Annotated in this window: 52 protein-coding genes (1 of these 52 running past the window's edge); 40 read left to right on the top strand and 12 right to left on the bottom strand. The window is 49.0% G+C overall.

The annotated features are described in order from the left end of the window. The 3 genes from D515_RS15290 to D515_RS15280 all read left to right on the top strand — a co-directional run. Positions 1-393: the end of a response regulator gene (locus D515_RS15290; protein WP_002539869.1), read on the top strand. It extends 1,149 nt beyond the left edge of the window; only the last 393 of its 1,542 coding nucleotides appear in the window; its start codon lies beyond the left edge, outside the window; the stop codon is at positions 391-393. 57 nt (positions 394-450) lie between these two features. Beyond that, positions 451-3,510: a PAS domain S-box protein gene (locus tag D515_RS15285; protein WP_239643985.1), complete on the top strand. Its 3,060-nt coding sequence runs from the start codon at positions 451-453 to the stop codon at positions 3,508-3,510. 83 nt (positions 3,511-3,593) lie between these two features. After that, a complete protein-coding gene (locus tag D515_RS15280; protein WP_002539866.1) occupies positions 3,594-5,030 on the top strand; it encodes a sigma-54-dependent transcriptional regulator in 1,437 nt (478 codons plus the stop codon). An 81-nt stretch (positions 5,031-5,111) separates the two neighbouring features. Here D515_RS15280 and D515_RS15275 read toward each other — a convergent pair whose 3' ends face one another. Continuing rightward, positions 5,112-6,050, bottom strand: coding sequence for an NAD-dependent epimerase/dehydratase family protein (locus tag D515_RS15275; RefSeq protein ID WP_002539864.1), 939 nt, complete (start codon positions 6,048-6,050; stop codon positions 5,112-5,114). 423 nt (positions 6,051-6,473) lie between these two features. Here D515_RS15275 and D515_RS15270 point away from each other — a divergent pair, with 423 nt between their 5' ends. From D515_RS15270 to D515_RS15215, 12 genes are all read left to right on the top strand, one after another. Continuing rightward, complete coding sequence (locus D515_RS15270; RefSeq protein WP_039850176.1) at positions 6,474-7,481, top strand: glycosyltransferase family 4 protein; 1,008 nt, start codon at positions 6,474-6,476, stop codon at positions 7,479-7,481. Positions 7,482-7,895: 414 nt separating this feature from the next. Continuing rightward, positions 7,896-9,146: a glycosyltransferase gene (locus tag D515_RS15265; RefSeq protein ID WP_002539860.1), complete on the top strand. Its 1,251-nt coding sequence runs from the start codon at positions 7,896-7,898 to the stop codon at positions 9,144-9,146. Then, positions 9,146-10,288 (top strand): glycosyltransferase family 4 protein, encoded by a 1,143-nt coding sequence (locus D515_RS15260; protein ID WP_002539859.1) that lies wholly within the window; start codon positions 9,146-9,148, stop codon positions 10,286-10,288. The genes D515_RS15265 and D515_RS15260 overlap by 1 nt, the downstream gene beginning before the upstream one ends. After that, the gene (locus D515_RS15255; protein WP_002539858.1) at positions 10,285-11,712 is read left to right on the top strand and encodes a lipopolysaccharide biosynthesis protein; all 1,428 of its coding nucleotides are present in this window, start codon (positions 10,285-10,287) and stop codon (positions 11,710-11,712) included. Before D515_RS15260 ends, D515_RS15255 begins: the two co-directional genes overlap by 4 nt. A gap of 169 nt (positions 11,713-11,881) precedes the next feature. Then, positions 11,882-13,705, top strand: coding sequence for a glutamine--fructose-6-phosphate transaminase (isomerizing) (gene glmS / locus D515_RS15250; protein ID WP_002539856.1), 1,824 nt, complete (start codon positions 11,882-11,884; stop codon positions 13,703-13,705). A 5-nt stretch (positions 13,706-13,710) separates the two neighbouring features. Beyond that, on the top strand, positions 13,711-14,433 hold the full coding sequence (locus D515_RS15245; protein ID WP_002539854.1) for an acyltransferase: 723 nt from the start codon (positions 13,711-13,713) through the stop codon (positions 14,431-14,433). Beyond that, a complete protein-coding gene (locus D515_RS15240; RefSeq protein ID WP_002539852.1) occupies positions 14,430-15,554 on the top strand; it encodes a glycosyltransferase in 1,125 nt (374 codons plus the stop codon). Before D515_RS15245 ends, D515_RS15240 begins: the two co-directional genes overlap by 4 nt. Beyond that, positions 15,551-17,029, top strand: coding sequence for a GumC family protein (locus D515_RS15235; protein ID WP_002539850.1), 1,479 nt, complete (start codon positions 15,551-15,553; stop codon positions 17,027-17,029). Before D515_RS15240 ends, D515_RS15235 begins: the two co-directional genes overlap by 4 nt. Before the next feature lie 13 nt (positions 17,030-17,042). After that, entirely contained in the window at positions 17,043-19,403 is a 2,361-nt protein-coding gene (locus D515_RS15230) for a hypothetical protein (protein WP_002539849.1), read from the top strand. A gap of 167 nt (positions 19,404-19,570) precedes the next feature. After that, complete coding sequence (locus D515_RS15225) at positions 19,571-20,653, top strand: glycosyltransferase (protein ID WP_039850174.1); 1,083 nt, start codon at positions 19,571-19,573, stop codon at positions 20,651-20,653. Then, complete coding sequence (locus D515_RS15220; RefSeq protein ID WP_039850173.1) at positions 20,643-21,821, top strand: glycosyltransferase family 2 protein; 1,179 nt, start codon at positions 20,643-20,645, stop codon at positions 21,819-21,821. Before D515_RS15225 ends, D515_RS15220 begins: the two co-directional genes overlap by 11 nt. A 22-nt stretch (positions 21,822-21,843) precedes the next feature. Then, entirely contained in the window at positions 21,844-22,500 is a 657-nt protein-coding gene (locus D515_RS15215) for a sugar transferase (protein ID WP_152442379.1), read from the top strand. Between the two features lie 71 nt (positions 22,501-22,571). Here the strand turns inward: D515_RS15215 and D515_RS15210 are convergent, their stop codons facing one another. The 4 genes from D515_RS15210 to D515_RS15195 form a co-directional block, all read right to left on the bottom strand. Next, complete coding sequence (locus D515_RS15210) at positions 22,572-23,009, bottom strand: DUF4399 domain-containing protein (protein ID WP_002539847.1); 438 nt, start codon at positions 23,007-23,009, stop codon at positions 22,572-22,574. A gap of 393 nt (positions 23,010-23,402) precedes the next feature. Then, complete coding sequence (locus tag D515_RS15205) at positions 23,403-25,523, bottom strand: TRAP transporter permease (RefSeq protein WP_002539846.1); 2,121 nt, start codon at positions 25,521-25,523, stop codon at positions 23,403-23,405. Positions 25,524-25,628: 105 nt separating this feature from the next. Next, entirely contained in the window at positions 25,629-26,633 is a 1,005-nt protein-coding gene (locus D515_RS15200) for a TAXI family TRAP transporter solute-binding subunit (protein WP_002539844.1), read from the bottom strand. A 270-nt stretch (positions 26,634-26,903) separates the two neighbouring features. Beyond that, positions 26,904-28,250, bottom strand: a complete 1,347-nt coding sequence (locus D515_RS15195) for a sigma-54-dependent transcriptional regulator (RefSeq protein WP_002539843.1) — start codon at positions 28,248-28,250, stop codon at positions 26,904-26,906. Positions 28,251-28,367: 117 nt separating this feature from the next. On the opposite strand from D515_RS15195, the gene D515_RS15190 reads away from it, so the two are divergent. The 19 genes from D515_RS15190 (at position 28,368) to D515_RS15100 (ending at position 45,436) form a co-directional block, all read left to right on the top strand. Further along, on the top strand, positions 28,368-30,425 hold the full coding sequence (locus D515_RS15190; protein WP_002539842.1) for a sensor histidine kinase: 2,058 nt from the start codon (positions 28,368-28,370) through the stop codon (positions 30,423-30,425). Positions 30,426-30,563: 138 nt separating this feature from the next. Continuing rightward, on the top strand, positions 30,564-30,989 hold the full coding sequence (locus tag D515_RS15185) for a YeeE/YedE family protein (protein WP_002539840.1): 426 nt from the start codon (positions 30,564-30,566) through the stop codon (positions 30,987-30,989). Between the two features lie 11 nt (positions 30,990-31,000). Then, positions 31,001-31,447, top strand: coding sequence for a YeeE/YedE family protein (locus tag D515_RS15180; protein ID WP_002539839.1), 447 nt, complete (start codon positions 31,001-31,003; stop codon positions 31,445-31,447). A gap of 647 nt (positions 31,448-32,094) precedes the next feature. Beyond that, positions 32,095-32,292: a Flp family type IVb pilin gene (locus D515_RS15175; RefSeq protein WP_002539837.1), complete on the top strand. Its 198-nt coding sequence runs from the start codon at positions 32,095-32,097 to the stop codon at positions 32,290-32,292. Between the two features lie 25 nt (positions 32,293-32,317). Further along, on the top strand, positions 32,318-32,746 hold the full coding sequence (locus D515_RS15170; protein WP_051997519.1) for a prepilin peptidase: 429 nt from the start codon (positions 32,318-32,320) through the stop codon (positions 32,744-32,746). Between the two features lie 3 nt (positions 32,747-32,749). Then, positions 32,750-33,526: a Flp pilus assembly protein CpaB gene (gene cpaB / locus D515_RS15165; protein WP_002539835.1), complete on the top strand. Its 777-nt coding sequence runs from the start codon at positions 32,750-32,752 to the stop codon at positions 33,524-33,526. 11 nt (positions 33,527-33,537) lie between these two features. Continuing rightward, positions 33,538-34,896 (top strand): type II and III secretion system protein family protein, encoded by a 1,359-nt coding sequence (locus tag D515_RS15160; RefSeq protein WP_002539834.1) that lies wholly within the window; start codon positions 33,538-33,540, stop codon positions 34,894-34,896. Next, entirely contained in the window at positions 34,893-35,426 is a 534-nt protein-coding gene (locus D515_RS15155; RefSeq protein ID WP_002539832.1) for a hypothetical protein, read from the top strand. The genes D515_RS15160 and D515_RS15155 overlap by 4 nt, the downstream gene beginning before the upstream one ends. An 11-nt stretch (positions 35,427-35,437) precedes the next feature. Further along, positions 35,438-36,700: a CpaE/TadZ family protein gene (locus D515_RS15150; protein WP_002539831.1), complete on the top strand. Its 1,263-nt coding sequence runs from the start codon at positions 35,438-35,440 to the stop codon at positions 36,698-36,700. A 6-nt stretch (positions 36,701-36,706) separates the two neighbouring features. Further along, positions 36,707-37,984 carry a TadA family conjugal transfer-associated ATPase gene (locus D515_RS15145; RefSeq protein WP_002539829.1) on the top strand — a complete coding sequence of 426 codons (1,278 nt, stop codon included), beginning with the start codon at positions 36,707-36,709 and terminating at the stop codon, positions 37,982-37,984. Next, complete coding sequence (locus tag D515_RS15140) at positions 37,981-38,907, top strand: type II secretion system F family protein (protein WP_002539828.1); 927 nt, start codon at positions 37,981-37,983, stop codon at positions 38,905-38,907. Before D515_RS15145 ends, D515_RS15140 begins: the two co-directional genes overlap by 4 nt. Then, positions 38,907-39,779 (top strand): type II secretion system F family protein, encoded by an 873-nt coding sequence (locus D515_RS15135; protein WP_002539827.1) that lies wholly within the window; start codon positions 38,907-38,909, stop codon positions 39,777-39,779. Before D515_RS15140 ends, D515_RS15135 begins: the two co-directional genes overlap by 1 nt. After that, positions 39,779-41,134, top strand: coding sequence for a tetratricopeptide repeat protein (locus tag D515_RS15130; RefSeq protein WP_002539825.1), 1,356 nt, complete (start codon positions 39,779-39,781; stop codon positions 41,132-41,134). The genes D515_RS15135 and D515_RS15130 overlap by 1 nt, the downstream gene beginning before the upstream one ends. Before the next feature lie 121 nt (positions 41,135-41,255). Beyond that, complete coding sequence (locus D515_RS15125; RefSeq protein ID WP_002539823.1) at positions 41,256-41,621, top strand: hypothetical protein; 366 nt, start codon at positions 41,256-41,258, stop codon at positions 41,619-41,621. Beyond that, a complete protein-coding gene (tadF, locus tag D515_RS15120; RefSeq protein WP_002539822.1) occupies positions 41,602-42,156 on the top strand; it encodes a tight adherence pilus pseudopilin TadF in 555 nt (184 codons plus the stop codon). The genes D515_RS15125 and tadF overlap by 20 nt, the downstream gene beginning before the upstream one ends. 9 nt (positions 42,157-42,165) lie before the next feature. Continuing rightward, entirely contained in the window at positions 42,166-43,491 is a 1,326-nt protein-coding gene (locus tag D515_RS15115) for a TadE/TadG family type IV pilus assembly protein (protein WP_002539820.1), read from the top strand. Between the two features lie 10 nt (positions 43,492-43,501). Further along, complete coding sequence (locus D515_RS15110) at positions 43,502-44,173, top strand: OmpA family protein (protein WP_002539818.1); 672 nt, start codon at positions 43,502-43,504, stop codon at positions 44,171-44,173. Positions 44,174-44,254: 81 nt separating this feature from the next. Further along, entirely contained in the window at positions 44,255-44,500 is a 246-nt protein-coding gene (locus D515_RS15105) for a Rho-binding antiterminator (RefSeq protein ID WP_002539816.1), read from the top strand. A 105-nt stretch (positions 44,501-44,605) separates the two neighbouring features. After that, positions 44,606-45,436 (top strand): MurR/RpiR family transcriptional regulator, encoded by an 831-nt coding sequence (locus D515_RS15100; RefSeq protein WP_002539814.1) that lies wholly within the window; start codon positions 44,606-44,608, stop codon positions 45,434-45,436. Here D515_RS15100 and D515_RS15095 read toward each other — a convergent pair whose 3' ends face one another. The 4 genes from D515_RS15095 to D515_RS15080 all read right to left on the bottom strand — a co-directional run bounded on the left by D515_RS15095 (position 45,437) and on the right by D515_RS15080 (position 51,570). Then, positions 45,437-46,213 carry a sulfite exporter TauE/SafE family protein gene (locus D515_RS15095; protein ID WP_002539813.1) on the bottom strand — a complete coding sequence of 259 codons (777 nt, stop codon included), beginning with the start codon at positions 46,211-46,213 and terminating at the stop codon, positions 45,437-45,439. A gap of 156 nt (positions 46,214-46,369) precedes the next feature. Beyond that, complete coding sequence (locus tag D515_RS15090; RefSeq protein ID WP_002539811.1) at positions 46,370-49,996, bottom strand: sarcosine oxidase subunit alpha family protein; 3,627 nt, start codon at positions 49,994-49,996, stop codon at positions 46,370-46,372. Next, a complete protein-coding gene (locus tag D515_RS15085) occupies positions 49,993-50,289 on the bottom strand; it encodes a sarcosine oxidase subunit delta (protein WP_002539810.1) in 297 nt (98 codons plus the stop codon). The genes D515_RS15090 and D515_RS15085 overlap by 4 nt, the downstream gene beginning before the upstream one ends. A gap of 30 nt (positions 50,290-50,319) precedes the next feature. Beyond that, entirely contained in the window at positions 50,320-51,570 is a 1,251-nt protein-coding gene (locus D515_RS15080) for a sarcosine oxidase subunit beta family protein (protein WP_002539808.1), read from the bottom strand. Positions 51,571-51,836: 266 nt separating this feature from the next. Between D515_RS15080 and fdhD the strand changes: the two genes are divergently transcribed. The 6 genes from fdhD (at position 51,837) to D515_RS15055 (ending at position 54,727) form a co-directional block, all read left to right on the top strand. Continuing rightward, the gene (gene fdhD, locus D515_RS15075; protein WP_002539806.1) at positions 51,837-52,664 is read left to right on the top strand and encodes a formate dehydrogenase accessory sulfurtransferase FdhD; all 828 of its coding nucleotides are present in this window, start codon (positions 51,837-51,839) and stop codon (positions 52,662-52,664) included. A 92-nt stretch (positions 52,665-52,756) separates the two neighbouring features. Next, positions 52,757-53,050, top strand: a complete 294-nt coding sequence (locus D515_RS15070; RefSeq protein ID WP_002539805.1) for a hypothetical protein — start codon at positions 52,757-52,759, stop codon at positions 53,048-53,050. Positions 53,051-53,109: 59 nt separating this feature from the next. Further along, positions 53,110-53,235, top strand: coding sequence for a hypothetical protein (locus tag D515_RS26355; RefSeq protein ID WP_275040985.1), 126 nt, complete (start codon positions 53,110-53,112; stop codon positions 53,233-53,235). A 55-nt stretch (positions 53,236-53,290) separates the two neighbouring features. After that, the gene (locus tag D515_RS26205) at positions 53,291-53,449 is read left to right on the top strand and encodes a hypothetical protein (protein WP_002539803.1); all 159 of its coding nucleotides are present in this window, start codon (positions 53,291-53,293) and stop codon (positions 53,447-53,449) included. Between the two features lie 160 nt (positions 53,450-53,609). Then, on the top strand, positions 53,610-54,068 hold the full coding sequence (locus D515_RS15060; protein WP_002539801.1) for a GNAT family N-acetyltransferase: 459 nt from the start codon (positions 53,610-53,612) through the stop codon (positions 54,066-54,068). A gap of 32 nt (positions 54,069-54,100) precedes the next feature. Next, positions 54,101-54,727 carry a LysE family translocator gene (locus D515_RS15055; RefSeq protein WP_002539800.1) on the top strand — a complete coding sequence of 209 codons (627 nt, stop codon included), beginning with the start codon at positions 54,101-54,103 and terminating at the stop codon, positions 54,725-54,727. A gap of 35 nt (positions 54,728-54,762) precedes the next feature. On the opposite strand, the gene D515_RS15050 is transcribed toward D515_RS15055, so the two are convergent. From D515_RS15050 to D515_RS15040, 3 genes are all read right to left on the bottom strand, one after another. Continuing rightward, complete coding sequence (locus D515_RS15050) at positions 54,763-55,512, bottom strand: potassium channel family protein (protein ID WP_002539798.1); 750 nt, start codon at positions 55,510-55,512, stop codon at positions 54,763-54,765. After that, a complete protein-coding gene (locus tag D515_RS15045; RefSeq protein ID WP_002539797.1) occupies positions 55,512-56,738 on the bottom strand; it encodes a low temperature requirement protein A in 1,227 nt (408 codons plus the stop codon). The genes D515_RS15050 and D515_RS15045 overlap by 1 nt, the downstream gene beginning before the upstream one ends. 69 nt (positions 56,739-56,807) lie before the next feature. After that, on the bottom strand, positions 56,808-57,449 hold the full coding sequence (locus D515_RS15040; RefSeq protein ID WP_002539796.1) for a DsbA family oxidoreductase: 642 nt from the start codon (positions 57,447-57,449) through the stop codon (positions 56,808-56,810). Between the last annotated feature and the right edge of the window lie 222 nt (positions 57,450-57,671).

Genomic DNA, 57,671 nt, shown 5'->3' with positions numbered 1-57,671 from the left:
TCTGTCGCGCTTTACGACAATGCCACCTTATCGATGGCAACCGCTGGTCATCCTCCACCAATTAAAGTCAGCGTACTAGGCGCTGAACTGATGGATGTCGGCGGCATAATGCCTGGCGTGCTCTATGGCGCAGACTACCAAACCCTGACCTCGAGACTCAGTTCAGGAGAGCGCATTGCGCTTTATACCGATGGCTTGTTTGAGGCGGCAGACTCCACGGAGAGTCGACAGGTACTCGAGAAAGCGGTGATGCGTGAACTGGAAAACACGCGCTCATTACCCGTCGGAGAGGCTGTTCAGCATGTTATGCAGGTTTTTGATAACTATGGAGATTGGCACCGAGACGATGCCACCATTGTGCTGTTGGAATATGCCGAGCCTGTACTAGACTGACAGTAAATCGCTCATTTTTTATGCCACCAAGCTCATATTTGTAAGCAGAGGCCCGCTTTGAAGATTCGCATTAGAACTATTTATCGCGTTGCTCTTTTTTTCGCCATTGGGCTGGCAGTGATGATCGCTTTCGCTGCAACATTGCTGGAAAAAGAAAAGCATGATGATGTGTATCATCTCGAGGCACATATTTCGCAATTGGTCACGCTGACCACCCTGCCTTATTTGGAACGGGGAGATCTGGAAGGGTTGCAACGTATCTCAGACGAAATCACCAAGCAACCGGGGATTTTGTACCTGACAATTGAAAAAGGGCAGGACGTTTTGGCTCACTCTCATTCATCGCGGGATCCCACCATTAAAGTCACCACCGTTTCGGTTCCCATCGAAAAAAGCCCGGTTCCAAACGTTGAGGCAGTGATTGGTTTTCAGGCTCAACACTTTGAATCAGCATCGTCAGAAATAGGGCAAATCATCATATTCAGCACGGTGGCGCTCGCCATCATCGCCATATTCAGTATCTACTTTATGATGGTCGGCGCAATGCGACCATTGAAACGCTTAAACCATCTGCAAGGCACCGACACAGCACCTCAGGATGTCAAACTGGTCAATTACGCCGATGATATCAGCGCCACCGTCGAATATATTCTCAACACCAAAGACAAGTTGGATAAAAGCTACGCTCAGCTCGAAGCTTCGCTCAAAGAACAAAAGTATTCGTACATTGAAGCGCGCCAGATTGAAGAGCAAAGCGAAGCCATCTACAAAGCCTCACATGACGCGATCATCGTGGCCAACGATCAGGGCATCATCATCGAGTTCAGCCCGGTGGCAGAACAAATTTTCGGCTGGGATCGGGATGACATCGTCGGAAAATCGATGGCGGAGACCATCGTCCCAACTCCCATGCGAGACATGCACATTCAGGGTATGCGCCATTTTTTAAAAACCGGTGAAGGCCCAGTCCTCAACCAACGCATCGAACTCAGCGCCATTCGTCGTAGCGGTCGGGAGTTTCCTATCGAGATATCCATCTCTGCAGCGAAAACACAGAAAGGGCACATCTTTGTTTCCTATATCCGCGATATTTCCCAACGTTTGCAGAACCAAACAGAACTTAAAATCGCCGCTCACGCTTTCGATACCTCACAGCCAGTTTTCATTGCTGATAACAAAGGCCATATCATCCGCAGTAATCCTGCCTTCTCGAACATTACTGGCTATCAGAGCAGCGAAGTCGCTGGCAAAAAACCCCGTTCACTGACAGCGAACCCAGAAGATCTCGGCTTCCACAAAAAGATATGGCGTATTTTGAATTCCCAAGGCAGTTGGGAAGGAGAAATGCGCTTACGGCACAAAGCCGGACATAACATTCCGGTATTTATGTCAATCACGTCCATTACCGATGAAAACAGCGAACTCAGCCACTATGTTGCCCACTTCTTTGATTTAACGGAACAAAAACGGGGCGAAGCGAAACTCAAAGAAATGCAGCAGGCTGCAGAGAACGCCAATAAAGCAAAAAGCCACTTTCTGGCCGCCATGAGCCATGAAATCCGCACGCCAATGAACGGCGTACTTGGCGTACTTGGGCTTTTGAAAGAAACCGAGCTCGATGACTTACAGAAAAAGCTGGTGAAAACCGCCCGTGAATCCGGTGAATTGTTGCTGGCCATCATCAACGACATTCTTGATTTCTCCAAGATGGAAGCAGGCAAGCTCTCGCTCGAGGACAACCCATTCAACATGTATGACCTGTTCGAACATACGGTCGATATCGTCTACCCTCAGGCAGAGAACAAAAACCTCCAGCTGACCTCCCGTATCGCAGACGGTGTACCAAAATATTTGGTCGGCGATGGTGATCGTGTCCGCCAAATTCTGTTGAATCTGCTTTCCAATGCGGTGAAATACACCAACACTGGCACCGTCAATATCAACCTTCAATGCTTACACCGCCGGCATGATTCGGTGCAACTTCAGGTCGATGTGAAAGACACAGGAATAGGGATTGACCAAAAACACATCCCTACCCTGTTTGAAGAGTTCACGATGGCACAGGCCACCTACAGCCGTACCCATGAAGGAAGCGGATTAGGCTTGGCAATTTGCCGTCAGTTGGTCAGTCAGATGAACGGGCAAATCTCAGTGATAAGTGAAGTGGGTAAAGGATCCACGTTCACTTTTACCATTGAGTTGGCCATTGCGGATGAGCAGGAATCTGGTGAGGTAACCAGCAAGAGTAAGCAAGACATCAACCCAACCAATATTTCAGATAACCTGCGCATCCTTGTGGCAGAAGATAATCCCGCAAACCAAATCGTGCTGCGCACCATGATGGAATTCTCCGGTATTTCTGTCGATATCGTCAGTAACGGCGTCGAAGCCGTCGAAGCCGTTTCACGTATTCCTTACGACATTGTTTTGATGGACATTTCGATGCCACACATGGACGGCATGGAAGCCACCAAGAGAATCCGTGCAATGAACACTCCGGCTAAAGATGTCGTGATTGTCGCCCTTACCGCCCATGCACTTCGTGGCGATCGGGAGCACTTTATCGAACTTGGCATGGATGACTTTGTTTCCAAACCCTTTACCCGACAATCCATCCTTGACTGCCTTAACCGCTGGCAACCGAATGACGCAGGGATTGGTCCCAAATCTGCGCCAGACAGTGCACTCTCAATGGCCTCCAAACCCCTAACAGGCGTAGCGGACGTTAACGCCGAAGCCGATACCGGTATAGATAACGACGCACCAATGGTAGATGAAGCCACTCTGGCACAATTAGCCAAAGATACGTCCGCAGAATTAGTGCCAGAGTTGATTGAGTTTTACATCAAAGATGCCCGTCAGCGGGTGGAAAAAATCGCCCAGTCGGCAGATGAGAACGACCATTACACGCTTGAGTTTGAAGCACATACCCTCGGCAGCAGTGCTGCAGCCCATGGCAACAAACAGCTTTGTGCGTTCTGTAGAGACATCGAAAAGCATTGTCTTGAGCAAAGCTTTGACCTTGCGTTCGCAAGTGCACAAGCCATTTCTGATATTGCTGAAAAGTCTTTCGAAGCGTTAGAAACTCGGGCAGAAAAAGGCTTTACGGAACAGTAGGTCGAATATGTCTTACACTTAAGACAAAAACTAACCATCGCTTGCCGTGCTAAGCCGACGGTCACAAAGAGGAAAAAGCCCACATGAAGTCAACGTACCGCGTCCTGATCATTGAAGACTCGCTACCACTCGCTAACCTCTACAAACAATATCTGGCCAACGAGTCTGTTGAACTGGCCTGCGTCGAAACCGGTCAGGCGGCGCTCGATTACCTCCAGGAATGCACGCCCCACCTGATTTTGCTCGACCTGAAACTGCCTGATATGCCTGGGGAAGAAATCCTGCAGTGGATTAAAAAACAGGGGATTCCTTCTTCCGTTATCATCGTCACCAGTCACGGCACGCTAAATACCGCCGTCGATTTGATGCGCCAAGGCGCGGTGGATTTTCTCGAAAAACCGGTCAGTGCAGAAAGGCTCAAAACAACCATTAAGAATCAATTAGAGCACGCACGTCTTCAAGGTTTGGTGGAAGACCTACAAAGCAGCTTTGAGCGGCAGACCTATCATGGTTTTATCGGTGCCAGCCTGCCTATGCAGAACGTTTACCGCATTATCGACTCTGCCGCCCCAAGCAAAGCCACGGTTTTTATCACAGGGGAAAGCGGTACCGGGAAAGAAGTATGCGCAGAAGCCATTCATAACCAGAGCCCTCGTGCAGATGAACCATTTGTTGCATTGAACTGCGGCGCTATTCCTCACGATTTGATGGAGAGCGAAATTTTCGGTCATATCAAAGGGGCTTTTACCGGCGCGAGCAGTGACAGAAAGGGAGCGGCGGCACAAGCCAATGGCGGCACCCTGTTCCTTGATGAGATCTGCGAAATGGATTTAGAACTGCAGAAAAAACTGCTGAGATTTATCCAAACGGGACGTTATCAGAAAGTCGGTGCCAGCAAAGAAGAGAGCGTAGACATTCGCTTTTTGTGTGCAACCAACCGCGACCCAATGAAAGAAGTGGCAGAAGGTCGTTTCCGCGAAGATTTATACTACCGTCTCCACGTGGTACCACTCGCCATGCCCCCCCTTCGCGAGCGGGGCGATGACATTCTTTCCATCGCCACCAGCTTCCTGGTTTCTTACGCCAAGGAAGAAGGAAAACTCTTCTCCCGTTTTTCCCCCGAGGCAGAAGTCGTGCTGCGCCATTACCCCTGGCCGGGCAACGTCCGCCAGTTGCAGAATGTGGTTCGAAATGTAGTGGTTCTTCATGATGGGGAGGCGGTTACCATAAAACAGTTACCGCCACCTTTGAATGAAACCTTGAGCGTTCAGGAAATCCGATCCATCACCAAAACCATGAAACCGATTGAGCCTGTAAAAGCCGAATTTATTGAGGATAGATCGGACGAAGACGCAGCACCTGATTCTGACATTCGTCCACTGAGCGAGATTGAGCGGGAAGCCATTCAGAAAACCATCGCCTATTGTGATGGGAACGTGTTGAAGGCCGCCGTTCTATTGCAAATCAGCCCTTCAACGCTTTATCGGAAAAAACAGGCTTGGGAAACCGACGAAGTCTGATCAACATTTCTCCCTTCAAACCAAAAACAACGCCGCATATATGCGGCGTTGTTCTTTCCGAATCTTATTGAGATTGCCGAGCTATCCCACCGAGCGTTCACCGTCTTCGTTGAGGTAATCAATCAACTCTCTCAGCCCTTGCGTGACTGAGGTTTTCGCTACCAGACGCAGCTCTTTTTGGGCATGCATGGGGCTGCCAATCGAGGTACGGATATCACCTTTTCGCGCTGTCAGGTAGGAGACACTGACTTTGATCCCCGTTAAGGTCATCAAGGTATTGGCAAGTTGGTTAACGGAAAGCGCTTCACCACGGCATACATTAAAGACCTCAGGTGTCGTGGAGATACTCTGCATCGCACCACGGAGGAAACGGACCACATCGCCAACATAAATGAAATCGCGTGTTTGCTCGCCATCGCCAAAAATTGTCAGGGGTTGAGAGGCCATGATTCTATCGGCGAAGATAGAAATCACGCCGGAATAAGGCGATTTAGGATCCTGTCTAGGCCCAAACACATTGAAAAAGCGCATTCCCGCTGTCGGAACACCATGAACCATGGAAGCCACTCTGGCGTGAAGTTCTGAGCCCAGCTTATCTGCGCCGTAGGCGGTCAATGGTCGGGGGATCGAGCGCTCTGACAGAGGCATATCAGCGTTATCGCCATATACAGCAGCAGAAGACGCGTAGACGACAGGCGTCTTAGCTGCGCGGGCAGCCTCAAACACACGAATGCTGGCGGTCAGGTTCACCTGATGGGTTTCTATCCACTCTTCATTTGAGCGCTCAACAGAAGCGATGGCGGCGAGGTGAAAGCAACCATCCATTTCTTTCATCGCCTCTTCCAGCACACCCGGCTGGCAGATATCAGCAACACGAAGTTCACAGTGTCGTGGAACGTTGTTGCGGTAGCCCGTTGAGAGGTTGTCGACGACCCTGACATGATGACCCTCTGCCAGAAGCGATTCAACTAAGTGGGAGCCGATAAATCCGCATCCGCCTGTCACTAAATAACTTGCCATAAAGACCTCTGTCCGTTTCGAGATTCTATCGGCACTCTCTGCAAAGGGTTTGCCAGATTTTCTGAACCGAGGGTCATTTTAGAAAGAAAGACGACTCAAATTCGATAGATTATTTAATAAAAACATGGATATAAAATCATTTCACGTTATTGCCATTGATAGAATTCTTCCATCACCAACAAGCCACCACCTCTTTCTATCTTTGTGAGAAAGAAGTGGGCTCGTATCATTTCGTCATTTTGACATGCGGTTTGACTAATTCCGTTTTCTCCTTTTCTCATTTTGATGAATTTCAACACCTTGCACACACTGCGTAATAACGCCCTCTTCGCTATTTCAATGAGTTAGCACACTGGCACTAAGTTTGCTGAAAGGCTTTCTGTAGGGTCTTTTCACTTTTTTCATTGGAAATGGGTGGTAAAAATGGAAACGAAGAAGATTTGGTTAATATTGGACAGTCGCGGTTTCGGCGGTATCGAGTCTCACGTAGAGCACCTGGCGCTTGGCTTGAACAGTGCGCGGAATGAAGTGACTGTGGTCTTTCTCAATAACTACGGCAGCCATCCTGTCCAACGCCGCCTCCTTTATGCAGGTCTCCAGTGTGAGGTGCTAGACGGACGTCTGACAACCCTCTGGCGTCAAATACGCAAGCACAAGCCTGATGTTATTCATACCCATGGTTACAAAGCCGGCATTCTGGTTCGCCCTATGTGTAAGATGATGGGTATCACTTGCGCAAGCACCTTCCACAGCGGCGAAGAAAAGCAAGGAAAGATGAAAATGTACGACTGGTTTGACCGTCATACCGCTTTTTTGGCCGACAAAGTGTTCGCTGTCAGCACGCCCATTCTGTCAACGATCCCCTGCCCTGCTGAACTGTCGGACAACTTTGTTAATACCAAAGACCTCTCTTTATCATCCGGCGAAGAGATTGCCTTTGTCGGTCGCCTCAGCAAAGAAAAAGCGCCTGACCGTTTCGTGTTGCTTGCCAAACACTTTCCTTATATGGACTTCCACATTTATGGCGATGGCCCCATGCGTAAGGATCTTGAAAAGTCTGCACCTGCTAACGTGGTGTTCCATGGCGCTCAGACAGACATGAGAAGGGTCTGGCCGCGCATTGGGCTGTTGGTGTTGCCGTCCCGCGCTGAAGGTCTCCCTATGTCATCGCTTGAAGCCATGGCGCGGGGGATTCCGGTGGCCGCTTTCAATGTCGGTGCGCTCGATAAGCTCATCCAGCACGATAAAAATGGTTGGTTGCTGAAACAAGGGGACGTGACATCCATGGTCGATGTGGTGCATGACTGGCGAAACAGCGATCCGCAAAAGCGTTCAACGTGGCAAATCAACGCGATTTCAACCATTAAAGAGCGTTACTCCGCTGAAGCTGTCGTTCCGAAATTGCTGAAGGCTTATACCCAAACGACCTGAAGATGCTCGTATTCAGAGGCCATCAATGCGTTCAATTCGAGGCAAATTTCGCGAGGAATAGTCGTTCTATTTCCGTGGAATTTAACGAAGAAGTGGGCGCATTGATGACCTCCCTTCGGGCGAGTTGACTGACGCCATGCTCTTTGTTGTTCCTTTTTGATGGAGGTGACTACACCTGCAAAGGAACGCCGCGATCACAACGCCAGTCAATCTCGCTGAATCCTGCATCTTCAGGTCGTTTGGGTATATTCCCTTTAATCTGACTCTCAAAATGAAAGAAACCACTGAGCCTGAGGCGAGAAAAGCACTCAAGCTCTTTCATTTCAATCACTTAAAAATTGGTGCGTTCTTTGCAATCACACTCATATACACAAGTCCGGCGCATTCATCGCCAAAAGGGCTGGAGGAAGAATAATGAACGCATCACTGCAAACTCAACAAACCCGTCAGAACGTACTTTTTGTGCATTATGGTGATAACTGGATTCGTGGCAGCGAACGTTGTCTGATCGACCTGCTGACCCACCTCGATAAATCTGCGTTTGCACCTGTGCTCTGGTGTAACAATGAAGCATTGGCTGAACAGGTTCGCCAACTCGATATTCCGGTTTACGTCAGCAACTTTACTTTGCTGTTCGGGGAACAAGCGCCCAAGTGGGACGTGGTCGGTTACACCAAGTTGGTCAACGAAGGCCTTCGTATTGTTGATAAGCACAACATTTCTCTTCTGCATTCAAACAGTGGTGCCCCATCACAGTGGCTGAATCTGGTTGCCAGAGCCCGCAAATTACCTTTGGTACTTCACCTACACTCCCGCTATCCACTGCGTGATCGTATTACACTCGGTTTTCATCATGCCAGCATGGCCGTTGGTGTCAGCCAACCTGTGGTGGACCAATTGCTGAGCGACGGCGCGAACAAAGATCGCTGTCAGGTCATTCCCAATGGCATCGACACTCAAAAACTGTTGAGCCAGCCAGTTGAGGATTTACGCAAGAAATGCGGCATTCCTTACCATGCTTTCGTTGCCGTGACTGTGTGCTCACTCATTCACCGCAAAGGCGTCGATTTGCTGATTGAAGCCTGCCGCCAGATGCGGGAATTGCGCTTGCCAGCCCACCTCGTTGTTATCGGTGAAGGCAGTGAACGCGCGGCACTGGAAAGCCAGATTGCAGAAGCCGGCATGAAGGATCGCATTCACCTGATTGGCGAACAGGAAAACGTCGTCGGCCTGATGCGTGGCGGTGCGGATGTGTATCTTTCCGGCGCGAGAGAAGAAGTGTTCGGCTTAACCCTCGCGGAAGCAAACCTCGCTGGTTTACCGGTTGTTGCTCCACGAGTGGGCGGTATTCCAGGCGTGATCGCCCATCAGAAAACCGGCATTCTTGTTGAACCCGACAATGCCCATGCTATTGCAAAAGCGGCTTACCATCTGTTTACGAATCCAGAGCAAAGCCTGCAATTTTCGCAGGATGGCTATCGCCGCGTGATGGCGGAATTCACCATCACTCAACATACCCAACGCTTTGAAGCCCTATATCAATCACTGCTGACTAATCCAAGCATGACCGCCCGTTGGACCAGCCAATGGCAATTTGTGCCTCCTGTTAAGGCGTCACTGAACTTTGTTCGCAAATTCCGCCGTCAACCTTCGGAGGCCGTGTAATGAAACGTTTAAAGCATATCGTGATTCTTGACCCGATCCCTTTTGCGGGCGGCTCTAAGGTATCCACCAAACATATCCTTAGCCAGTTGGAATCAAAGCCGGTTCGCATTTCGATTCTGACATCTGACCCTGACACCTGGGCGAAAACGCAGGCGTACGTAAAAACCTTGTACATGCCAAAGCAACTGAAAAAAACCGAACAGGGTTTAAGCTACTTCGCCCGTCATTTTCTGATTGCCCTGCAATTACTTTGGCTAAGATTGTTTGTTGGAAGAATGGATACGGCGCTCGCAGCATCAGGCCCGGGCGTCGACCTTGGCCTTTACCTCGCCCGTTTTCTGCTGGGTTACCGTCTGGTGCAAATGGTACATGGCCCGGTTGCACGCTCAAAAACCATTGGCCGCTGCTTACTGTCCGCCGATGAAGTCTATTATCTTGACTCCACGCGGGATTCGTTAAACCACGCCATCAGTGCAACAGGCTCGTTGGAAGATGTTTCCGCCTTTCCTCAATTCCAGACTTTCAGAAATGGTCTGCCTAAGGCGCTTTGGCCAACCCGATGCCAATATGACTATGCGGTATTGTTCTGGGCGGCTTCTCTCCTGAAATGGAAAGGGTTGGACACATTAACCAAAGCACTGTCGCACATGACACCGTCTGAACGCCCGGAAACGCACATCTGCTTTATCCACCCCAAACAGACTAATCTTGCGGTCAGCAACGCGCCACAGTGCATCACAAAAGTGTTCTGGCATGAAGCGCCTGAACAGTTGGATGCCATTCGCGCGCACAGCAATATTTTTGTCTCCACCAGCACCAAAGAACCTTTCGGTTTATCCATTCTCGAAGCCATGGCTGCGGGTATGTGCGTCATCATTCCTTCCGATGGTGCCTACTGGGACACCCAACTGACTGATGGCGAAAACTGCCTGAAATACTTGCCGGACGATGAAGCGGATCTTGCCCGTACACTGGCTAAAGCGCAGCAGAACATGCAGTCACTGAAAGAGTTGGGCGAGGAAGCGTTCCAAATTGCGCGTCAATACCGCGCCGAACTTTGCTTCTCCGCCATTTGTGACGCACTCACTCAACAAAGCGCACGCAATGAAGCCACGCTCGCCCGCGATGAGGTTCAAGGATGAAAGCGTTATCGCCAATGATGAAACAAACCCTGCTGTATGGCAGCAGCATGGCATTGATGAGAGGGATCTCTCTGCTGATGCTGCCCTTTATTACCCATCAGTTGCCTCAAGCTGAATTCGGGAAATTGGAGATTGTCAGCAGTATCGCCGCCCTCGGCAGCATTCTGGTTGGTTTGGGACTTGAAGACGCCTTGTATCGCTTTGTCGGGCGTTGTAAATCCGAGGCAGAACGGCTCACCATGTCCGCACGAATCTTCACGCTCACTTTGATTATCTGCGCTGTGGTGATCCCTTTATCCTGGTCACTGGCGGCTTGGCTCGACAGTATGGTTCCCGGTGGGCTCACCACCTATCAACTGCGTCTGGTACTTTTGATGCTGGCGCTGGAGGGTTGTATCGCTGTACCGCTCGGTTGGATTCGCATGCAGAATCGTGCCTTCACCTTCTTCTCCGTCGCCGTTGGCCGTGCCCTGCTGCAAGCGGCTCTCACTGTGGTGATGCTGCTTTCAGGCCGAGGCATCGATGGCGTATTGGAAGCCGGGATCATTGCGGCTGCCGTACAGGCGGTGATTCTGTTTGTGATTCAGGTTCGTGAAACGGGATTGGCGTTTTCCATGCCTGTTGCGAAGCAATCACTCATCTACAGCATTCCTATCATGGCGAGCGGCCTGATGGCTTTCACCATGAACGGTTTCGATCGCTGGGTACTGGCAGAAGTCAGTTCTCTCGAAGAGGTAGCACAGTTTGGTGTCGCCGCGAAATTCGGGCTGGCAGTGGTGCTTTTACTGCAACCTTTCGGTATGTGGTGGATGCCAAAACGCTTCGATGTGCTTTATGACGTCAACGGACGCGAAACAGCGACACGTTATACCTGTTTTGGACTTACCGCAGTGATGCTCATTTCTGTGATGGTTGCCTTTTTGGCCCCACTCGCCATTACTTGGTTACTCCCTGATACCTATCAACTCGCTGCGACTTTCACCGTCTTTCTAATCATTGCAGCATTGTTCAAAGAGCTGGCTGAACTGGTCAATCTTGGCAGCTTCGCCGGAGACACCACTTATGGTCAAATGGCGATTAATGTGGTGTCAGCTCTGGTTGCTGTGGGTACCTTGATTTGGTGGGGCAACAGCTACGGCGTGATGGGTGTGCTAATGGCACTCACCTTTACCCAAGGTCTTAGGTTTGTGTTGTTCTATGCTGTGAGCCAGCACCTTTACCATCTGCCTTACCCATTAACGGCCTTGCTCTTCTGCGGTGGTTTTTGCTTCTTCTGGCTTTACGTTTCCACTTATGAATGGTCAGACATCGCACGCCTTATGCTACTGATGATGGCGATAGGTTCTATGGTACTGCTGGCACAACGCTTCAGCCTGCTACCAAAATTTTCCATTCAGGCGATGAAAAGGCAAACAGCAAACTAAGCGTCAATTTGATTAATCTGACTTTCATAATGAGAAAACGCCGTTTTATCGCACGGCGTTTTACTCTATCTGTCTGAAAATTAAACCATTACATCTTGGCACAGTTAGTGCTCTCTTCTTGGAAAAGGCGCTCATTAATGAGCGGAAAAGAAAACCAAGGAGAACGATTATGTGTGGAATCTTCGCAGCTGTTTCAGAAACGTCAGTCACCTCAGCATTAGTGGGTGGGCTTCGTGCCCTGTCATATCGCGGATATGACTCCAGTGGTCTGGTGATCGCACAACGAACCGGATTACAACGTCGCCGTGCACCGGGCAAACTTGATGCTTTGAGCTCACTGCTGAAAGAGCATCCATTAGAAGGCTTTGTGGGCATTGCCCATACCCGTTGGGCGACCCACGGTGCACCTTCCGAGTCCAATGCCCACCCGCACATGACACCTAAAGTTGCGGTGGTTCATAACGGCATCATCGAAAACTACAGTGCACTGAAAGCCGATCTGGAAAGTGATGGTTATTGCTTTAACAGCGAAACCGACAGCGAGTGCATCCCGCTGCTCATTACCCGCAACCTTGATAAAGGATTGTCACCAGAAGCTGCGCTGCGAGAAGCTGTCGCCACGTTGGAAGGCAGCTTTGCGATTGCAGTCATCTTCGCTTCTGAGCCAAACACGGTTTATGCCGCACGTCTCGACAGTCCATTGGTGATTGGTCAGGGCGCAGCGGGTCACTTTATTTCATCTGATTCGATTGCTTTAGCGAGTGTTGCACGCAACCTCTGCCTGCTGGAAGACGGTGATGTTGCCAAAGTAAGCGTCGATGGCTTGGTGATCACCACCACCGATGGCGAAACCACGCACAGAGAAATGAAAGCACTGCAGGTCTCCGAACACGACCAAGGCAAGCAGGGCTATCGTCATTACATGCTGAAGGAAATCCACCAGCAACCAGAAGTGGTTCGCAATACGTTGAACCATTACTGTGACAACGCGACATTTACGCTGAAAGATGAAATGTTCCCAGCCAATCTGGAACGCTTTGACCGTCTTTCTATCGTTGCCTGCGGCACCTCTTATTATGCAGGTATGGTTGCCCGCACCTGGTTCGAACAATTCGCAGCGATTCCCGTTGAGGTGGATGTTGCGTCTGAATATCGCTACCGCGAATCTCCACTGTCACCAAACACACTGTCGCTGTTTATCAGCCAATCCGGCGAAACAGCTGACACCCTCGCCGCGCTTCGTTACACCAAAGAGCAGGGCTTATCTTGTATGTCTCTGCTTAATGTTGATACCAGCACCATGGCTGCTGAAAGTGACTGCTTCCTGCGCACGCTGGCTGGCGCTGAGATTGGTGTGGCTTCAACCAAAGCCTTCACCGGACAGTTGATGGTTCTGCTGCTGACCGCCCTACGCATGGCAAAAGCCAGTGGCCGACTGGATGTCGCAGCCGAAAAAGCGGCGACCAAGGCGCTGTTCAGCCTACCGGTAGGCTTATCTAATGTGATTGACCAACTGGCGTCCCTTAAGTCTGTCGCTGCTTCCATGATGCAATCTGAGCATGCACTCTTCCTCGGCCGCGGAACAGGTTTCCCTCTGGCTCAGGAAGGCGCGCTGAAGCTCAAAGAGATCAGCTACATCCACGCTGAAGCTTATCCGGCAGGCGAGCTGAAACACGGCCCTATTGCCCTGATTGATGAAAGCATGCCTGTAGTATTGGTTGCGCCTCCGGGCCCAATGATGGCGAAAACACTCTCGAACCTTCGCGAAGTGGCCGCACGTGGCGCCAAAGTGATTCTGATCAGTAACCACGAGGGTATCGAATTGGCATCAGACCACATTACCCATGCGATTGAGATGCCGGATTGCGACCCCATCCTGATGCCCGTGCTTTACACCCTGCCTTTGCAGTTGCTGGCGTATCACGTTGCTGTGCTGAAAGGCACCGACGTTGACCAACCACGTAACCTCGCGAAATCAGTGACCGTGGAGTAATCATCATGAACATGCAAGCTACCCGACATTGGTTAAAGCACAGCCCGAGCCCTGTCGCTCGCGGCCTGTTCAAAATGCTGAAAGGCATGCTCCAGATGAGCATGCCAGCACCAAAACTCATTGTTGTACCACTCTACAAAATCACGGTCGTGATTCAGGCCCTGTGGGGCAGCCTGACTCGCGCTCTGTGGTGGACACCGGTATTCAAGGGTCGCCTGCAGCATGTCGGTCGTGGTTTGTATCTCTACGGTGGTATGCCTTTCGTCAGCGGTCCGGTTTCTATCTCCATGGGTGATGACTGCCGCGTATCAGGGCAATCCACCATCTCGGGCCGCACCAGCGGTAACAGCCAACCAGAGCTGATCATGGGCAGCAATATTGATATCGGCTGGCAAACCACCATCGCAGTTGGCTCCAAAGTGGTGTTAGGCGACAACGTTCGCATCGCAGGCCGTGCTTTTATCGCTGGCTATCCCGGGCACCCTGTCAATGCAGAAGACCGCGCCGCAGGCATGTCTGAACTCGACAGCCAAGTGGGCGATGTCATTTTGGAACAGGATGTTTGGCTGGCGACCGGTGTCTCTGTGATGGCTGGTGTCACCATCGGCCGAGGCACTATTGTCGCCGCTGGCAGCGTGGTCACTCACGACCTGCCACCCTTTGTTGTCGCTGGCGGTGTGCCAGCAAAAGTGATTCGTCCACTCACGGATGAGGAGATGAAACGATGAGCCGCGATTTGATTGTTTTCGGTGAAGACTGGGGCGGTTTGCCTTCAAGCACCCAGCACCTTATCCGTCGTCTTTCGGAACAGCGCAAAGTGGTTTGGGTCAACTCCATCGGCCTTCGCCGACCAACACTCACCATGAACGATGTGCGTCGGGCGTGGAGAAAGCTCACCGCAAAATCGCTTCCAACTGCAGCAAAAAGTGAGGCAAGCTTGCCTGCGAACTTCACCTTGGTGAATCCATCAACGCTGCCTGCACCGCGCACCCGTTTCGGCAGAACCATCGCATCCAGTATGCTGATGAACCAACTGCTGCCTATCATTGAAAAAGCCAACCTGCACAACCCAATCCTCTGGACTTCTCTGCCAACGGCAGTGGATATTTCAGACAAACTGGGGGCGTCGTCGGTGGTTTATTATTGCGGTGACGACTTTTCCAAGCTGGCGGGTGTCGACCACGACACCGTGGCAGAACGAGAAACTGAATTGGTGAACAAAGCAGATCTCATCCTCGCTGCCAGTGAAACCCTCTACACACGTTTTCCTGCCATGCGCACACGTCTGCTGCCACACGGTGTCGACTACTCACTGTTTTCTACGCCGGCACCCCGCGCTAAAGACTTGCCTAATGATGGTAAGCCCATCGCTGGTTTCTACGGCTCGCTGTCTGAATGGCTGGATTACCCCATGCTGCACAGCACCATTGAGGCACTGCCAAACTGGCATTTTGTTTTCATCGGACATGCCTGCGACGAAGCCAAAACCTTGGCAAAGCACGATAACGTCACCCTGATGGGCCCTCGCCCTCACCACGAACTACCTGGTTACAGTCAACATTGGTCAGCCAGCTTGCTGCCTTTTACCGACAACGGCCAGATTCAGGCGTGTAACCCTCTGAAGTTACGTGAATATCTCGCCACGGGACGTCCGGTGATTAGCACACCTTTCCCTGCTGTCAGTGAATATCGTGGATATGTGTCTATCGTTAATAATGTGGACGAAATGATCTCAGCACTGGAACGTGCGGGGCAGAAGCAAAACAATTCACACCAGCAAGCGGCGGTCAGCCCTCATACCTGGGATGCGCGAGCTGAAAAATTAGCTGACTGGTTGGATGCGCTATGAACTCCTTGACCTACAAATTCCTGATCCTGCTCGATGGCGCTTGGCGTCGTCGCTATGTGGTTATGATGCCGATACTCATCTTTCCTTTGATGGGGATTGCCATCGGCCTGCTGAGCCCAAAGCAGTATATTTCGCACACCAGCATGCTGGTTCAGGAAACCTCAAAAATGAACCCTTTTCTGGAGGACCTCGCGGTGTCGGCCCAGATGAAAGAGCGTTTCAGTGGCTTACAAACCCTGCTGCACAGTCGCCACATTTTGGGGAAGGTCGCGCTTGAACGAGGCTATGTGGGCGAAGACGACTCACCGCAAAAGCTCGATGAAGTCATCGCACGGCTTTCCAATGGGCTGAATATGGTCACCATTGGTAAAGACGTGATCAGAATTGATTACCGCTCTAACGATCCAGAAGGTATGAAAGAAACGCTGGAAACCGTAAGCGATTATGTGGTGGAAGAGCTCTTAGCACCGGAACGCTCCTCCATGAAAGACTCCAGCTTCTTCCTTTCAGAACACATCAATAAGCGTCGCGAAGAACTGGATGATGCAGAAGCGGCGTTGGCTGACTTTCGCAGCAAGCATGCTGATGGTCTGCCGGAACTCCAAGTCGCAAACTATGCCCGTATCGAACAGCTCAAGCAACGCCTTTCCGAAAAGGAAGCCGAAATGGCCGGCGCACAGAAGAGTCTGGGTGGCCTTGACCAACAACTTTCCAGCACCAACCCGGTGATAGGCAGTATTGAAGATCAGATTGTGAAAATTCGCAGCGAGCTGGCATTACTGAAAGCGCGTTACACCGACCAACACAGCCTGGTTCAGGCGGCGCTCAGGAACCTGCGCCGCCTCGAAGAACAACGTGCCCAACTGGTTGAATCAACCCGCGAGACCATTGACACTGCACAGCTCTGGGATATTGCCAGCAGCGCACGCATGAATGGTGACAGTGAATCCCAACCCTTGCTTATCTCCCAGCTAGAAAGCCTTCAGGCTGCAAGAAGCAAAGTGGAAACGCTGGAAGAGGAAACGGCCAGCTTGCGAAAAATGATCACCCAGCTGGAAGAAAAGACCAATATGTCCGGCGAGAAAGAGCAGCAAATCCGCAAGCTCGAGCGTGACCTGCAAGTGAAGCGTATGTTGTTTGAAGAGTTACTGGAACGTCAGGAAAAAGCACGTTTAACCAGCTCTCTCGGCGTGTTCGAACAAGATAAGCGGATCAAAATTATCGACCGCCCCTACTCACCGAGCACACCAAGCAATCTCCCCATCATTGTGTTTGCCATCGCTGGCATGGTGGGCGGTGTATTCCTTGGCTGTGGGCTTGCCGTCATCATGGAACTGACTGACACCACCATTCGCCGTATAGATACACTGGAAACCATCACAGGTGCGCCGGTACTCACGCGCATTCCATTCGTGAAGCAGGAACACCCTGCACTGCCTTCACCCAAAGACGGCAATGTTATCGAAGCCAAATAATGGAGTGACAAAGATGAAGCCATGGATTCTCACCTTGCTGTTACTTTGTCCTTCATTGGTGATGGCCAACCTCCGTCTCGACAGCACGGAACTGCAAGACATCTCGGAAACCAGCATGCTGGTGATTTCTGGTAATAACCTTTCGAAAACCGACGCTATCGCCGTCATCCGAGCCGATGACACCAAAAACCCGGGTTATGCCGATCGCGCCAACATCGAGCGAGTCATACCACCCGGTGAATTTAATCTGGAAGTCCCTTTCGCCAGCTTGCGCACCCCGGAAGGTAGACGATTAGATCTGCAAGGTCTTGAGCAAATTATCGTTTTTGCCGGACGTGCAGAGCGCGGTTTTGCGCTGACCAGCATCAAGGCTGTTACCCCCAAGCCATTGGGCAAAAACATCTTTGCGTGGGATTTAGGCCCAGAAGGAAGCGCGATTTGGCCTGGATTTCAGCCTTTGTCACCCGGCTCGCCGCTGGTCACCGGACGTTCAGTTCATGCACTGGACAGAAGTACCCGCATGCAGGCTGCTGACGCCTTAACGTTTGATGGCATCCGTGGCATTGATAACCTCACACTGCCACTACCTGCCGGTGAATGGCAAATCACCCTCTGGCTGCGCGACGCAGGTGAATGGGAGTTTCTCCCCCATCCACTGGAACGCCAGATTCAAGTGGATGGAAAAACCGTTTACCGACAACGTCTTTCTCCAAAGGACTGGATTGAAAATGTCTACCTTGGTCTTCGCGACGTGACCGTCTCACCGGAAAGCAGCAGTTGGGATCATTTTGGCGCCAGAAAAAGCGACCGTGTCACTTTTAGTGCCAGCAGTAACGGCAATCCGGTGAAGATCACCCTCAAAGGCGACAGCCCAGATGCACAGTTTGTCAGCGGTGTGCTGGCAACACCTGCGGATAACCCGCTGATATTGGATATGCTGACCCGCCAACGAAAACTCTGGTGGGACAGAAACTGGCCGGTAGCAGCATGGAAAAAGTGGCCAACTGGGCAGCCGCGGTTACAGGTTCAAAAGGACACAATCAGTGCTGCTCCCGGAACACCCGTGTTATTCACCATGGCGTTCGAACAAGGCAACCTGCCCGGCGCTCCCATGGTGTTGCTCAGACAACCCAGCCAAGAACAGCAAACCTTGGCGGCCAGTTGGCACTGGAGCCAGTGGCAACTGACCCGAACCCACCTTTCATCAACCTTGCTGGCACCCAACGATGATTATCTCCGACATGGATTGATGCCGGAAAACCAAGGCGTTGCGCTGCCAAGGCGGCTAATGGTGCGAGTTGATGTACCAGACAACCAGCCTCCCGGTGACTATCGCGGCGAAGTGCAGGTGATGATGCAGGGCAAAGTCCTTAAAGCGCCGTTCACCGTTTCTGTTCTGGATGTTGCCTTACCTGCGTTGACCAAACCCGTCGGGATTTACCTTGAAAAACAGGTGCAGTTTGGTTGGTTCAAAGATCTGGCACCCATTGGTGACATGGCAATGATCTGCGATTTGAAGTTCCTGAGAAAAATCGGGCTGACCGGTATCTCTCCGCCTTATTCCACACCCCACAATCAGGAAACACAAAAGGAATTCGATAACCTTTCCGATAACCTGAATGTTCTGGGCTTTAGCTCCGTGATGGCTTACGCCCCGGCTAAACGGCTCAGCCAGTCCATAGGCACAGGCAATGCTGCCAATGTTGTGGCAGACATTGAAGCCCGCTATAAACAGCGGTTGCAGCCAACACCCTATTGGTCGATTGCTGATGAACCAAGCAATCCCGGCAATGTTGATCTGTTTAAGGAAATGCACCGAAGCTTTAGCATGCTCGCCCCAGACGCCAAGCTCGCTGGGCACCTAAACAGTGATCATGATAAAGCCTACCTTCCCATGTTCGACTTGGTCTTAGTGAACGACGGCTTTGGCATTGATGCGGATCAGGTCAAAGAGACGCAGAAAGACGACCGCGAAGTATGGCTCTATAACCTCTCTAACGCCCGCGCGGCATCCGGATACTACCTGTGGCGAACCGGTGCGGATGGCTTTTTGAAATGGCACGGACGTATGCCCACTGCAGACCCATTCGACCCTACCGATGGACGAGAGTTTGATGTGCAGATGCTCTACCCTTCCGCTAATCCTTGTCCGGAAGAGCCTGATATCCACAACGATCTGTATGACATGATGAACGGCATTGTCGATTACCGCTGGTTGTTATGGCTGGAGCAACAAGCCCAAAGCGATCCCAATGCACGTCAGCTTCTGGCGACGATAAAAAATGACATTCCGGACCGTTGGGAGCAAATGGAAAAGGTAAATTCCCGCACGATGGAAAACTGGCGTGAAAAAATCATGGGACTCGCCCGATGACTGTCAGGGCGATTCTCAGAATGAGAAATTCAACTCTCCTGCCAAATACCATTTTAGAATTCTTCGCCATATCATTGAGTTAAATGCCACACACGAATTGGCACACCCTATGCACTAAGGTCTTCATCAACAAGGTTCCTAAAGATTGAATCGAATTGGGGAAAACCATGAAGACCATAGTGCAGGTAGTACAACATCTCAGACCCGGTGGACTCGAAGTCATGGCGCTCGAGCTGATGAACTTCTCCACGTTCCGCAACAACATGAAGATAGTGAGTCTCGAAGGTAATCTGGAATCTGCGATTGCAGCGTGGCCTCGTCTCGAGGCTCACAAAGACCAGCTCATTTTCCTCAACAAGCAACCTGGCCTGTCTTATGCCCTGGTGAAGCAGTTGAAACGTGTTCTTCGTGAGTTGAAAGCAGATGTGGTTCATACCCACCATATCGGTCCCTTCTTTTACGGTGGTTTGGCATCTCGCCTTAATGGTATGGCTCACATGCACACCGAGCACGACGCTTGGCACTACAGTGAAAAAAGCCATCGCCTTCTACACCGTATCGTTTCCTTGATTGCCAAACCTGTCGAAGTTGCAGATGCCGACATCGTGGCGCAGGGCATGATGGATTTACCCGGCATTCACCAGTTAAAAGTCATCAAGAACGGTATCGATACTTCCCGATTCATTCCTGGTGACAAATTCAAAGCACGCAAGGCATTGAACCTGCCTTCTGGCGTCAAACTGATTGGTGCCAGTGGCCGTCTCGAAGAAGTGAAAGGCCACGGCGTGCTGATTGAAGCGATGGCCGATTTGCCTGCTCACTATCATCTGGCTATTGCGGGCTCCGGCTCACTGGAAAGCGCGCTGAAAGATCAGGCTGAACGTTTGGCGATTGACCATCGCGTTCATTTCCTTGGCCATGTCGAGAGCATGCCAACCTTCTACCAATCACTGGATCTCTTCTGCTTACCATCGTTCAACGAAGGCTTTCCACTGGCCCCCCTTGAAGCACAATCTTGCGGCATTCCGACTGCGGTTACCGATGTGGGTGGCGCTGTCGAAACGCTTTGCCCGAAAACAGGTTTACTGTTGAAAGCGGGGGATTCTGCAGACATGGCGGAGAAAATCCTGCCATTCCTGTATGAAAGCCGCACTCAAAACCCACGAGATTTCGTAATGTGCCATGCCGATGTCCGAAACATGGCAAAAGCCTATGATTCTTTGGCGGAGGGTCTTAGCTATGGCATATGAACTGATTTTTTGGCTCACAACGGCGAGTATCGCGCTGGTGATTTATCACCACATTGGCTACCCCTTGCTACTGAAACTGTTGGTGCGGTTCACCACTAACACAGCCTCAGAGCCAGCAACCACGGCGGATGAAAAAGCACTGCCAACCATCTGCGTGCTGCTGCCTGCTTACAACGAGGCACAATGGATCGCAGAGAAAATCCGAAATCTGGCCATGCTGGACTATCCCGCAGAAAAGCTGGAAATCGTTTTGGCATGCGATGGCTGCACTGACGACACGGCAGAAGTTGCCCGCAACACCATCAGAGAACCGCTGTGCCAGCACCTGAACCTGCGTGTGCTTGAGTACATCGACAATCACGGCAAGGTGATTGTGCTCAACAAAGCCATGGCGACCATTCATACCGACCTGGTGGCGATGAGCGATATTTCAGCCCTGATTTCTTACGACGCACTGCGTCTGGCGGCCAAACGCTTTCAGTGCAAAGAAGTTGGCGTAGTAAACAGTCGTTACTGTTTCCTGAACCCTTGCGAAGAAGAACAGCAATATTGGCACTATCAGAACAAAATCCAACGCAACGAAGCACAACTCGGCTCGGCATTGGGAGCACATGGTGCGCTGTACTTTATCCGCCGTGAATTATTCAAGCCGTTGGCGCTGGACACGATCAATGATGATTTCATCTTGCCAATGTCCATCGTGGCGCAAGGCTACCGCGCAGTGGTGCTGGAAGATATTCAGGCTGTGGAGCTGGAAGCCTCCAACCACGCGCAGGACTTCCGTCGCCGTCTGCGCATTGGTGCGGGTAACTGTCAGCAGCTTATTCGCCTCGCAGAATGTTTGCACCCCAGCCACCGCGGTGTCGCATTCACCTTTGCTTCTGGCAAAGCGTTACGCGTGCTGATGCCGTTTCTGATGCTGACTGCGTTGGCAGGCAGCATCTACCTTGCCAAGACCAATCCCTTCTTCATGGTTGCAGCGGCAGGACAACTCAGTATTTACAGCATCGTGGCGATATGTCAGCTGATCGGCTGTCAGCCCAAAAACAGAATTAGCAAGGCGCTGAACTACCTGGTTGCCGGCCACACGGCAAACCTGATTGGTACTCTGCGCTACATCATTGGATTAGAAAAAGGACATTGGCAGCGTGTCACGTCTGGCAAATGAATTTAGGAAGAGGACGATCATCATGAACCTGAACATGAATCTCAACGCGCAAATGGACATCAATCCCATCACTGCAAAAGCGAAGCGCTCGATGGACATTTTCTGCTCTCTTATCGGACTGGCACTCACACTGCCGCTGTTTCCTTTGATTGCACTCGCTATCAAACTCGACAGCCCAGGCCCCGTTTTCTTCAGCCAGATGCGCATTGGTCGCTCACTGCCAGACCGTAGCCTGATTTTTAACATGATTAAGTTCCGCACTATGCGTGCTGACGCAGAAGCTGGCGGCGCGGCTTGGGCAGCCAAAGAAGACCCTCGCGTGACCCGCGTAGGTCGTTTCCTGCGCAAAACCCGTCTGGATGAACTGCCACAGTTTCTGAATGTGCTGGCCGGTGATATGGCGCTGATTGGCCCTCGTCCAGAACGCCCAGGTTTCTACCAAAAACTGGAAACTGCTATTCCTTACTTTGCCGACCGCACTTATGGCGTGACGCCAGGCATCACCGGTCTTGCTCAGGTTAACCAAGGCTATGACACCTGCATTGAAGATGTACGTTCAAAAGTCGGCTTTGACCACTCTTACGCACTGTCACTGTCTTCACCAATGAGTTGGTTGAGAATGGACTGTTACATCATCTTCCGCACTTTGGTTGTGATGGTGTGCGGCCGCGGCCAATAAAACGAATCCAATTTATCTATCCACTGCACCCTTGCGCAGGCTCCTATTCCACCACCGGAGTCTGCGCTTTTTTATCTGACGATAATGGTGATTTTGTGGGAAATAACAGGTTTAACATGAGGAATATGAAGGTAGTCTCCGAGAAGTAATTGCAGCGTGTGTTTTCCCTTCGGCAGCGTCAATTGCGTCTCAGTTTGCCCACCACCAAAATGCAGGATGTTATTTGTTGCTGGTAAAGGCAGCGAAAAATCCACCAGCGAGTCAATGTTGATCAAAAGATGATGATGTCCTGAATTGGGTACTCTCTCACCCGCTTTCGCCAACCGCATACCTTCCAACCCGAATTTGACCTTGAAGGTCTGCGGGACCACCTCACCATCTTGTGGAGTGATAAAGAAGACGCGCGCATTTGACGGCGAAGGTGTCGCGGCGTTCGCCAAAGTGCCCAAAAGTGCGGGGGCAAGCAGCATCGACATGACGCATAACACTAAAAAGCTGTCACTTTTCATGAATAAACCTTAGGGGCTGTTGACCTTTGGTGATGATTTTTGCAGCAGTTTGTGGGGGTTTTATGCAAGGCAGAGGCTTCGATGTGTAGCTAGCCTACATGAGAAGCCGATAACGCAGCAGAAATTTCCCACAAACGCTGCCCGAAGGGTTCTGCTCCAAGCGTTTTATGCTTTGTTGAGGTGTATTTGCTTAGAATGACTAGGCGGCACACACCTCGCCGCGCCTAAAACGCTTAGCGCTAGAACAAAATTTAACCACCAAAGGTCAACAGCCCCTAGCACGAACCTAAAGTAATCATGAGCAAAGTTTGCTGACAAAAGGTGTCAGAATTTGGGACAACGGGGAAAAACATCTGGTCCAGGCTTGATGCCTAAACCAGATGAAAGAAGACATTAGTGGGATGACGCTGCAGTCTGAGCCGGAACCTTTCGGCCACTGTAGATAAAGAGTGCTAGGAAAGTCATCACACCGAGTAACCTCATCCAAAGTGGTAAGCCCGGCCAGACCATGACAATTGCCGCAACAACCAAAACCAATCGCAACAAAGGGTTCAATGCGCCTTCCAGGTACCCTTCCAAGGCACCGATAAGTGCATAGGTGCCGAAGATGGCAAAAATGCCCACCACCAACACTTCAGTGAAGTCCCAACTCACCAGCGAGCTGTAGGCAATCAGAAGTGGTACGATATAAAGTCCTTTGGCGATCTTCCATGCCGTCAGTCCCGTCCTCATCGGTGGCGTGCGTGCGATGGTCGCAGCAGCAAAGGCTGTGAGACAGACAGGCGGCGTGACGTTACTGTCTTGCGACAGCCAGAATATAATCAGATGCGCAGAGAGCAATGCCAGCCCGACAGCTTCAACGCCCAGCGCTTGTTCCATCAGCGTTTCTTTGAAATCCGGTGGCACCAGCGTCAGCAGATCTTTGGCTTGTTCTACGGACATCGCCGCGCTCAGTGATTCAAAGGTTTCAGGCCCCGCCAACATAAATATGGCTTTCGCTTGTTCTGGAAGCTCGCCAGCGACAATCAGATCAATCAACTGGTTTTCTGCCAGTAAGGTATAAAGCGCGGGTGCGGACAAAGTACCGAGCACGATATAAGCCGCCGTCACTGGCAATCCCATCCCCAAGATCAAAGAAGCCAGCGCGATCAGCAGCAGCATCACCAGCAGGTTACCACCCGCCCAACCATCAATCATCAGCGAGAAAGTATTGCCAATGCCAGTCGTGCTGATAACGTTAACGACCAAGCCAATACCAACCAGCAGAATGGCCGTCGGCGCCATATTCTTTGCTCCTAACGCCAACGCTTCAATCACAGCACTGGGTCCCATCTTGTTATCTTTCGAGAGCCAACTGGCCGCAATCACAGAAAGAATGGAAATGCCCGCAGCATAAGTTGGTGTGAACCCTTGGATTAGCAAGAACACCAACACCGCGAGCGGAATAAGGTTGTGCCAGCCTGAAATGAGCACACCCAGAACCGACTCTTCGTCTTCCGATACTTTCTGAACATTGCTGCGCTTGGCTTCAATGCGAACAAAAAAGGCAACGGAAAGGAAGTAGATCAGCGCTGGCATGAAGGAAACAGCGATGATGTCCACGTAAGGGATTTGGGTATAAGACGCCATGATGAATGCGCCGGCGCCCATCACTGGTGGCATCAACTGCCCGCCCGTAGATGCTGCCGCTTCGACCCCTGCAGCAAACTGCGCCGGAAAGCCCGCTTTTTTCATCAAAGGGATCGTGATAACACCCGTCGAGACAGTATTTGCCACGCTCGATCCCGATACCGAACCCATCAAGCCCGAGCCCAATACCGCGATAAAACCTGGCCCTCCAATGATTTTCCCTGCAGCCGCTTTTGATAGACGCACGATGAAATCGCCCACACCGGATCGCACCAAAAATGCACCGAACAGGATGAACATGAAGACGTAACTCCAGCTGATGCGGGAAATAGGGCCGAACATGCCCTCAGACGAGAAGAAGCTTCGGTACAACACGGTTTCCAAGCTCAAACCCGGAAAATGGAACACGCCGGGCATCCACTGCCCCCACAGCACGACATAGCTCAGGCATACCGCGATGAGCATGGGGATAAACCAGCCCATGGTGCGGCGTACCAGTTCCATCGCTATCAAGATAGCTATTGTGGCGAATACCCAATCGCTCGCCACAAACTTCACGCCGCGCTCATAAAGGGCATCTTCAGCGTAGGGGATATAAAGCAGACAAGCGACCGCCGCGATGGCAATCCAGAGATCAATGACCAAAGCGATTTTGTTATGTTTCAGGTGATTGGCGGCGGGAAACCACAGCGCACAAATCACCGCAAATCCTGCAAAGTGGGTCGCCGAAACCCAAAGTTCCGACCAAGTCGATAAGGTGTTGAACCAGATGTGAACACAGGATAAGGCCACCGCCAAAACGGTAATGGTCAGGTTCACCCAGGGAATATCGATGCGATTAGGCAGCTCGAATTTTTCGAGCTCTTTGTTTACAGCATCCGTCATGATTGGCTCCAGCACTCCTTTCGAGGAGCGTTACTACTCTTTTGCGAGACAGCCCTAAAGCAGGGCTGTCTGTCGTTTTCAATCTCCCAATTGGGGAAAAAGGGCTTATTGCGTTTTCAACTCTGCGGGAATGTCGATACCCACTTCTTCGTAATAACGCACGGCACCTGGATGCAACGGCACCGGAAGACCAGCAATCGCTTTTTCAATCGCCATGGCTTTGGTGGCTTTATGAATGCCCTGCAGGAAAGGCAGATTTTCATAGATGGCTTTGGTCAGTTGATAAACATCGTCATCCGACACATCGTCGCGCACCGCGAGGAAGTTAGGCTGAGCGACCGTGGTGATTGGTTTATCCAGACCGGGATAGGTGTTGGCGGGAATTTCGTAAGCTGTCCAAAGGTTATAGGTGCTGTTGACCTGCTTGATTTGCTCATCCGTAAAAGAAAGGATCTTCAAATCATCACCCATGGCAGCAAATGCCTGAGTAACCGCGCCCACTGGCACACCTGCAGGAGTATTCATTCCTTCAATGGTGCCGTTTTGCAGCGCATTGGCACTCGCACCATAGCCCATAAACGCCAGATGGAAGTTGTCCGGAGAGATGGAAAGCTCACTCATAATGTGGCGGCCTGAGTTCTCGGTACCTGAGTTCTTTTTACCAATCGAGAACTTCTTACCGTCCAGTTTCGACAAATCCGCCACCGTGCCTGTTTCTGCCAAGTCAGAACGCACAATAAAATGCTCAACGTTTTGCCATAGCATGGAAACGGCGCGGATATCATCTTGTTTCACGCCCTTGTATGGACCAGAACCTTGCCACGCCCATGCGCCATAAAGCCCTTGTAAAATCGCAAACTGGGCTTCGTTCTCGTTCAGCAACTTAACGTTTTCACCCGAGCCCGCAGAGCTAATCGCGGAAAGGGAGAACTGATACTTAGGCCCTAGCTTCACCTTGCTCAGCGTCGCTAACGCAACACCTACCGGGTAGTAAGTACCGCCAGTTGAAGCTGTTGCGAGAATATAGCTTCGCTCTTCCGCACCAACGTTCACGCTTGTGCCCATTGAAGCCACTACGGCCATTGCTGCCAGCATCTTTTTCAGTTTCATACTTCACTCCTGTTTACTGCGTTCCATGTTAATAATTTGTTATTTGGATTTGGTAAGAGCAAAGTAGATGCCAGATTTTATCTGTCTGATTTTATTTAATTATTTGAAAACGTGAGAGAGAAATGAGCAAAATCCTGCTGATAGGAGGAAAAAACCATTGGCAAGATTTTGCTTATTGTGGAAGTCCAGTATTGGCAAGGGGTTGCGAGGATTATCGGATGGCGATGAGCAAAAATGTGCCGATGCATATCGCGAGTTCATTCAGGACTATCAGGAATCCGTAAAATCTGTGCGATTTAAGCCGAACTTTTGCATTTTCTGGTTCAGTGTACGGCGGGGTAAATCCAGTTCCTGCATCACATCGTTGATGCGTCCTTGATGCCGACTCAGCGCCTCTTCCAACACCTTTCGCTCAAAGTTATGCAGTTGTACTGCCAAAGGCACACCCATGCTGTTGGGTTCACTGGATGTCACAGGCCGATTTGAAAGAATTTCCAGTACTGACATGGTGTCGTCCAGCGCAAAGCGCATGGCAACATTACGAAGTTCACGTACGTTCCCCGGCCAGCCATAGGACATCATGGCTTTCTTATCTGCATCACTCACTGGTCTCGCATTGGGATTGGATTCCTTGGCAAAATGCTCGAACAGCGTGAGTATGTCTTCTCCGCGCTCGCGAAGCGGCGGGATATAGATTTGCGCCACATTCAGGCGGTAATAGAGATCTTGCCGGAACTCAGGATGATCGCGCAGATCTTCTTTGGCAGCTGCGACCACGCGAAGATCGATATTGATTTGCTTGTTGCCGCCCACTCGCTCAACCGTATTTTCCTGCAAGCTGCGCAGCACTTTGACCTGCATTGCCGTAGGCATACTTTCAATTTCATCGAGAAACAGAGTGCCCTTGTCGGCATACTCCAGCTTACCAATGCGCTTTTTCGCGGCGCCCGTGAAAGCTCCTGCTTCATGGCCAAAAAGCTCGCTTTCAAACAAGTTTTCTGGAATGGCTCCGCAATTGATGGGCACAAACTGATGAGATTTTCTGCCGCTTCCCTTGTGCAAACTGTTGGCGACCAACTCTTTACCACATCCGGTTTCGCCATAAATGATTACGTTGGTGTCGATAAGTGCGATTCGTGCAACCTGCTCGCGGAGTCGCTTCATCACTTCGCTCTGACCGACCAGTACTTTTTCCAGCCCCGACAGACTTGCAAGATACTCCCCACGAAGTTGGGTCGAGGTTTGTGCGCGGAATTGCTCAACCGCTTGAGAAACACGACTCGATAACCTGTCAGGCTGAAAGGGTTTTTCAATAAAATCAAACGCGCCGAGGTGCAAGGCTTTCACAGCCATATCGACATCTCCATGACCAGTAATGATTAGTACTGGTGCACTCACACCACTGTCGATAAGCTTTTCTAACAACGTGATCCCATCAATGTCCGGCAATCTGACATCACTGATAATCGCGTCAAATGCCTGATGCTGAATCACGTCGAAAGCCTCATTCCCCAAGCCAAACTCAACCACATCAAAGCCTGCCAATTGCAGCCATTGGGAGGTTGCTTGCCTGACGATTTCGTCGTCTTCAATCAGGGCAATCCTTGCACTCTGCATTGTTTCCATATCCCTCAGTTCTCAGATCGCGCTACGCTCCACCCATCGGAAAAGCGCTTATAGTGTTAATATACTCAACGTTCTACAAGAAACGAAACCAGCAAACGGAATCTTGCTATGCGCCGTAAATGGAGTCTTATCGGTATTTCGCTGATCCTGGTGTCAGTATTTTTCTGGGGTGGTAGAGAAACCGCACGCCAATGGCTCACCGTGCAAGCGCAACATTCCGCACAGCAGGATTTGCTCAACGCCATCGCTGAGATTCGCCATGCCTTGCTGCGCTTCTATCACCTCCCCTATTTGCTCAATAACAATCCTGACGTGGTTGCTTTAACCTTGGGTGATACCTCAATCAGTGACGAGGTTGAAAACACACTCAGTCAACTCGACAAAGCAGCCAATACCAAAGGTTGGTACATCCTGTCTGATCAGGGAAAAGTACTGGCTTCCAGTGTGGATGGCGATTACATCACCAGTCAGGATTTGGATGCGATTGTGCGCGATGTCCACACCCTCGGCGAAGGCACATCCATGGTACGCAAAACCAAAGGGGTGAGCCCTTTCTACTACCTTTCATCGCCCATTTTCAGCGAGCTGAATATTGTCGGCATTGTCGTTGTACAGCTTGATTTACGTCTGCTGACTGATCAGTGGCTCGCGAGTTCTGACATCATGTTGCTACAAAATCCGGAAGGGCTATTTTTTCTTTCCAGTAGCGACAAGTTTTCCGCCGATGCGTTGAACGATGGCGACATAGACATCACAACCAAGGTATCCAGCCTGTGGCAAGGAGACACTATCCGCGTCTGGCAGCTTGATCGCACCCGCTATTTTGCTCAGACCATTCAACTGGACGATTTGAAATGGCGTCTGAGCTACCTCACCCCTATCAGCTCTGTGGAGAGAAACGCATCGGCGGCTGGTTGGAGCGTTGCCATGTTGCTTTTGTTGTTGTTCCTGCTGGGGGTGATCAGTTATCAGCGCCACCAGAAAAACCTGAGCCAGCGCCGTATTCAGGCGCTGATTGAAGAGTCAGAACAAAAACTCAATCAGATGATCAACAAAACCCAGGTTGGTCTCTTGTTGATCGATGAAAAAGGGCAAATCGTTGATATCAATGCCATGGCTATCAGCATGTTTGGTTTTACCGACGAGCCCACTCCGAATATCAAGATTTCACAACTGATTGAGGACAGACACTCCCCCATCGTGTTGCTGTTCGATCAGTACAAAAAAGTGATTGAAGACATCAACATCAATGCGCAGGAAAGCCTCGCGAAAAGGCATGATGGCAGCACCTTTCCCGCCTTGGTTTCTCTTACGGCATTCCCTTTTCACGATCGCCATTTCTATCTTGCAACTCTGCTGGATATCACCAAGCGGAAGAAGGCCGAAGAAGCCCTGTTTGAAGCCAACACGCTTTTAGCACAGCGCGTAGAGGAGCGAACGGAAGAGCTACATGAAGCGCAGGCTCAATTGATAGAGTCCAGTAAAATGGCCGCGATGGGAAGGATGTCGAGCGCGATTGCCCATGAGTTGAACCAACCACTCACCGGACTTCGCACGCTGGTCACAACCAACGGCGTGTTATTCGATCGGGGTGAAGGCGAGAAAATCCTCTCGAACAACCTGCTGATTGATAAGCTTATTGAACGCATGGTCGATATGACCACCCAGCTTAAAACCTTCGCTTACAACAAACCGGACAAACTTGATGCTATTGCACTCCCAAATGTGTTGGAGGAGGTCTTGCGCATCTATCAACAGCCTTTAGAAAGGGTAAATGTGAGGATTCGTTTGCCGGAAAACACGCCAAGCATATTGGCAGAAGAACAGCGCCTCAGACAGGTTTTAGGCAACCTGATTTCCAACGCCTGTGATGCCATGGCAAATACTGCCCAGCCTCACCTCATCATCTCGGTTGTTGCTGAAAAGTCCTCGGTCATCGTTACTCTGTCAGACAATGGTATCGGTGCAGAAGAGGAGGCCTTGGAAACCCTGTTTGAGCCTTTCACCACCAGCAAAAAGATCGGAAAGGGTTTGGGCTTGGGTCTTTCTATTTGTGCCAACAATATGCGGGACATGGAAGGCAGCATTGCTGCCAGAAAGAACAATCATGGCGGCATGGACTTTGAGTTGGTGTTCCAGTTGGGAAAGACAAAACAAGATGGATAAATCAACGCCAAAAATCATTCACAGCCATTAAATAATTGTTTGCTAATTTAGCATTGACTTATATGAAGATTCCATTAGAATTTTAAATATTAGGACGTGCTGAAATTTGAGCAGACTCATTAAAATTCGGGAGTATTTATGGCATTTCAAATACCATGGGACGCGCTGCTAGGTGGCATGCTTTTAGGTGTTTCTGGTTTGGTTTTATTGGCATTAAATGGTCGTATCGCTGGTATCAGCGGCATCATAGGTGGCTTAATGAAGCCAAAAAAAGCGGATGTGTCCTGGCGATTGCTGTTTATAGGCGGCATGGTGGCAGCCGGACTGATAGCGTCTTTCATTGGTTTCCCCTATCCCGACTTTCCGGCCATATCAGCAGACACCTCTCCCCTCCTCACTATGTGTGCCGGCCTTCTCGTCGGGGTTGGTACTAAACTCGCCAATGGCTGCACCAGCGGTCATGGTATTTGCGGCATGGGTCGATTTTCAAAGCGTTCTATTGTCGCCACACTTGTTTTCATGGCGGCGGCCTTTGCGACCGTTTTCATCCGTTTTCACCTTTAAGGAATATCATCATGCTTTTTAAACTGGTTGCCCTGATGTCAGGCTTTCTTTTCGGATTGGGGATGATGGTGTCTGGTATGGTCAATCCCGCCAAAGTCATCGGCTTTCTGGATGTGTTCGGAGAATGGGACCCCAGCTTGGCGCTTGTCATGGGCGGCGCTTTGCTCGTATTCCTTCCAGGCTACTTCCTTTTGGTACGTAAACAGCCCAAACCAGCGCTGGCAGATTCTTTTTCAGTCAATCCAAGCCAACAGATCGATAAAAAATTGGTGGCTGGCTCACTCATCTTCGGTATCGGTTGGGGGCTTGCAGGTATTTGTCCGGGACCAGCAGTGACAGCGATAGGGTCCGGCTCAAGCCTGATAGCACTGTTTGTTGCTAGCATGGTGTGCGGCATGTATTTGGTTAACGTGTTCACAGAAAATAAAGCCAAATTTTCTTACCAAATTCAGGGATAAGAAATATCTTTCCTAAACAGGTCACATTATATTTGTCTATAGTGGGAATCCGATCATTTACATTTCCGCTCAAAAATTGATCAGCGTCAGTTTTACTCCTCCTAATCACCCCCTCTTATTTTGCTCAAAATTTGTGCTTCATTTACATTTGTTACAATTTAGTTGATAAAATGGGTGTCCATATAAAAAGTCACCATGCATAAAATAATCTGCAAATATATGTAATTCTATTTATATAGTCATTAAACCAATTGCAATAGGTCAGGAATATTTAACATTTCTCTGACAAAAATATTCCGTGACCCAACTCAAACAAAGTAAAAAATAATGACAAATCTCATCTGGTTTAAGCATTAGACAAGAGTCGATGTTTCATATGTTTATTCGTGACTAAAATCAAATTATCCTCCAATTTATATTCAACCCCATAACTATACAACAAGTTTAATGCCACCTTAATCTGTATCATATGTGATTTTCTGGTTCATTAATGAAATAAACAGATCTGGTAAGTCAGGTAGATTAATTTGAATATCAGATATATCTTATGATCCAACTTTGGCATTTAAGATTATTTTTTAATTACTGAGTTCTTAAAAACTTTGCCAAAGTTAAACACTCTCAAACTATATAAATGGAGTTTTCTCATGTTTCTTTCAAAGATCGTAGAGCGTTTTGCACGTGATGAACGCGGTGTAACTTCGATTGAGTATGCTGTAATCGGTGTTGCGATTTCTGCATTGGTAGTTGCAGTGTTCGCGGATAATGGTGAATTGAACACAGCTCTGACCACAGCATTGTCAACTATCACGACTAACATCGGAACCGCTGGCGCAACTAACTAATGGTTGAAGCGGCTTAGCATCCCGAATGTTCATTCTGGAGGTGCTTCTGATAACCAGCTCTATCGTTGTACTACTATCGGATATCTCGCATAGGCGCATAAGCAATAAATTGAACTTAATTGTCTGCTTTATCTGCTTATCTTTAGCCGTTTTTAGTGAGGATTACTCACTACAACTTAGCCAGAGTGTTTTGATATTAGGTGTAGGGCTGGTTCTATTTCTGCTGGGTATTCTAGCAGCTGGCGATACGAAATTGTTTTCGTCTTATGCGCTCATTATTGATAGTAAATATTTTTTGCTGAGTGTTGTGATGATAGGCATTTTTGGTTTTTTTACCGCCATCATCATTTTCCTCATCAACAGATATCGAAAAAGCAGTGTGCGAGGTGTGCCTTATGGAGTTCCTATCGTAGTTTCCTGCTTGTTCTGGATTTATTTAAGCAAATTGAGTTAAACCATGAGCCAACGTCTTTTTTTCATTATAGCCACGTTATCGATCAGCATTGGTGTGCTAGGTCTTAGCGGCGTTTTCCAGAGCAGACCATCGACAGCTTCAGGTATTTCTCACATCTCCTATCAAGTTGCTCAACTCAAAGAGCCACTGTTAAAAGGAGAGATGTTGAAAAGTGGTAATTTTCGTTACTTCCGTATCAATGAGGAAACCGCATTAGAGCAAGGGATCCTCTACGACACCAATATCTCTATCATTTCTGGAATGGTGGCAAAACGCAGTATTTCAGCGCAGGAGTATTTATCCCAAAGTGACTTCATTACTCCAGAAGATCCCGGTTATGTTGATGCAGTGATCGAAGATGGTATGGCGCCATATTCACTCACCATCGAGAAAAAGAAATTTATTGGATCCGGGATATCAGTCGGTGACAATGTAGATATCATTATTTTGACATCTGATGACCAGAATATTGGTGAATCCTCCAAGAGCAAGTTTATCGACTCTTTTCGAACACTATCAGTATCTCCACTTCTACAAAATGTGCGCGTGTTAGCCATCGACGAAGATCATGATGAGGGGCTATTGCCATTGACCATCGAATTAGATCGCGAACAAATAGCCAAAATGGTTATCGCACGTCGCATCGGAATCTTGGAAGTCATCAAGTCAACAGACAACTTTTTAAAGCCTTCAAACAGTTTAAGTGCTGATACGCACGACGTACTACCCAACTTCAAATCAGTCACAGAAATTCGCGGTCAACAAAGGGCCTTTAATTAGAGAGCAGGGATATGCTACGCCTTCAGAATCGATTCATTACTTGTTCAATCCTGCTTACCAGCACACTGTTAGCTGCCACAGTAAAAGCTGCAGGTATTATGAACCTTGGTGTGGGCGACGCAAGATCGCTTCAATTTGACCAAGTTATTGGAACTGTATTCATCGCTGACCCAGAAACCGCAGACTACCAGGTGATCGACAATCACAAATTGGTGGTGTTTGGAAGAAAAATTGGACAGACCTCATTAATTGTTTTTGGTGAAAACAGCAATACGCTTTCAAGTCGAAAAATTGTTGTAAATAAAAGCCTCACCAAAGTAGAGCAGATCCTCAATCTGCATTATCCGAATATCAATATCTCCGTCCAAAATTTAGGTGACCAGGTTGTCTTATCTGGATTTGTTCCCACGCAAAAAGAGAAAAACGACATTTACGCCATGGTTGGTGAGTTGCTCAAAAAGGATTTTACTGAGAAACGTCTTGAGTGGAAAACTTCTTATAACGAAAGCTACGACATCGACTTTATGGCGCGTCGTACCTATGAAGGTTTAGTAAATAACCTGGAAGTAAGCGTTTCTAAACAAGTCAACGTCAAACTGACCATTGCTGAAGTTAACAGTTCTCTTGTCAACGAACTAGGTATCAAATGGGGAACCATTTTAAGCGATGGTTTTGCAGGAAACGGACAGTTCTTTAGAGGAATTTCAGGCCTAGGAGGGAGCGCCACCAATGTCGCAGCCTATATTTCCGCTATCAACGATGACACCGTTGGACAGGTACTTTCTGAACCCAATATTTCAGTAATTTCAGGAGAAACTGCAAGCTTTCTTGTCGGCGGAGAGATTCCTATTACATACCGCGTGGATGATGGATACCGCATTCAATATAAAGAATTCGGCATCGGTTTAGATCTGGCTGCAGAAGTGCTACGGGACGACAAAATCAAGCTCTCGATTGTTCCTCAAGTCAGCTCAGTTGATGCTCAATTTGGTGATGAACTACTTGATATCCCCTCGTTCAAAGTGCGACGTGCACGCACAACTTTGGAATTAGGTGACGGCGATAGTTTTGTCTTAGCAGGGCTATTAAGCACCGAAGATGAAGAAGCCTTATCCAAAATCCCATTTATTGGCGACGTACCCATCCTTGGCGCACTTTTCCGAAACACCACTACAGAGCGAAGGAAAACTGAACTGGTCATTGTCGCTACTGTTTCGCTCGTAGAACCCATATCTTCCGGCAACGTGCGTATCCCTTCCATGCAACGAACCTCAACCCTATCCAGGTTTTTTGGCGTCAACCTCGAGGCTTCACCGGAAGTCGCTCAGTGGCAAGAGGAAATATTATCAACCGGAGGATTCAAAAAATGATCTCATTAAGATTGTCATTGATAGCAAGCTTAACTGCCTTAGCTCTCACTGCATGTTCCGCGAATTCACCCGCGGTTGATGGAAGCCACTTATCAGTAACATCAGTGAATTATCAATACAGTGTTTCAGTGCAGAAGAACGGCATGATGCGAGCTCGTGATGAGGTTGATGCGTATCTGATCCTTAATCGCAAAGCGCTACTGGTTTATGGCGCCAAGATTTCTTGGAACGGAAAACAAGGGCAAAAATTGGCGCAAAAAAGTTATCGCTGGCTAATTCGACAAGGTGTATCGCCTGAGAAAGTGTCCTTACAAAACTCAGCGAAAACAGAGGAAAACAGCATCACAATCTCTACCGTGGTTCACCAAGTTCAAGCACCGTCGTGTGATTACACAGTTATATCCGGGAATAATCTCCGCAATCACGGTTGTACTGTCGAATCTCTACGTTGGGAATCGATGGTGTATCCAGAGCGTAAGATTGCAGGTAAGTCTCAAATTTCTGGCGTACTGCCACAAAGTCCAATGTAAAGGGGTCGTCCATGTTAGATTTCGGCGATCTATTAAAGAAAGATCAGAAAGACTCCACAGCTACTTCATCATCAAAAAACAGTTTGGGCGCAATACAATTTTATCGTACAGATGAAGTTCGTATTTTGATTGAGGAAACTTTTCGCTTCGATGGTCATGAGCCTCCAATTACCCAACCTTACAAGTTCAAAGATGTCGCTGTTCAGGTTGAAGAAAATAAAGCGCAATTAGCCGTCATTGATCTGATTGGTTGTCCCGACACATTAAAAGAATGTCGTCAGTTATCGGCGCGTCTACCAACATCACTTTCAATTATCATCATAGGTGATGTCGACTCTATTTCCGTTGTTAGAGAACTCAAGTCTCTTGGTTTCTACTACCTGCTTTGGCCAGTAGACAAAGTCGATTTGGCAGAGTTTGTACAGTCTGTCGTCTCCAGACACATAGAAACATCTTCTCTAAAAAACCGTCGTCGAGCAAAGCGTGTGGGTATTGTTGGAACGAGAGGTGGTGTTGGTGCGTCATTGCTTACCGCTGAGCTCAGTTGGGTACTAACGAACGACAAACAAACCTCCTGCATGGTGGTAGACCACAACTATCTTTCAGGTAATCTCGATCTTCTCCTTGGTTTAAAAAATCGCGACAAGAGACGATTAACAGATAACGAAGTCGGTACAGAGTTGGACCACACCTCTGCCAAAAGTCTCGTCACTCGCATCTCCAACCGATTGGATTACCTGGCTTTAGGACTAAACAATGAGAGCTCAGCAGACCTCTTCGAAACGAACAGTCTCGTCGTCTCTTATTTGACATCAGAAACCAACTTTATATTGGATGACCTCTCTTCATCCGTGAGTTTCGATGTGCAGCCACATACCATCCATCAAATGCTCGACGTTGCCGTCATTGTGATGGAACCAACCATTTCGTGTTTGCGCGAAACTTCCGCCATGTTGAATAAGCTTGCCAAGCAGACTCAAGAAGCTGAGAGGCCGAAGAATTTTCGAACTCTATTGGTTCTAAACCAGCATAGAGCACCAAGATTTGCCAGTGTGACGCAGGCTGAAGTAGAAAAATACCTAAACCGGCCTGTTGATATTGTATTGCCGTACGAGACCAAACTTGAGGAGTTTTTGGTCAGCGGCACGAATCCAGGAAGCACCAAGTCCAAGTTTGGTGGGGAAGTTCGCCGTTTGTGCTCACTTATTATTGGTGAAGATTTGTCACCCAAGCGAAAGCCTCTTTTCTCTCTTCCTCGTCTTGGAGGCAAGTAACCGCATATGCAGGGAACAAGAGACTTATATCGTTCGCTTCGCGAGAGAATCTTTGATGCTATCGATGCGGAAGCCATTGCCTCACTGAAACGTGAAGATCTGCAGCGGCAGTTAATTGAGGCCATTAACCTATTGGCCGATCAAGACAACGTACCTATTAACAATGCGTTGAGAAGTGACTTCGTACGAATGATGTACGATGAGCTTCGAGGTTTAGGTCCCATTCAACCGTTAATCGAAGATGACACAATCTCTGACATCATGATTAATGGTCCGTCTGATGTCTTCATCGAACGAAATGGTTTGGTGGAAAAATCTCCAATCACATTCATCGATAACCAACAACTGATTAATGTTGCAAAGCGCATTGCGGCACGCGTGGGTCGTCGGGTGGATGAGTCGGTGCCGATGTGTGATGCACGCTTGGAGGATGGCAGCCGGGTAAATATCGTGCTCCCTCCAATTGCGATTGATGGTGCTTCCGTTTCAATCCGTAAGTTTAAAAAGCAAAGCATCATGTTTGCGGATCTAGTTGAATTTGGAGCCATGACTCCTGAATTAGCCAAATTGATGGTCATTGCTTCGAGATGCCGCGCAAACATTGTGATATCAGGAGGTACGGGCTCCGGTAAAACAACCATGATGAATGCTTTATCTCACTATATTTCGGAGAAAGAGCGAGTCGTCACTATTGAGGATGCGGCAGAACTGAGATTGCAACAACCCCATGTCGTCCGCCTTGAAACACGTACAGCAGGTATAGAAGGTACCGGTGAAGTCAATCAGCGCCAGCTAGTTATTAACGCACTGCGTATGCGTCCAGACAGAATCATTATTGGTGAGTGTCGTGGTTCAGAAGCATTTGAAATGCTCCAAGCGATGAACACTGGCCATGATGGTTCAATGACAACACTTCATGCCAATAACCCTAGAGATGCTATATCCCGTATCGAGAGCATGGTCATGATGGCAACCTCCTCTCTCCCCTTGGAAGCGATTAGGCGAACCATAGTCAGTGCTATCGATGTCATTATCCAAATCAGTCGCCTTCATGATGGTAGCCGTAAGGTGCTTAGCATTAGTGAAGTCGTTGGTATGGAGGGTAACAACGTAGTCATGGAGGAAATTTTCCGCTTTGAGCACCGTGGTATTGGAGAAAACGGAAAAGTGCGTGGCGACTTTATCACTTCTGGCTTGCTTCAACGTTCGGTGCTTTATGAAAAGGCCCGTTACTTCGGTTTAGATAAAGAACTAAACAGTATCTTCAGCGGGAGATCTTCATGATTGCAAACGCGATTTACTGCTTATTCCTAGCGTTTGGACTCTACTTGCTCCACAAACAAACGCGTCTTAAATCCCGTCGGGAAACATTGCTAAAAGACAATAACCCGCTCCCGGAAACCCAATTTCTAGAAAACCGTGCGGTAGACATGGATGCGCTGACGCAAACTACCTATCCGCAAAGAGTAAAACGCGCGTTCGAGAATGTGTTGGCCGATATAGGACGGTTTGCACTTCTGAAAATCATCGCGTTCTTCGCCGTCACCTCAATGCTTGGGGTTTACGTGTTGGGTACCTTATTCCATTTATCCATGATTACTAGTCTCGTAATCACAGTGCCTTTATCTGCCATTTTAGGTCTTTCATACCTAAATACCCGAGCTCAGAATGCGTTTGAGGATAGCTTCCCTGATGCGCTAAACATGATTGCTAGCTCAGTCTCCGCTGGTGAAAGTTTGCTTCATGCCATCGTTTTTGTCGGTGGAAATCTCGACAGTATCGTCGGTAAAGAATTCAAGCGCATGGGAGAACGTCTGAATATGGGGGAGTCGACAGATGCTGTATTCAGGAAGGCTTGTTTGCGGTTTCCCACACCATCATTTCAATTCTTCGTAATCGCAATGCGCGTCAACGTTAACCGAGGCGGCCAGCTTCGGGAAGTGATCACTCGATTGAATCGAGTTCTGTTTGATGCCCGTTCAATAGAAATGAAAAAGAGGGCGATGACCGCAGAGGCGCGAATGTCTGCATACATTGTGTGTGCCATACCATTCATTTTCATTTTCTTCATCATGCGTGTACTTAGTCCTGAAAACTATGACTTCGTGATGAACAATGAAAACGGTCGCCCACTGCTTTACTACACCCTTATTAGTGAAGCAATTGGTATGGCAATCATTACTGGCCTTATGCGGAGCGTTAAGTAATGACTGGTGTACAGATAGTTTTCTACACCTTGCTGATATCCGTTGGTGCGGCAGTGATTCTTACCGGGATTTATGTTTCGTTTTTTCGCCGCTACCGCATACGCCAGACACTCGACGCTCCAACCGCATCTACCCAAAAATCGGCGATGTCTGAGATAGCCAGTTTTACAGCTAGTTTTCTTGCAGGTACAAACCGGGAAATTGAAGAGAAGTTTATCGGTGCAGGTTTTTACAATACCTCCCTCGCGCCTTACTACTTCCTTATCAAGTACACGGTCTGTGCTGTAGGCACCCTGATTATTTTGTTTTCGGGCGACACACCTCTCAGTGAATCAGTCACTTCAAAGGTGATGTGGTTGAGTCTACTCGTCGTAGCAGTTGTTATCGCTCCTGATATTTATCTGGACATGCGTCGCCGAGCTTTAGCATCCAAACTAACCCGAAAACTACCCTACCTTCTCGATCTAATGGGCGTTTGTGTACAAACAGGCATGACTATCGAAACAACCTTGTTTTATCTCACATCTGAAATGGCTGCATTTGATAGAGATATGGCCTATATGCTTAAACGCCTGAGAGATAGGTCTCAAACTGTCGGTCTTGAAAAAGCTTTGAGAGAACTGCATGAGCGGATCCCTGCTCCTGAAATGCGCAGCTTCGTGATGACACTCTCTCAAAGCATGCAGCACGGAACCTCAATTTACGGTGTTCTTTCAACGTTGGCGAGAGACATACGTGAAATTCAATTGCTCTCTCTGGAGGAAAAAGCCGGCAAGCTAGCTTCAAAAATGTCTGTTCCTTTGATCATTTTCATCATGATGCCAATCGTGATTTTGATTACCGCACCAGGAGTTATGAGGATGTTAGGTTAATGAAAATCTTCGCTTATTTTTTTGCAGCAACCCTATTAGTAGGTTGTACCTCTTCTTCACCATCTCAGTACGTGAAAGATAACGGTGAAGACATCCTCATTAACTCAGGAAACTATGCTGCTCTTGTAAAACGCTACGAAAGGCAGCTGCAAGAAGAACCATCTGCCGCCACGAGATTCAAGCTCGCATCAGCACATTACAAGTTGGGAGATGCAGAAGCTGCCATGTTCCAACTATCCCAAATATCTCCCAGGAAGCTGGATAGCGCAGAACTCGCCCTTCTTCGTGCAAACGTTTTTCTCGATCAAGGCAAATTGACGTTAGCTGAACAACATGCGAATACCGCAATTCGAAAGGAAAAAGGTTTAGGTGAAGCACACAACCTCAGAGGGTTGATTCTGGCTGAACAAGGAAAATTTGCCGATGCCACCACGGCCTTTGAAACCGCAAGGAAAAATCACTACAACGATGCCGCAGTAAAAAATAATTTAGCGATGATGGCGCTTTTGAAAGGTGACTACGACGAAGCTATTGATATTCTCGCCCCACTTGTTCAGGCAGGTAGAGCCGATGATAAGGCCAAAGCCAACCTACTTCTCGCTTATGCTAAAGCTGGCAAAACACGCGCATTCAGTCAATTACTGGCAAACAGCGAAAATGATACCTATCTCGCCGAGAAGTTTACGGGACTTCGGGCCACAACTCTCAACACAAATAAGCTCACATATGTTGAGAAATCCGCTTCAGTGCCAATGGGAAAACAAGACAAGCAGCCTGAACCAGTAAAGACAAAACAGCAAGATGTTGCGACAAAGGGCAATATGGAGAGTGGGCCAAAGGTTCAGTCGAACATTGTAACAAGCCCGGCCCAACCAGAACTAAATACAGCGACAGGCTCAAATGACCAACTAGCAAAACTCCGAATAAAAATGGAGCAAGCAAAAGCCAAGAGCGCTCAGCGAGCGATTGAAGAAGAAAAACAAGCGAAACGGCTGGCAGAACTGGCTGAAACCAAGAAAAAACGTCAGTTTGCTAAATCGCGTCGCTTGGTGACTCACGTTGAATATAAATCAACCGCTGAAGGTGAAGAATACATAGCAACATCTGATTTTCCACTGGGACAAATCAATACAGAGTATTTGGAGAAACGCAAAAAGTGGGTGTTTGACATTGAGGGTGCAAAAGATTTCACCACAAAGCGGCGTCGTTATTACAAAGAAGGTCCCGCTAAAAAATTGGTTCTGGGGGAACATGAAAACTTTGTACGTATCGTACTTGAAATGAGGGACGACAAACAGGGTAAGCCTGAGGTTCAAGTTAAAGGAAACAAACTTTTCATTCGATGGAAGGCTTAGAGATACGGAAATGCAAAATAAAAATAATATGAACAAACAACGTGGTGTTGTTGCCATTGAATTCGTTCTTGGATTCATGGCTCTATTTTATGTTCTGATATTTTGGGTGGAGTTGTGCATCATGGGATTCATTTCATCCGCCGTCGACTATGCCATCGCTGAGTCATCACGCAATGCCAGAACATCTGCAAACAGTGACTACACCGATGTATTCATGCGCACGCTCAATGACAACGATAGCACTTGGGCTCGATTTCTAGACCGCAACAAATTCAATATATCGGTACGTTATTACGAGTCTTATAACGATGCCACCTCCCCTAACAGTCAAGGAAGCGAAGAGCGAGAGGACAACCCCATTGCGCTCTATAGAGTGAGCTATGACTACTCGTCAGTTTTCAATTGGGTAGGCGGCTTACAGAATATTACTTTAGCCCGTGAAGTATTTGGCATTCAGGAGTTTGAACGTGACCAATTTAGTCAATAAACAACGCGGCGTATTCACCATAGAACTTGTCTTGGTATTGATTGGTTTTAGCCTCGTTTTGGTTTTCACTATGGATGTGGTCGTCAAGCAATCCATCAAAGGAAAACTGGATAGGCTTTCCTATTCACTCGTCAGCCTTATCAAAGAGCGCACTGAACTCTTTGACGGCGATGAGACGATCACCTATGCCGAAGCAACAAAAGGCTTGGACCTCGTATCAAGGTCTCTCAAAGATACTATTGGCGATTTCGAAGCATCACGATTAGGCCTTTATATCGAACAACAACAATTCGATGACAATAAGCAGCCAATCAGTCCCGTTGTTAATGTTCACCGCTTTAGCCTCGGTCAATATGCATGTCAGCCAGACACTGTTCTATCCAACATGATAGATATGGCTCCTATCACCCAGTTCGACAACAAACTTACGCTTTACCAAGTCACTATTTGCTATCGCTCGAAGAACTGGTATGGCGACATCGTTGGTGAAAACTTCGAACGAGTCCGCTCAATCTCAATGTCATTTGGTCGCTAGGGAAAGAAAATGAATTTTCATTCACCCAAAAAACAACAAGGCATAGCCACCATTATTTTTGTGATTATGTATCCTTTGTTCTTCAGCATTTTTGTTTTTGCTGTTGAGTCAACGCGCTATTTGCAAACACACGCAAGACTTGGCGACGCGGTTGAAATGGCTTCATTGGCCGTTGCTGCGAATGCATCTACAGTCGAGAGCGAAAACAAAGAGCTTGCTCAAAAAGTAACGAACGTTTTTGTTCCAGATGGCGAAATTGAGCAATCAGATATTGCTATCGTCCGAAAAAGTTGTGACGAAATTTATGGTAATGATTGCGGAAAGCCCGGTATTTATGATGAGGAAGGCTTGGTATTTACCGAATACAAAGTTGTCATTAATGCTGATTTCGATTCTTGGTACCCACAAGACGACTACAACTTGGGTTACGAAGAAGTTCAGGAAATGGGCGGTAAGGCCGTAGCTCGAAAATATCAGGGATATACCATTGATGTTGCTTTTGTTGCCGATTTTTCCGGGTCAATGCAGGAATCATGGAATGGGAAGTTGAAGTATCGGGGTGTTATTGACGTCATTTCCGACATCACCCAAAAGCTGGAAACTTTCAATGAAAAAACCGAGCAAGAGCTCAACGGTTCCAAGCTAAAAAACCGTGCAGCATTCATTGGTTACAACATGTACCCAAACAATGGGAGCCGCTATTACAGCAACGTAGATTATAACTATAATTCAAGCAGTTTAACGTGGGAATGGTGGCGAAACATTCCCAATATTAACTATTCGGCTACCGCTTCGGATCCTTTGAACAATCGCTATACCCGCATTAACGGCAGATATAGTGGTGACGACTCTTATTTTTACACGCTCGATTTAACCGACAACTTCAGACAGTTCCGTTCAACTATTTCCAGTTTTTATCCAGATTATGGTACGGCATCTTACGAAGGTTTGATCGATGCAGCGAAAATCGTCAATGAAGGCGAGAATGTTCGAAAATTAATTATCGTGCTTTCTGATGGTATTGACTCAGCAAACGATGGAAACTCAAACGATAACCGCTATCCGGGCTACGCTGCTCTTCGATTATATGAACGAGGCCTTTGCAACAACATCATCAGCGATCTTGAAGCCAAAACGATTAACGGGCGAGACGTTGAAGCCAAAATTTTCGTCATTGGTTTTGACTATAACCTAGAAACCAACCCCGGACTAAAAATATGTGCTGGCGAAGACAATATTCAGTCTGCCGATTCTTATCAGGAAATCTTTGACACTGTCCTTGAGTTGATCAGTGAAGAAGTCGGTCACCTTTACTATCGCCACTACGATGAATAACGGAGCATTTATGAAAGCCACCTTTACCCTTCCTGCGCTTTTTATTGCATTGAGCAGCGTGGCGATGCCGACTCTAGCATCTAACATTTCGGCAACGGTGTTTGAGGACATTTGTTCAGACAAGCAAACAGAGGTCAGATTCAAAATAGACGTTGGGCAATCGACTGATGTCTTTTTTCATAAGGCGCATTACCTCCAACTTGAACGCCAAACCAACGCTTTTCCAACCACCCCAATCTTCATCAACGCCCTGCTCAACGCGGGCCTCAATAAAGAATGTGCAGAGCTCTTGGTGCGCGAAACCCCAAAAATAGAGCAAGGAAAAAGTGGGTTGATTGCTAAAGTGCACTTCGGGTTTGATAAGTCTTCTCTGACACCAACAGGCAAGAAGATTCTGGCGAGAATTGTGGATTCCATAAAAACTTCCTCTACACCGCTTTCCATCACAGGTCACACAGACAGCGTAGGTTCGCACGCTTACAACCTGACCCTGGGTCTGAAACGCGCAGAGTCGGTCAAAGGCTATTTGGTTGATGCTGGCGGAGACAAGAAACAACTCAAAACTGTCTCTGCAGGGGAAACCAAACCCGCACAAAGCAACAAAACAGCAGCGGGTAGAACCGAGAACCGACGTGTCGAGGTGGTTGCAGTCCCTTTGCCTAATACGGCGGAATCCAAGTAGTAAATTTGAGCCCGCTATTGTTAGCGGGTTTTTACTCTTTGGGTCACACTAAAAGAACTATCACCCATGGAGGGAAGGTTCATGATTAAATGTGCCGAATATGACTATGTCGAAATCGCCTGTTTGTATCACTACCCCGTGAGGTTAGTGATGAAAGACGGTGGCGTTAACGAAGGCATTGCCAAAGATACCGCGCGAAATATCCAGAAAGAGGAATGTATGGTGTTGGATGTCGATGGTGAAGAAGTGTTGGTTGTGCTCGACAATGTTACCTCGATGAAGGTCTTAGTTGATAACCCTCACTTCAGCGAGATCACTTTCAGTTAAGTCGCCCGCCGTTGTTGTTAGTATAAGGATTGGAATAAAAATTCCATTTCCTATTCTTTAACGAAACATTACACTTGACATAGACGTGCTAAATCAGGGATCGCTATGGCAACTGCAACTCACCTCGCTGAATTACAACAACAAATCCGTCACCGCTATCATGATCTGAGTAAACGGCTTCAGCAGGTTGCTCACTATGTGTTGGATAACCCCAACAGCATTGCCTTCGACACTGTAGCCGTCATTGCCACTCATGCGAATGTGCCTCCTTCAACACTGATCCGCTTTGCAAATGCATTTGAATTCAGTGGCTTCAACGAAATGAAGCAACTGTTCCGCAAAAACCTTGTTGAGGAAACCAGCAGCTATACTGAACGCGCCCGTCTGCTACAAAACGCCCAAGGTGAAGAAAGGGAACTGGAAACGCCGTCAGACATTCTGCAGCAGTTTAGTCACGCCAATACCGTCGCGCTTCAGGAGCTCTCCAATGCAATCGCACCCGAGCAGTTGGATGCAGCCGTCGATCTTTTAGAAAACGCGGAAACCATATACATCGTGGCGATGCGTCGTGCTTTCAGCATCGCCTCATACCTGGGTTATGCACTTCGTCATCTTGAACGCCGTGTTGTGATTGTCGACGGATTCGGCAGCATGGCAGCTGAGCAATTAGCGTTGGTGGGCAGCAAAGACTTGGTAATTGGTGCGAGCTTCTCCCCTTACTCGCCAGAAACGGTTGAGCTGTGTGAGTTCGCCGCCATGAAAAAGGCAAAACAAATCATTTTTACCGACAGTCAGGTGAGCCCTCTGGCGGCAAATAGCCACGTTTGCTTTGTGATTAAAGAAGCAGAGGTTGAATCCTTCCGCTCCCAAACGGCGACACTCTGCTTAGCACAGAGCCTGGCGGTATCACTGGCATTCAGGCTCAGCAGGAAATAGTCAAAGAAGCCCGCTGATCCCATCCACAGAAAGCTTCACACCCGACAGGAAAAGAAACAGGTAGCAAAGCTGATAAATGCGCGCCTGACTGACGCGATGCAGAAGCTTCACGCCCAGCGCCACCCCGATTGGTGCCAATGGCACGAGTATCAATGCCGTAGACAAATTGTTGGTGTCAAGTTCGCCAAGAGCCGCGTAAGGAATAAGTTTCACCACATTTAACACAGCGAAGAACACCGCCATAGTTGCCACCAGCGTGACTTTTTCGAGCCTCAGAGGAAGAAGATAAATACTCGCAGGGCCACCACCGGCATGGATGGTGGTGCTGGAAAACCCGCTCACACCACCCCACAGCGTGGCTGCCAACATGTTATTTCGCCTTCTGGCGGGCTTGGCCATTCCTAACAGGCTCAATAAATACTGACCACAAAACCACAGCAACAATACCCCAATCGTCAGCTTCAATCCTGCCTGCGAAACAGCTTGCATGTAGAAGCCTGCGAGTGCAACGCCCACCAGCGCACCCGGTAGCATTTGCTTGATCACGGAATAATCAGCCTTGCGGTAGTGATAGCGAACGGCGAATACGTCCATCACAAGAAGAATCGGTAGCAAGATAGCCGCAGCCTGTGTCGGTGCTATCGTCAGTGCCATAAGCGGAACGGCGATGATACCCAGCGCGCCACCCAACCCACCTTTACCGATGCCGTAAATCAGCACGGCCGGGATAGCCATAAGGTAAAACAAAGGGTCAGTGATAAAATCCAAGCGCGCCATCTCGTTATTGTTTAATACCCAAATAACCTGAATCCCGCATCTTCAGGTCGTTTGGGTGTTAAACAATATCACTAATGCAGGTGGCTAATGCGTCACGTGGCTAAGAAAAACAAAGCCCGCATGAAGCGGGCAATGAGTATTGAGTTAGTAGGCCAATCAGCAGTCCAGCGCCAATCCGTATTCGTCGGCGGATTGCTGTATCCAAAGCGCGATGTAATCAGCAAAACTTCGGCGCACAATCAGGTCATAACAGTTTTCACTGTGATGGCGCATAAACACCTGCCCTTTGGCGAAAGATGTGCCAACGCACTTGCCCATGATGAAGCTTCTTCCATCGACATCGTAGGAAACAGATTTCTTCAGCACGTCTTTGGCATGAGAACCAGTCAGCATTAGCAATGTCTGCCCACCACTGACATCCGTGATTTGGAAATGCCCTTGCAACGCTTCCCGAAGTTTCTTCTCGATGGTACTTGCATCTTGCTCGAAGCTCAGGATCAGCCACTCATCTGGCGATTGCCACCAAATTTGCAGCGAATCGTTCACCGAAGAAGTACAAGGTGAAACTGGCAAGGTCAGCCCTAATGCACTTTCCACTGCCGCAGAGAACTCTGCAGTAGGCTCACCACGTAACACGAGATGGCTTACACCATCGCGCTCATGCAAATGCACGCCCGGTGAAGATGGGTGCGATTTACCGAGATGATGCACAGGTGTGCGTTTTACTGGTTCATAGCTTTCTGACAGCGCCGACACTTCATCCTCGTTCGCATTCATTGGCTTTTCATTTTTAGTGTCGTAAAACACTGAGCTGCAAATCTCCGCCTTGAGTGTTTTGCCATTCGCCAATGGGAAATAAACATACTCCCCCATTCGGTTAAGACCATCTTTTATGAGACCGAAAGCGATGGAATGCCCCAATACGGCACTGAAGTATGAAGAGGTGACATGCCCCACCATGGTCATTGGGACTGGTTGGTCAGGGTTATCGACTGCCTGCGCCCCTTCTGGAATAACCTTGTGTGACTCCACGCATTTCAGGCCCACCAGCTGTTTCCTGTCAGTTCGGACAGTGTCCTCCCGTGACCAGGATCGACGACCCAAGAAGCTGTAGGTTTTCTGCTTACCAGTAATCCAACCCATATTGAGATCCTGAGGCGTCACCGAGCCATCAGTATCCTGCCCCACGATAATAAAGCCTTTCTCTGCACGCAGAATGTGCATGGTTTCCGTGCCGTAAGGGGTGATGTTGTAGGCTTCACCCGCTTTCATCACCTGTTCCCACACGTAAAGGCCGTAGTTCGCATTCACATTAATTTCGAACGATAGCTCGCCCGTGAAACTGATGCGGAAAACGCGTGCATCCACGCCAGCCACCTTCATCGGCTTCCAGCTCATGAACGGCATAGCCTCTTCAGAGACATCTTCATCGCCAACCAACTGACGCAGCACATTGCGGCAATTTGGACCGGAAATCGTCATCGTCGCCCATTGGTCCGTCACACTGGTGAAGTAAACTTCAAGCTCTGGCCATTCGGTCTGGTGCCACACTTCCAGCCATTGCAGCACACCCGCTGCACCGCCTGATGTAGTTGTCATGATGAAGTGAGAGTCTGAAATACAGGATGTCACGCCATCATCAAACACCATGCCGTCTTCGTGACACATCAGGCCATAGCGGCAACGTCCCGGTGCCAGTTTGTCCCAGCCATTGGTATAAATGCGGTTCAGGAATTCGCGGGCATCTTTACCCTGAATGTCGATTTTACCGAGTGTGGATGCATCCAGAATACCGACACTTTCGCGGGTTGCCTTACACTCTCGTGCCAAAGCCTCATCCATGGTTTCGCCGTTCTTCGGGTAATACCAAGGGCGCTTCCATTGGCCAACGTTTTCAAACAACGCGCCTTCTTTGACATGCCATTCGTGCATCGCGGTATAACGCGCCGGATCGAACAGTTTGCCGACATGCTGCCCTGCCAATGCACCAAAGGTCACTGGCGTGTACATTGGGCGGAAAATGGTGGTCCCGGTTTCAGCAATGGATTTACCCATTGCATTGGCAGCAATAGCCATACCGTTGATATTGCCCGTTTTCCCCTGATCAGTACCAAAGCCCATCGCGGTGTAGCGTTTGATATGCTCTATGGATTCGTAACCTTCTCGAACTGCCAGCTCGATACCCGCAGCAGTAACATCATTCTGAAAGTCCACAAACTGTTTTGGCGCGCGGCTGACCGGTAAACGGTAAGGCACCAAGTACATCGCCATAGCAGAATCGGTTTGCAATGTGTCCACGACAGGAACTGTCGTTTCGGCGAGCTCTGAGCCCAATGCGTCTGCAATGGCTTTGGCTTTGGCTGCCCCGTCCTGAATCACTTCCAGCAACGCACTCTCACCATTGACAGCGCCTGCGTAATCCATTCCTTCAACAGTATTTGAAGGCACGAATCCCGCTATATCATCACGCCAACTAGGACGACCGCCCGTGTGGCAACTGAGATGCAGCGCCGGGCTCCAACCTCCGCTGGTGGCTACCGTGTCACAGCTGATGACTCTCATCGTGCCCGTGACGCTCTTCCCATCACGGTCGATAGGAGCTACTTCCGCACCAGTGACATGGCTGCTACCTTGAAGGCTGGTCACGGCATGACCATGCAAGACAGAGATTCCTAAAGCCTTGGCTTCTTTGACCCGCTCGCCATCAGAGAAGGAACGTGTATCCACAATCGCGACCACGGTTTTGCCACTGTTGTGCCACTCAATCGCCGCGTCATAGGCTTCGTCATTGGTGGTCATCAGTATCAGCTCATTGCCCGGTGCAACTGCATAGCGACGGAGATAAATCTGTACCGCCGATGCCAGCATACTGCCTGGCAAATCGTTGTTACCAAATACCAGCGGACGTTCAATCGCACCCGTTGCCAGCAAAACATGCTCAGCGCGGATGTGATGGATGCGCTGGCGAACACCGTTAACGTCTTCGCCCAAGTGATCGGTGAGCCTTTCTACGACGCCCACAAAGTTGTGGTCGTAGTAACCAAACGCGGTGCTTCTTGGCAGCAGCATAAAGTTATGGTCAGCCTCCAGATGCTCCACGGTTTCAGCGACCCATTGGGTTGCAGGGTTGCCGTTTATCTTCTCGCGGCAATGCAGCAGGCTTCCGCCAAATTCTGACTGTTCATCCACCAGGATCACGCGCTGGCCTAAACCCAGAAACTGTCTTGCCGCTGCCAGGCCTGCAGCACCACCACCAACAATCAGCACTTCGCAATGCTGATGCATGTGATCGTACTGGTCCGGATCGTTTGCGCGTGGAATTTCACCCAACCCCGCCGCCTTTCGAATTTGCTTTTCGTAGGTTGGCCAAAGGGATTCCGGATACATGAAAGTCTTGTAGTAGAAGCCGGCAGGCATCATTGCACCGCCAATTTTTCCCACAACGGAAAGAAAGTCTTTATCCAGGCTTGGCCAGGCATTGGCAACGCGGGCAGTAAGGCCATCATAAAGCTCAGTCTGTGTCGCGCGCTGATTTGGCAAAGAGGTCGCTTCGTTCGAACCAAGCTGCAAAATCGCGTTCGGCTCTTCCGCACCTGCCCCCAAAATGCCACGGGGACGGTGATATTTGAAACTGCGCCCCACGACTTTCACGCCGTTAGCAAGCAGTGCAGAGGCCAAGGTGTCGCCTTTATGGCCCTGATACACTTTGCCTTCAAAAGTAAATGTGAAAGAGGAATTGCGGTCGATACGCCCGCCTTCACTTAAACGGTTAATCTGACTCATGCACCCGCCTCCCCATTTTCCTCGGGAGCGGACTCACCGATTTTGTATACCGCTTCAATCTTGTAAGTCACTGTGTTGCGCTGAACGTTAAAGAACTTGCGACAGCCCGCAGCGTGATACCACATTTCTCGGTGGCTCCCCTTAATGTTCTTGCGATGGAACAGGTAATGACCCCATTCTTTATCGCTCAGGGCTTCGGGCTCGAGCGGACGAACAATGTGCGCTTCACCGCCATAGCTGAATTCGTCTTCTTCTCTGTATTCTTCACAGTAAGGGCAATAAATCCGTAGCATCTGCGTTCCTTTCCCTATGGTCTGTTGACCCTAATGCGCAACACCGGCAGCGCCGTGTTCGTCAATCAAATGGCCCGTGACAAAACGGTTGAGGTTGAATGGTGCCGCGATAGGGTGCGGCGAATCGTTCGCGATAGTGTGAGCAAACACATGACCTGAACCCGGTGTGGCTTTAAAGCCCCCAGTCCCCCAACCACAGTTGAAGTAGAGCCCTTGAATGTCCGTTTTACTGATGATGGGACAAGCATCGGGACAGGTATCGACAATCCCACCCCAGTGACGGTTCATTCGCACACGGCTGAGGAAAGGGAACATCTCGATGATTGCTGAAATCGTGTGTTCGATAACAGGGAAAGAGCCGCGCTGACCGAAGCCGTTATAGCTGTCGATACCCGCCCCAATCACCAAGTCGCCTTTGTCTGACTGGCTGATGTAGCCATGAACAGCGTTAGACATGATGACAGTGTCGATACATGGCTTCACTGGCTCAGATACCATGGCCTGCAAGGGGTGGGATTCCAGTGGCATGGTCATTCCCGCCATTCGTGCTAACTCACCCGAGTTACCTGCAACCACACAACCCACTTTTTCCCCGCCGATAAACCCGCGAGAGGTTTCTACACCTTTCACTTTACCGTCTTCAATACGAAGACCGGTCACTTCCGTTTGTTGGATTAAATCCACACCCAGTTGATCGGCGGCTCGGGCATAACCCCAGGCAACAGCGTCGTGTCGCGCCACGCCGCCCCTTGGCTGCCAACTCGCCCCCAAGACCGGGTAGCGGGCATTGTCAGAGCAATCAAGAAGTGGCACCAATTCTTGTACGCCTCGGGTATCCAATACTTCACTGTCGATACCGTTTAGTCGGTTTGCGCTCACACGACGCTCAATATCACGCATATCCTGAAGGTTGTGCCCCAAGTTCAACACGCCACGTTGACTGAACATCAGGTTGAAATTGAGCTCCTGGGAAAGGCCTTCCCAAAGTTTGAGAGAGTGTTCGTAAAGGTGTGCGGCTTCATCCCACAAATAATTGGAACGCACAATCGTGGTGTTTCGTGCGGTGTTACCGCCACCAAGCCAGCCTTTTTCCACCACCGCAACATTCTTAACGCCACATTCCTTGGCGAGATAGTAAGCCGTTGCCAAACCATGGCCACCGCCGCCAACAATGATCACGTCATAAAGAGGTTTCGGCGTCGGGTTTCGCCATGCCCGTTGCCAGTTTTCATGGAAAGTGAGCGCGTGTTTAAACAGCCCGAATCCTGAGTAATCTGTCATTCCATTGTCCTGAATTCCGGAAAATCTAACGCCGTCACTGAATTTGTCACGGCACTAAAAAGTGTAGTCTTTTCATTGCTGTCAGGCGGAAAAACGCCACCGTATAAAGGCATGGTAAAGCGGTGATCTCACTGGGAAATGTGCAAATGCGCCCGCCCGAAATGCGTTTGCGACAAAGTGTGACATCACCTTTTTTACACTTTGGGGCAACGCGTTAAACTGGTTGGCACTATGCTTCGTGACATACACACCGCTCAGGGCTGAGAATGACCAATCGCAAAATGAAAGATGACGAAGCGCAGCCGGATGCGCCAATTCCTCCCCACTCGCTGCATCATTACATTGATGACGAGAGTCAGGTCACTTCGTTTGCAACCCTGCCAACTGAAACGCCACTGGCCATCAGCTACAACGGCGTCAGCCATGCAGTGATGATGGTGACACCTCAGGATATTGAAGATTTCATTTATGGTTTTTCTTTCAGTGAGCGGATTATCCGAAGTGGCAGCGAAATTCACGACATCAACATCGAACAGAAAGACGACGCGCTGATTGCGAATGTGCAGCTTGCCAACCGCGCACAGGCGAGACTTTCCCTCACAAAGCGTCATTTGGCTGGTCGCACAGGGTGTGGGATTTGCGGTACTGAATCTCTCGAACACGCCATTCCGACATTTGAACCCTTGCCATATATCGATACCCTCAGCAACGGCAGCATCCTCAAGCTTAGGGAGTCTCTCCGTCAGTGGCAGTCTTTAGGGCATATAAGCGGTGCCATTCACGCAGCGATGTTGGTCAATGAACAAGGCGAGATTTTGCTGTGCCGGGAAGATATTGGCCGCCATAATGCGCTGGATAAAACGCTGGGAACGGCAATCCGCAACAAAGCGCTGGCACCGACTCAAGCCTTACTGGTCACCAGTCGTTGCAGCATCGAATTGGTGCAAAAAGCGGTGTTATCTGGTGTAGCCACACTGATCACGCTCGGCACACCCACTTCTCTGGCGGTCAACACCGCGATTGAAGCCAACCTAAACCTCGCTCATCTCCCAAGGCAGGATGCACCGCGCTTTTTTAACCGAGCGTCCCGTTGAGTCACTCGCAAATTTACAACTCGCAATGCAATAATTTTAAGGTTCGTTTTATTCTTCCGCATCAATGTTTTAGTTGAACATACGGAACGAATATGGGACCCGACAAACGCTTTTATCGATGGGGAGAAGAACGCCGCTATGGAAAGTTCTCTTATATCGTCCGTACCGCTTTGTTCCTTACCATCGTTCTGTTGTCATCGCGTCTGGCTTCGCTGTTCCTTTACGAACCCACTTCAGGCGTTGAAGCATTTTTCCTCCAATTTCCAACGCAAATACTGATGTTCACCACCCTATCTGTACTCCTTAGTACACTTGGATGGTACTTAAAAGAAGCATGGTACAAATCCAAAGCACGTCGCCGCAGCTTGCCCATTACGTCTCTGTAATCCGCGCAAAAAGTCCATATTTCGAGGCACACGTCGCGTCACCGCATTCAGGAGGAATCATGCTTAACATTCTGGGCATAGATCATCTGGTTCTCAGAACTGACAAACGCAAGAGCATGATCGCATTTTATACTGGCCTTCCGTGGTTTGCTGACCAAATTGCGCGAGGGCAATCCCTTGATTGATATTGTCAATATTCATAGTCAACTGGGATGACGAGGTGGTGGAGAACCAACAGAGATGGAGAATAGTGTTGACCATCTTTGCCTACTGATTTCTCCACTGGACGAAGACAACATTATCGCGCATCTAAACCAACACGGTGTTGAACATGTTGAATTCACCGCTCGCTATCGTTCAGAAAGTGTTGGCAAGACTCTTTCCTTCAGCGTCCCATAGGGGAATACGGTCGAATTTCGTTGCGCGAAAACCGGTGAGCCGCTCTACGCAGTCCTATCTGGTGATGGATAAGCCCAAAGGACAGAGCCATGCTCGACAAAAAGGATATTTATGCTTTTTTCTACGACTTTTAAAATTACTATGAAAAGGTATCTATCAGATGCCTGCTAATATCTCTTTCAGCGAAGTGACACCCCAACATATTCCTGCGTCACTGCTCCTCGAAGCGGATCCATCAGCATCCAGCATCGCCTCTTATCTACTTGATTCATGGTGTGTCATTGCAACATCCGATGACAATGTGGTCGCAGCATGTGTGGTCAAGCCTATCGGTAACCAACGTGCGGAGCTATTTAACATTGCTGTTTCCCCTGACTTTCAGGGCAAAGGCTGTGGCACACAACTGCTTCGATACATGATCCAGTTCGTTCGTGCCAAAGACATGAAAAGGCTGGAATTGGGTACGGGTACGTTTGGTTATCAACTCACTTTCTACCAGCGAATGGGCTTTCGGGTATTTGATGTTGTCAAAGACCATTTTTTAGACAACTATGATGAGCCCATTTGGGAAAATGGGGTGCAACATAAAGACATGTTGAGGCTTTACCTGGATCTGTAAAGCCTGCCAGCGCATAGGGAGTAGTGCTTTTCATGCAGCTAGAGACTTTTCTGCTTTATCTTTTCGTTTCATTTTTCTATGTCACCAGCCCGGGGCCCGCTATTTTGCTGGCCATCCGTAATGGTCTCGCGGGAAAAATGTCAGTGGTTGCCACCTCAAGCTTTGCCAATATCGTCGGGCTGTTCATTCTCTCGGTGGTGTCTATGCTTGGCTTGGGCGCACTCTTGATGACATCCTCCCTCGTCTTTACTGTCTTTAAAGCCATAGGCGCCATTTATCTCATCTACCTTGGCATCAAGATTTTTCGCTCAAGTCGAATAGGCAATTCAAAAGTTGAAGAGGGTGAAAAACCGAATAAGCGCTATCACCATTACTTTGGCGAAAGTGTGCTACTGGCGATAACCAACCCTAAAGCCATCGTCTTTTTTGCTTCGTTCTTTCCGCAGTTTCTGGATACCAACGCGCCTGTCGCACCGCAGTTTTTCATCATGACGCTGAGCTTTATGGCGATCTCTTTTGGCTCTTTGATGTTTTATGGTGGTGCGGCAAAGTTGATGAAGCAAACCTTGGCAAAGCTTGCATTTATCCGCTGGTTTAACCGGGTAACGGGAACCTTGTTTGTCGGGCTGGGTATCAAGTTGGCACTGACCCAACGATAAGAAGGGCTGTTTACACGAAAAATAAAGGCGTCTGGTTAGACGCCTTTGTTGTCTTTCAGCAGCGCTTTTAGCTCCTGAATTTCTTTTCGCAGTGATTGCACTTCAGCTTCCAATGCCGGCGAGTTGTTGTCCTTCGGCTCAGCAATCAGCCAAGAAGCAAACACCGCGGTAAAGCTGCCAAACATGCCCACCCCCATAGTGATCAGCATAATGGCGACAATTCTTCCTTCGAAAGTCACGGGATAGAAATCGCCATAACCTACGGTCGTGATGGTAATGAAAGTCCACCAAAATGCGTCTGCCGCCGTCTGGATGTTTGCGCCCGGCATGCCGCGCTCAAGAGAAAGCACGTAGATAGAACCAAACACCATCATGATCAGCGAAGTCGCAATCAGAAAATGGAGTGAGGACGACGCTTTATTTTCACTGATGGCATGGGTAATCATGGATATCGACTTGATGGCCCTAACCAGACGCACCACACGAAGAATACGGGCAAATTGGTTCACGTCCATCAAAGGAATGCAGGAAATCAAATCCAGCCATCCCCATTTCATATATTGCAGCTTGGATTCTGCTGCGCGGAACTGTTGAACGAAATCGATGAAGAACACCCCGCAGATCAGGGTGTCTACATATAGCAGGATCTGTCGCGTTTCAGCAGAGAGTGGGAACAGAATTTCCACCATCAGCGAAAGCACGACAAATACAGAAAGCACCAGCACCGCGATTTGAAAAGGCGTGATGGATTCCGGCAGCTTTTTGTCGACCGCTTGCACCTGCATTAACCCGCATCTTCCACTTCAGTTTTGGCTTGCGTATCGGCCGCTGATATCGCGACATAAGCATTTCGCATTGGGATCACCGCCTGAGAAATCAGTGCTGCACCCCAAACGAAGTTGCCGATGAGTGCCGGAACAAAAGCGACAATCGCTAGCGCCACAAAGGATAGGCCAATGCCCACCATGCGGATTTTAGCGGTCGCAAATTGGTGTGCCGTACGCTCTTCAATCACATTCTGAATAAGAAGCAACGCATAGAGATAGCCAGCCAGACCAAGACAGCCAATGACTGCATACTTGAACGGGTAGTGATCCCAGAAGCCCACCTTCACTTCAGCAGACAAAGCCACACCCACACATACCGCAGACAACATGAGCAAGAGGTGAGATAACGTCCACTGCATCATGGTTTTTGGATCTGTGCTTCGTGGTTTTCCGTTACCTGCAAAATCAAAGTAAATCCAACACATCACCAGCAATGAGAAACCACCGATAATGTAGTTAACAAATACATCTGGCGACACGTTGGAGACGCCGTATTCAGACAAGGTGATGATCAGTTTGAAAAAGCCTTCACCGACGACAATCAGCAGCAACAGGGCAAAACGCTCTGCCATGTGACCCAATCTCGGTACCAGACGTTCATGTCGAACAATGCCAATCTTTGGCATGACAAACAGCGCCCAGATCACCACCATACCAATGCCAAACAAGATGTAACCGTAAGGCTGAGGAAGGAAAGCACTCACTGCAAAAATGGCGGAAGCAATTCCGTAGTTACGGGACATTTTACAGGGTAGTGAGGATTCAGAATCTCCTACTTTCCTTGCCCGGCGATAGAGATAGGCGATGATCAATCTGTTCAGGGCATAGCCGACAGCAAAAAACGCCCAGCCACCGTGGTCAATCGAATGGATTGACGAGGTCATCAACATCACCGTTAGGATCTGTGCTGCCATCACCAATCGGTGGCGAATATCTGTACTCACGTACAGCGAGTTAAACAGGCTGAGATCGAACCAGGCGAACCACACCACCACAAACAGCATGGCGAAGATGGCAAAGCCTTCCACACTAAGATGATGGCTTAGGTAATTGCCCAGAACGAAGATAGAAACCACATGCACCAAGTCATAGAACAGCTCAAGCCAGTGAACGTGATCGCTGGATTTTTCGCTGTCTAAGTGATGCTGGGGCTTACGCCAGAGAGGGTGGTCTGACAGACTCATAATCACATCCGTGTCATATTAAAATTCAGAGCATTCTAATGAACGATCTATGTGTCGACTTTCTCAATATTAAGAATCCAATTCTTTCAATATCTGCTTTAGCACGTCGACAGGTTGAGCGCCTGTCACTGCACTTTCTCGATTGAAAACGATCGTTGGAACAGAGGAAACACCAAGGCCACGCCAGTAATTCTGAGTGTCGTCGAAGATCTTGGCTGCTTTGGTGTCTTCTAGTTTGGCCATGCCCTCTTCGACACTTAGACCCACTTTTTCAAGCAGTTTCGCCAAAATATCTCGGTTCGAAATGTCCTGCTTCTCAGAAAAGTAAGCATCAAACAAACGCAGCTTGAGTGCCGTTTGCTTCCCCTTTTCTTTTGCGTATTCCAAAAGAATATGCGCATCGCGGGTGTTCAGGGTTTTCATCTCATCGAAGAATGAAAATTGGAAGCCAAGCTCTTGACCCAATTGCGTCAAATTTTGGCGGTTCCGGTCACTGTCTTCACGACTGATACCGTATTTACCCATCAAATGCTCTCGCAAATTCTCACCTTCCGGCCCCACATGAGGATTGAGTTGGAACGGTTGCCATTCAAGCTCGATAACATCCTGCATACCCAGCTCATCGATAGCTCTCTCTAGGCGTTTGTAGCCGATGATGCACCACGGGCATACTACGTCAGATACAATGTCGATTTTGATTTTATCGGTCATGGTGAACTCCCTTTTTACCCCTTACAAAAATCGGCATACCAGTCTGCAAGGGTATATACCCAAACTACCTGAAGATGCTCGCATTCAGAGGCCCTCAATGCGTTCAATTCAAGGCAAATTTCGCGAGGAATAGTCGTTCTATTTCCGTGGAATTTAACGATGAAGTGGGCGCATTGAGGGCCTCCCTTCGGGCGAGTTGACTGACGTCGTGCTCTTTGTTGT

Source organism: Grimontia indica (assembly GCF_000333895.2).
GTDB classification, from domain to species: Bacteria; Pseudomonadota; Gammaproteobacteria; order Enterobacterales; family Vibrionaceae; genus Enterovibrio; species Enterovibrio indicus.
Note: the sequence above shows the minus strand (reverse complement) of the source record. Positions and strands in the feature narration are given on the sequence as shown.

Bases quoted from the DNA above. Each gene is read 5' to 3' on its own strand.
- D515_RS15280 (WP_002539866.1), top strand. From the start codon at position 3,594: ATGAAGTCAACGTACCGCGTCCTGATCATTGAAGACTCGCTACCACTC.
- D515_RS15275 (WP_002539864.1), bottom strand. From the start codon at position 6,050: ATGGCAAGTTATTTAGTGACAGGCGGATGCGGATTTATCGGCTCCCAC.
- D515_RS15270 (WP_039850176.1), top strand. From the start codon at position 6,474: ATGGAAACGAAGAAGATTTGGTTAATATTGGACAGTCGCGGTTTCGGC.
- D515_RS15265 (WP_002539860.1), top strand. From the start codon at position 7,896: ATGAACGCATCACTGCAAACTCAACAAACCCGTCAGAACGTACTTTTT.
- D515_RS15260 (WP_002539859.1), top strand. From the start codon at position 9,146: ATGAAACGTTTAAAGCATATCGTGATTCTTGACCCGATCCCTTTTGCG.
- D515_RS15255 (WP_002539858.1), top strand. From the start codon at position 10,285: ATGAAAGCGTTATCGCCAATGATGAAACAAACCCTGCTGTATGGCAGC.
- glmS (WP_002539856.1), top strand. From the start codon at position 11,882: ATGTGTGGAATCTTCGCAGCTGTTTCAGAAACGTCAGTCACCTCAGCA.
- D515_RS15245 (WP_002539854.1), top strand. From the start codon at position 13,711: ATGAACATGCAAGCTACCCGACATTGGTTAAAGCACAGCCCGAGCCCT.
- D515_RS15240 (WP_002539852.1), top strand. From the start codon at position 14,430: ATGAGCCGCGATTTGATTGTTTTCGGTGAAGACTGGGGCGGTTTGCCT.
- D515_RS15235 (WP_002539850.1), top strand. From the start codon at position 15,551: ATGAACTCCTTGACCTACAAATTCCTGATCCTGCTCGATGGCGCTTGG.
- D515_RS15230 (WP_002539849.1), top strand. From the start codon at position 17,043: ATGAAGCCATGGATTCTCACCTTGCTGTTACTTTGTCCTTCATTGGTG.
- D515_RS15225 (WP_039850174.1), top strand. From the start codon at position 19,571: ATGAAGACCATAGTGCAGGTAGTACAACATCTCAGACCCGGTGGACTC.
- D515_RS15220 (WP_039850173.1), top strand. From the start codon at position 20,643: ATGGCATATGAACTGATTTTTTGGCTCACAACGGCGAGTATCGCGCTG.
- D515_RS15215 (WP_152442379.1), top strand. From the start codon at position 21,844: ATGAACCTGAACATGAATCTCAACGCGCAAATGGACATCAATCCCATC.
- D515_RS15210 (WP_002539847.1), bottom strand. From the start codon at position 23,009: ATGAAAAGTGACAGCTTTTTAGTGTTATGCGTCATGTCGATGCTGCTT.
- D515_RS15205 (WP_002539846.1), bottom strand. From the start codon at position 25,523: ATGACGGATGCTGTAAACAAAGAGCTCGAAAAATTCGAGCTGCCTAAT.
- D515_RS15200 (WP_002539844.1), bottom strand. From the start codon at position 26,633: ATGAAACTGAAAAAGATGCTGGCAGCAATGGCCGTAGTGGCTTCAATG.
- D515_RS15195 (WP_002539843.1), bottom strand. From the start codon at position 28,250: ATGCAGAGTGCAAGGATTGCCCTGATTGAAGACGACGAAATCGTCAGG.
- D515_RS15190 (WP_002539842.1), top strand. From the start codon at position 28,368: ATGCGCCGTAAATGGAGTCTTATCGGTATTTCGCTGATCCTGGTGTCA.
- D515_RS15185 (WP_002539840.1), top strand. From the start codon at position 30,564: ATGGCATTTCAAATACCATGGGACGCGCTGCTAGGTGGCATGCTTTTA.
- D515_RS15180 (WP_002539839.1), top strand. From the start codon at position 31,001: ATGCTTTTTAAACTGGTTGCCCTGATGTCAGGCTTTCTTTTCGGATTG.
- D515_RS15175 (WP_002539837.1), top strand. From the start codon at position 32,095: ATGTTTCTTTCAAAGATCGTAGAGCGTTTTGCACGTGATGAACGCGGT.
- D515_RS15170 (WP_051997519.1), top strand. From the start codon at position 32,318: ATGTTCATTCTGGAGGTGCTTCTGATAACCAGCTCTATCGTTGTACTA.
- cpaB (WP_002539835.1), top strand. From the start codon at position 32,750: ATGAGCCAACGTCTTTTTTTCATTATAGCCACGTTATCGATCAGCATT.
- D515_RS15160 (WP_002539834.1), top strand. From the start codon at position 33,538: ATGCTACGCCTTCAGAATCGATTCATTACTTGTTCAATCCTGCTTACC.
- D515_RS15155 (WP_002539832.1), top strand. From the start codon at position 34,893: ATGATCTCATTAAGATTGTCATTGATAGCAAGCTTAACTGCCTTAGCT.
- D515_RS15150 (WP_002539831.1), top strand. From the start codon at position 35,438: ATGTTAGATTTCGGCGATCTATTAAAGAAAGATCAGAAAGACTCCACA.
- D515_RS15145 (WP_002539829.1), top strand. From the start codon at position 36,707: ATGCAGGGAACAAGAGACTTATATCGTTCGCTTCGCGAGAGAATCTTT.
- D515_RS15140 (WP_002539828.1), top strand. From the start codon at position 37,981: ATGATTGCAAACGCGATTTACTGCTTATTCCTAGCGTTTGGACTCTAC.
- D515_RS15135 (WP_002539827.1), top strand. From the start codon at position 38,907: ATGACTGGTGTACAGATAGTTTTCTACACCTTGCTGATATCCGTTGGT.
- D515_RS15130 (WP_002539825.1), top strand. From the start codon at position 39,779: ATGAAAATCTTCGCTTATTTTTTTGCAGCAACCCTATTAGTAGGTTGT.
- D515_RS15125 (WP_002539823.1), top strand. From the start codon at position 41,256: ATGGGATTCATTTCATCCGCCGTCGACTATGCCATCGCTGAGTCATCA.
- D515_RS15115 (WP_002539820.1), top strand. From the start codon at position 42,166: ATGAATTTTCATTCACCCAAAAAACAACAAGGCATAGCCACCATTATT.
- D515_RS15110 (WP_002539818.1), top strand. From the start codon at position 43,502: ATGAAAGCCACCTTTACCCTTCCTGCGCTTTTTATTGCATTGAGCAGC.
- D515_RS15105 (WP_002539816.1), top strand. From the start codon at position 44,255: ATGATTAAATGTGCCGAATATGACTATGTCGAAATCGCCTGTTTGTAT.
- D515_RS15100 (WP_002539814.1), top strand. From the start codon at position 44,606: ATGGCAACTGCAACTCACCTCGCTGAATTACAACAACAAATCCGTCAC.
- D515_RS15095 (WP_002539813.1), bottom strand. From the start codon at position 46,213: ATGGCGCGCTTGGATTTTATCACTGACCCTTTGTTTTACCTTATGGCT.
- D515_RS15090 (WP_002539811.1), bottom strand. From the start codon at position 49,996: ATGAGTCAGATTAACCGTTTAAGTGAAGGCGGGCGTATCGACCGCAAT.
- D515_RS15085 (WP_002539810.1), bottom strand. From the start codon at position 50,289: ATGCTACGGATTTATTGCCCTTACTGTGAAGAATACAGAGAAGAAGAC.
- D515_RS15080 (WP_002539808.1), bottom strand. From the start codon at position 51,570: ATGACAGATTACTCAGGATTCGGGCTGTTTAAACACGCGCTCACTTTC.
- fdhD (WP_002539806.1), top strand. From the start codon at position 51,837: ATGACCAATCGCAAAATGAAAGATGACGAAGCGCAGCCGGATGCGCCA.
- D515_RS15070 (WP_002539805.1), top strand. From the start codon at position 52,757: ATGGGACCCGACAAACGCTTTTATCGATGGGGAGAAGAACGCCGCTAT.
- D515_RS26355 (WP_275040985.1), top strand. From the start codon at position 53,110: ATGCTTAACATTCTGGGCATAGATCATCTGGTTCTCAGAACTGACAAA.
- D515_RS26205 (WP_002539803.1), top strand. From the start codon at position 53,291: ATGGAGAATAGTGTTGACCATCTTTGCCTACTGATTTCTCCACTGGAC.
- D515_RS15060 (WP_002539801.1), top strand. From the start codon at position 53,610: ATGCCTGCTAATATCTCTTTCAGCGAAGTGACACCCCAACATATTCCT.
- D515_RS15055 (WP_002539800.1), top strand. From the start codon at position 54,101: ATGCAGCTAGAGACTTTTCTGCTTTATCTTTTCGTTTCATTTTTCTAT.
- D515_RS15050 (WP_002539798.1), bottom strand. From the start codon at position 55,512: ATGCAGGTGCAAGCGGTCGACAAAAAGCTGCCGGAATCCATCACGCCT.
- D515_RS15045 (WP_002539797.1), bottom strand. From the start codon at position 56,738: ATGAGTCTGTCAGACCACCCTCTCTGGCGTAAGCCCCAGCATCACTTA.
- D515_RS15040 (WP_002539796.1), bottom strand. From the start codon at position 57,449: ATGACCGATAAAATCAAAATCGACATTGTATCTGACGTAGTATGCCCG.